41 protein-coding genes are annotated in these 57671 nt (G+C 64.6%); 10 read left to right on the top strand and 31 right to left on the bottom strand.

Annotated features, from left to right (window positions below; translation table 11 throughout):
• Positions 1-188: 188 nt before the first annotated feature.
• From ACYPXD_RS21010 to ACYPXD_RS21090, 17 genes are all read right to left on the bottom strand, one after another.
• Positions 189-842, bottom strand: a complete 654-nt coding sequence (locus ACYPXD_RS21010) for a peroxiredoxin (RefSeq protein WP_459715385.1) — start codon at positions 840-842, stop codon at positions 189-191.
• 213 nt (positions 843-1055) lie between these two features.
• Entirely contained in the window at positions 1056-1901 is an 846-nt protein-coding gene (locus ACYPXD_RS21015) for an oxidoreductase (protein ID WP_459715389.1), read from the bottom strand.
• 209 nt (positions 1902-2110) lie between these two features.
• Positions 2111-3421, bottom strand: coding sequence for a c-type cytochrome (locus ACYPXD_RS21020; protein ID WP_459715391.1), 1311 nt, complete (start codon positions 3419-3421; stop codon positions 2111-2113).
• Positions 3418-5652 carry a xanthine dehydrogenase family protein molybdopterin-binding subunit gene (locus tag ACYPXD_RS21025; RefSeq protein ID WP_459715393.1) on the bottom strand — a complete coding sequence of 745 codons (2235 nt, stop codon included), beginning with the start codon at positions 5650-5652 and terminating at the stop codon, positions 3418-3420. Before ACYPXD_RS21025 ends, ACYPXD_RS21020 begins: the two co-directional genes overlap by 4 nt.
• A 1-nt stretch (position 5653) precedes the next feature.
• On the bottom strand, positions 5654-6109 hold the full coding sequence (locus ACYPXD_RS21030; RefSeq protein WP_459715395.1) for a (2Fe-2S)-binding protein: 456 nt from the start codon (positions 6107-6109) through the stop codon (positions 5654-5656).
• A 251-nt stretch (positions 6110-6360) separates the two neighbouring features.
• Entirely contained in the window at positions 6361-6555 is a 195-nt protein-coding gene (locus tag ACYPXD_RS21035) for a hypothetical protein (RefSeq protein WP_459715397.1), read from the bottom strand.
• A gap of 407 nt (positions 6556-6962) precedes the next feature.
• Entirely contained in the window at positions 6963-8216 is a 1254-nt protein-coding gene (locus ACYPXD_RS21040) for an EAL domain-containing protein (RefSeq protein WP_459715399.1), read from the bottom strand.
• Positions 8217-8879: 663 nt separating this feature from the next.
• Positions 8880-9566, bottom strand: a complete 687-nt coding sequence (locus ACYPXD_RS21045; RefSeq protein WP_459715401.1) for a Fe2+-dependent dioxygenase — start codon at positions 9564-9566, stop codon at positions 8880-8882.
• A 96-nt stretch (positions 9567-9662) separates the two neighbouring features.
• Positions 9663-11948 (bottom strand): TonB-dependent receptor, encoded by a 2286-nt coding sequence (locus tag ACYPXD_RS21050; protein WP_459715403.1) that lies wholly within the window; start codon positions 11946-11948, stop codon positions 9663-9665.
• A gap of 414 nt (positions 11949-12362) precedes the next feature.
• A complete protein-coding gene (locus tag ACYPXD_RS21055) occupies positions 12363-14105 on the bottom strand; it encodes an ABC transporter substrate-binding protein (protein WP_459715405.1) in 1743 nt (580 codons plus the stop codon).
• Positions 14106-14211: 106 nt separating this feature from the next.
• Complete coding sequence (locus ACYPXD_RS21060) at positions 14212-14493, bottom strand: DUF2160 domain-containing protein (RefSeq protein WP_459715407.1); 282 nt, start codon at positions 14491-14493, stop codon at positions 14212-14214.
• A complete protein-coding gene (locus ACYPXD_RS21065) occupies positions 14493-15314 on the bottom strand; it encodes a carbohydrate ABC transporter permease (RefSeq protein ID WP_459715409.1) in 822 nt (273 codons plus the stop codon). Before ACYPXD_RS21065 ends, ACYPXD_RS21060 begins: the two co-directional genes overlap by 1 nt.
• The gene (locus ACYPXD_RS21070; protein WP_459715411.1) at positions 15307-16200 is read right to left on the bottom strand and encodes a carbohydrate ABC transporter permease; all 894 of its coding nucleotides are present in this window, start codon (positions 16198-16200) and stop codon (positions 15307-15309) included. The genes ACYPXD_RS21065 and ACYPXD_RS21070 overlap by 8 nt, the downstream gene beginning before the upstream one ends.
• The gene (locus ACYPXD_RS21075) at positions 16197-17312 is read right to left on the bottom strand and encodes an ABC transporter ATP-binding protein (protein WP_459715413.1); all 1116 of its coding nucleotides are present in this window, start codon (positions 17310-17312) and stop codon (positions 16197-16199) included. Before ACYPXD_RS21075 ends, ACYPXD_RS21070 begins: the two co-directional genes overlap by 4 nt.
• Positions 17299-18477 carry an ABC transporter ATP-binding protein gene (locus ACYPXD_RS21080; protein WP_459715415.1) on the bottom strand — a complete coding sequence of 393 codons (1179 nt, stop codon included), beginning with the start codon at positions 18475-18477 and terminating at the stop codon, positions 17299-17301. Before ACYPXD_RS21080 ends, ACYPXD_RS21075 begins: the two co-directional genes overlap by 14 nt.
• Positions 18478-18819: 342 nt before the next feature.
• On the bottom strand, positions 18820-20010 hold the full coding sequence (locus ACYPXD_RS21085) for a fumarylacetoacetate hydrolase family protein (RefSeq protein ID WP_459715417.1): 1191 nt from the start codon (positions 20008-20010) through the stop codon (positions 18820-18822).
• 114 nt (positions 20011-20124) lie between these two features.
• Positions 20125-21387, bottom strand: coding sequence for a phytanoyl-CoA dioxygenase family protein (locus ACYPXD_RS21090; RefSeq protein ID WP_459715421.1), 1263 nt, complete (start codon positions 21385-21387; stop codon positions 20125-20127).
• 609 nt (positions 21388-21996) lie between these two features.
• On the opposite strand from ACYPXD_RS21090, the gene ACYPXD_RS21095 reads away from it, so the two are divergent.
• The 3 genes from ACYPXD_RS21095 (at position 21997) to ACYPXD_RS21105 (ending at position 25263) form a co-directional block, all read left to right on the top strand.
• Positions 21997-23391, top strand: coding sequence for an FAD-binding oxidoreductase (locus ACYPXD_RS21095; protein WP_459715424.1), 1395 nt, complete (start codon positions 21997-21999; stop codon positions 23389-23391).
• A gap of 72 nt (positions 23392-23463) precedes the next feature.
• A complete protein-coding gene (locus ACYPXD_RS21100) occupies positions 23464-24390 on the top strand; it encodes a DMT family transporter (RefSeq protein WP_459715426.1) in 927 nt (308 codons plus the stop codon).
• 141 nt (positions 24391-24531) lie between these two features.
• Entirely contained in the window at positions 24532-25263 is a 732-nt protein-coding gene (locus tag ACYPXD_RS21105) for a YceH family protein (RefSeq protein ID WP_459715428.1), read from the top strand.
• A 136-nt stretch (positions 25264-25399) separates the two neighbouring features.
• On the opposite strand, the gene yjfF is transcribed toward ACYPXD_RS21105, so the two are convergent.
• The 4 genes from yjfF to ACYPXD_RS21125 form a co-directional block, all read right to left on the bottom strand.
• Positions 25400-26545 carry a galactofuranose ABC transporter, permease protein YjfF gene (gene yjfF, locus ACYPXD_RS21110; protein ID WP_459715430.1) on the bottom strand — a complete coding sequence of 382 codons (1146 nt, stop codon included), beginning with the start codon at positions 26543-26545 and terminating at the stop codon, positions 25400-25402.
• Positions 26542-27579, bottom strand: a complete 1038-nt coding sequence (locus ACYPXD_RS21115; RefSeq protein ID WP_459715432.1) for an ABC transporter permease — start codon at positions 27577-27579, stop codon at positions 26542-26544. The genes yjfF and ACYPXD_RS21115 overlap by 4 nt, the downstream gene beginning before the upstream one ends.
• On the bottom strand, positions 27576-29090 hold the full coding sequence (locus ACYPXD_RS21120) for a sugar ABC transporter ATP-binding protein (protein WP_459715434.1): 1515 nt from the start codon (positions 29088-29090) through the stop codon (positions 27576-27578). Before ACYPXD_RS21120 ends, ACYPXD_RS21115 begins: the two co-directional genes overlap by 4 nt.
• Before the next feature lie 89 nt (positions 29091-29179).
• Positions 29180-30148: an ABC transporter substrate-binding protein gene (locus ACYPXD_RS21125; protein WP_459715436.1), complete on the bottom strand. Its 969-nt coding sequence runs from the start codon at positions 30146-30148 to the stop codon at positions 29180-29182.
• 499 nt (positions 30149-30647) lie between these two features.
• On the opposite strand from ACYPXD_RS21125, the gene ACYPXD_RS21130 reads away from it, so the two are divergent.
• Positions 30648-31811 carry a DUF4172 domain-containing protein gene (locus tag ACYPXD_RS21130; protein WP_459715438.1) on the top strand — a complete coding sequence of 388 codons (1164 nt, stop codon included), beginning with the start codon at positions 30648-30650 and terminating at the stop codon, positions 31809-31811.
• 198 nt (positions 31812-32009) lie between these two features.
• Positions 32010-33719, top strand: coding sequence for an acid phosphatase (locus ACYPXD_RS21135; protein WP_459715440.1), 1710 nt, complete (start codon positions 32010-32012; stop codon positions 33717-33719).
• A 98-nt stretch (positions 33720-33817) separates the two neighbouring features.
• On the opposite strand, the gene ACYPXD_RS21140 is transcribed toward ACYPXD_RS21135, so the two are convergent.
• Positions 33818-37012, bottom strand: coding sequence for an EAL domain-containing protein (locus tag ACYPXD_RS21140; protein WP_459715442.1), 3195 nt, complete (start codon positions 37010-37012; stop codon positions 33818-33820).
• A 255-nt stretch (positions 37013-37267) separates the two neighbouring features.
• Positions 37268-38221 carry a LysR family transcriptional regulator gene (locus ACYPXD_RS21145; protein WP_459715444.1) on the bottom strand — a complete coding sequence of 318 codons (954 nt, stop codon included), beginning with the start codon at positions 38219-38221 and terminating at the stop codon, positions 37268-37270.
• Positions 38222-38292: 71 nt separating this feature from the next.
• On the opposite strand from ACYPXD_RS21145, the gene metE reads away from it, so the two are divergent.
• Positions 38293-40614, top strand: coding sequence for a 5-methyltetrahydropteroyltriglutamate--homocysteine S-methyltransferase (gene metE, locus ACYPXD_RS21150; RefSeq protein WP_459715446.1), 2322 nt, complete (start codon positions 38293-38295; stop codon positions 40612-40614).
• 166 nt (positions 40615-40780) lie between these two features.
• A complete protein-coding gene (locus ACYPXD_RS21155; protein ID WP_459715448.1) occupies positions 40781-43300 on the top strand; it encodes a TonB-dependent siderophore receptor in 2520 nt (839 codons plus the stop codon).
• A gap of 39 nt (positions 43301-43339) precedes the next feature.
• On the opposite strand, the gene ACYPXD_RS21160 is transcribed toward ACYPXD_RS21155, so the two are convergent.
• From ACYPXD_RS21160 to ACYPXD_RS21175, 4 genes are all read right to left on the bottom strand, one after another.
• The gene (locus ACYPXD_RS21160) at positions 43340-44488 is read right to left on the bottom strand and encodes a FecR domain-containing protein (protein WP_459715450.1); all 1149 of its coding nucleotides are present in this window, start codon (positions 44486-44488) and stop codon (positions 43340-43342) included.
• Positions 44467-44982 (bottom strand): sigma-70 family RNA polymerase sigma factor, encoded by a 516-nt coding sequence (locus tag ACYPXD_RS21165; RefSeq protein WP_459715452.1) that lies wholly within the window; start codon positions 44980-44982, stop codon positions 44467-44469. The genes ACYPXD_RS21160 and ACYPXD_RS21165 overlap by 22 nt, the downstream gene beginning before the upstream one ends.
• A 171-nt stretch (positions 44983-45153) precedes the next feature.
• Positions 45154-46941 (bottom strand): hybrid sensor histidine kinase/response regulator, encoded by a 1788-nt coding sequence (locus ACYPXD_RS21170; RefSeq protein WP_459715454.1) that lies wholly within the window; start codon positions 46939-46941, stop codon positions 45154-45156.
• A 202-nt stretch (positions 46942-47143) separates the two neighbouring features.
• Entirely contained in the window at positions 47144-50005 is a 2862-nt protein-coding gene (locus ACYPXD_RS21175) for an ATP-dependent Clp protease ATP-binding subunit (RefSeq protein ID WP_459715456.1), read from the bottom strand.
• 168 nt (positions 50006-50173) lie between these two features.
• Between ACYPXD_RS21175 and ACYPXD_RS21180 the strand changes: the two genes are divergently transcribed.
• Positions 50174-50446, top strand: a complete 273-nt coding sequence (locus ACYPXD_RS21180; protein WP_459715459.1) for a hypothetical protein — start codon at positions 50174-50176, stop codon at positions 50444-50446.
• A 100-nt stretch (positions 50447-50546) separates the two neighbouring features.
• On the opposite strand, the gene grxC is transcribed toward ACYPXD_RS21180, so the two are convergent.
• From grxC to ACYPXD_RS21195, 3 genes are all read right to left on the bottom strand, one after another.
• Entirely contained in the window at positions 50547-50807 is a 261-nt protein-coding gene (grxC, locus tag ACYPXD_RS21185) for a glutaredoxin 3 (RefSeq protein WP_459715462.1), read from the bottom strand.
• A gap of 97 nt (positions 50808-50904) precedes the next feature.
• On the bottom strand, positions 50905-51429 hold the full coding sequence (locus ACYPXD_RS21190) for a carboxymuconolactone decarboxylase family protein (RefSeq protein WP_459715464.1): 525 nt from the start codon (positions 51427-51429) through the stop codon (positions 50905-50907).
• A 248-nt stretch (positions 51430-51677) separates the two neighbouring features.
• Positions 51678-52907, bottom strand: a complete 1230-nt coding sequence (locus ACYPXD_RS21195) for a cupin domain-containing protein (protein WP_459715466.1) — start codon at positions 52905-52907, stop codon at positions 51678-51680.
• A 181-nt stretch (positions 52908-53088) separates the two neighbouring features.
• Between ACYPXD_RS21195 and ACYPXD_RS21200 the strand changes: the two genes are divergently transcribed.
• Positions 53089-54486, top strand: a complete 1398-nt coding sequence (locus ACYPXD_RS21200; protein ID WP_459715468.1) for a dihydrolipoyl dehydrogenase — start codon at positions 53089-53091, stop codon at positions 54484-54486.
• A gap of 89 nt (positions 54487-54575) precedes the next feature.
• Here ACYPXD_RS21200 and ACYPXD_RS21205 read toward each other — a convergent pair whose 3' ends face one another.
• Positions 54576-55100 (bottom strand): hypothetical protein, encoded by a 525-nt coding sequence (locus tag ACYPXD_RS21205; protein WP_459715470.1) that lies wholly within the window; start codon positions 55098-55100, stop codon positions 54576-54578.
• Positions 55101-55469: 369 nt separating this feature from the next.
• Between ACYPXD_RS21205 and ACYPXD_RS21210 the strand changes: the two genes are divergently transcribed.
• Entirely contained in the window at positions 55470-57416 is a 1947-nt protein-coding gene (locus tag ACYPXD_RS21210) for an AI-2E family transporter (RefSeq protein WP_459715472.1), read from the top strand.
• Positions 57417-57671: the final 255 nt, after the last annotated feature.

The raw sequence follows: 57671 nt of genomic DNA on the forward strand, positions 1-57671 counted from the left end.
AGGATTTGCGGCCGCGCGTGCGCAGGAAGCCGCGCAGCCCGGCGACACGCCCACCGGGCAGCTGGAGCTGTCAGCGGATATCCATATGCTCGCCGCGCCCTTCTGCGTCGTCGCCGCGCGCAGCTTTTTGCAGAGCTTCAGGTAAGCAAAGCGCACGCGCCTGTTAACCGCGCGTCATTTACCGCGCGTCATTTCGGTTGCGCGACGTACCGCAAATAGGGCTTCAACGTCTTGAATCCCTGCGGGTACTTCTTGTGCGCATCGTCGTCCGAAACGGAAGTCGGGATGATCACGTCGTCGCCCGGCTTCCAGTTCACCGGCGTGGCGACCGTATGCTTCGCGTTCAGTTGCAGCGAATCGAGCAGACGCATCACTTCGTCGAAATTGCGGCCCGCGCTCATCGGATAAACAAGCATCGCCTTGACTTTCTTGTCCGGACCGATCAGGAATACCGAACGTACGGTGGCATTGTCGGCTGCCGTGCGCGTGCCGCCGCTCGCGTTCGGATGAATCATGTCGTATAGCTTCGCGACCGCGAGGTCCGAGTCGCCGATCAATGGATAGTTGACCGCGTGGCCCTGGGTCTCCTCGATATCCTTGACCCATTTCTGGTGATCGGTCACCGGATCGATGCTGAGCCCGATGATCTTCGTATTGCGCTTGTCGAACTCGGACTTGAGGCCGGCCATATAGCCGAGTTCGGTCGTGCAGACCGGCGTGAAATCTTTTGGATGCGAAAACAGGATGGCCCACTTGTCGCCGATCCAGTCGTGAAAGCGGATGGTCCCTTCGGTGGTTTCGGCGGTGAAATCGGGCGCGTCTTCTCCTAAACGAATCGACATTTCCAGCCTCCTTGGGTTGAGCGCGTCGTTGTGGGTCATACCGCCGTGGGCGCGCACGAGGATAACGGCTGCTTGAATTGTAATCAGGTTACCGGCAAAAAATTCACGTTCGACAGCTTGTTTTTCGGGATCTTCGCGCGCGACTTACACCTGAAGTAAAAGCGCAAAGGCCGTTACTTCTGACGAAAGGCGCGCGGCCGCGCATTCGATGCTTCACTGGAAATCGGTTGAAACCGCCACCGCATGCCATGCTTCGAGCTCGCTTTCGACGTGACGGTTCTTCGCATTGATTCTTGCGACCGTATCGGAACCGAGCGGCAGGCGCACCGGCGGGTTGCCGCTATCGACAAGCTTGAGTATCGCGGTGGAGAGCTTTTGCGGATCGCCCGGCTGCGCGTGATTGGCACCCGCCGCAAAGTCGCGCGTGACGCCGACCGTTTCCGCATAGTCGGCAATCTGCTGCCGGGTCGATACGAGCGAGTTGTCGTTCAGGAAGTCGGTACGGAAAAAGCCGGGCTCGACCACCGTCGCATGCACGCCGAGCGGCGCAAGCTCAGCGGCGAGCGCTTCGGTCAATCCCTCGACGGCGAATTTGGTGGACCCGTACACGCCCCAGCCTTGATAAGCCGAATAGCCGCCGACCGACGACATATTGATCACGTGCCCGCTGCGCTGTTTGCGCATATGCGGAAGCACCGCACGCGTGACGTTCAGCAGACCAAACACGTTCGTGTTGAATACAGCCTTCACTTCACTATCGCTCGATTCTTCGACCGCACCGAGCAGGCCATATCCGGCGTTGTTCACGAGCACGTCGATGCGCGAAAAGCGGGCGATGGCGGCTTCGACCGCTTGCGCCGCATCGGCTTCGTTCGTGACGTCGAGCTTGACCGCCAGCAGGTTCGGATGCTCGCCGAGCTGGTCGATGACCTGCTGCGGATTGCGCGCCGTGGCGACCACCCGATCGCCGCGCCCGATCGCATCGCGTGCGATCAGCGCGCCGAAACCGCGCGACGCGCCCGTGATAAACCAGACCTTGCCTGCCTTCGCTTGTGACATGATTCGCTCCTTTAAATCCGTGGACGGTTAGGGCTTCGTCCCTCCGGTTGCTGCGCCTCGCGACTGCGGTGATTCATTCAGCGACGCGAAGCGGGTGACACGAATAGTAGGAGCGCGAAGACCCTCAAACTAGAGCGAATTGACTTGAATGATCTACAACCTTTAGTTGCTAATCGATGGGCATTGCAGTTGCACGTCATGGCGACGCTTCACGGTTCGCGCGTCGCGTTACGGACCTTCTCCACCGCTTTGACGCTGACCGCCGGCGCGTCGTTGTTCCAGTTGCTGCGCACGAAGCTCAGCACGTCCGCGATCTGCGCGTCGGTCAGCATCGCGTGATACTTCGGCATCGAATACGGTACCGGCACGCCGCCGATCACCAGCATGCCGGTGCCGTTCAGCGTGACGTTGATCAGCGATACCGGATCGGGTTCGAGCACATTCGGGTTGCCCGCAAGCGGCGCGAGCCACGGCGCCGCGCCATTTCCGCCCGCGCCGTGGCAATGCATGCAGTACGTCGCATACGTATGCGCGCCGCGGGTGTTGGACATCGCGGCCAGCACCACGCGCTCGCCGTCCGGATGCGGCATATAGGGGCGCCCGTCGTCGCTGCGGCCGCCCGGCAGCGACTTGATATAGCGCGCAATCGCGCGCGTGTCGGCCTCGCTCAGCGTCTGCGTGCTGTAGTTGATCACGTCGGTCATCGAACCGAATGCCGTGGCGTGCGCATTGGCGCCGGTGCGCAGGAACGTGTTGAGGTCGTCCTCGCTCCAGCGTCCGAGGCCCGTGTTGTGATTGCCGGTCAGGTTCGATGCGAACCAGTTCTCGAGCGGCGCGCCGGTCAGAAACGCGCGCCCGCTTTCGTCGAGCGCTTTTTCCTGAAAGCCGATGCCGCGCGGCGTATGGCAGGCGCCGCAGTGGCCGAGGCCTTGCACGAGGTAGGCGCCGCGATTCCACTGCGCGTCCTTATCCGCTTTCGTCTGGTAACGCGTGTTGTCGAGAAAGACGACATTCCAGATCTTCAGCGGCCAGCGCATATTGAGCGGCCACGGAATGTCGGTCGCGCGGTTCGCCTGCCGGACCGGCGTCACGCCCTGCATGAAATACGCGTAAAGCGCCTTCATATCGGCGTCGCCGACTTTCGCGTACGACGGGTACGGCATGGCCGGATACAGCGCGCGACCGTCCGGCGCCACGCCTTCGCGCACCGCCTTGGCGAAATCGGCTTCGCTGTAGCGGCCGATGCCGGTCTCGCGATCGGGCGTGATGTTCGTCGAATAGATGCGGCCCATCGGCGTGGTCATCGGCAGGCCGCCGGCGAACGGCTTGCCGCGCGGCGTCGAGTGGCAGGCAAAACAGTCGCCGGCCTTCGCCAGATATTCGCCGCGTGCGACGAGCGCGGCGTCGCCCTTCGCGCCCTGTGCATGGCAGATGGCCGGGATAGCGCCGCACAGCGCGGCCAGCGCCGCGGCGGCAAGACGCAAGAAGCGGGGATGCGCGCTCACGTTGACTCTCCTCACGCCGTCTGGCCGGTGCGCAACTGATCGCCGACCGGCAGGCGCCGCACACGCGTGCCGGTCGCCGCGAAAATCGCATTGGTCACGGCCGGAATCACCGCCGACGTGCCCGGCTCGCCGATACCGCCCGGCGCTTCCTCGCTCCTGACGATAATCGTCTCGATGCGCGGCGCCTCGTTGATTCGCATCACGCGATAGTCGGTGAAATTCGTCTGTTCGACGCGGCCGTTCTTCAGTGTGATTTCGCCCCACAGCGTCGCGGTAATGCCGAAAATCGCGCCGCCTTCCACCTGCGCCTCGATCGTGTTGGGATTCACCACATGCCCGCAATCGACTGCGCAGACAACGCGCTCGACGCGCACCTCGCCGTCTTTGACATCGACCTCGGCGACCACGCAAAGGAAGCTGCCGAACGCGTTCATCACCGACACGCCACGCCCTTTGCCTTTCGGCATCGGCGCGCCCCAGCCGGCTGCGCGCGTGGCGACGTCGAGCACATTGCGGGCGCGCGGTGTCTTGTCCAGCAGCGCCCGCCGGTAGGCGACCGGGTCCGCTTTCGATTCGTGCGCGAGTTCGTCGACGAAGCTCTCGACCACGAACGTGCCGCGTGTCGGCCCCACGCCGCGCCAGAATGCGGTCGGAATGCCGCGCGGCTCCTGCCGCACATAGTCGATGCGCTGCGCGCGAATATCGTACGGCAGCATCGCCGCGACTTCGATCACGTCCGGATCGATGCCTTTCTGGAACCACTCCGGATACCAGCGCGCGACGATCGACGAACCCGCGATGCGATGCGTCCATGCCACGGGCTTGCCGTTCGAATCGAGTCCGGCGGCGATGCTGTCGAAGTAGCACGGACGGAACATATCGTGCTGGATATCTTCCTCGCGGCTCCACATCACCTTCACCGGCGCATTCACCTGCTTGCCGATCGCAACCGCCTGCTGCGCGACATCCGATTCGAGCCGGCGCCCAAAGCCGCCGCCGATCAGAAAGTTATGCACGACGATCTTTTCGCGCGGCAGCCCCGTCACCTTGACCGCTTCATCGACGACACGCGTGGGCACCTGCGTGCCGATCCACACTTCGCACTGATCGGCCGTCACATGAACCGTGCAGTTCATCGGTTCCATCGTGGCGTGCGCAAGGAACGGCTGCTGGTACACCGCTGCCATGTTTTTCGCCGCGCTTTTGAAGGCCGCGTCGACGTCGCCGTCCTTGCGCGCGACGGCGCCAGGATGTTGCGACGCGCGCCGCAGATCGTCGAATAGCATCGCGCTCGTCAGATGCGCGTTGGCACCTTCGTCCCACTCGATCGCGAGCGCGCTTGCGCCGCGCTTCGCGGCCCACGTATGGTCGGCGACCACCGCCACCGCGTTATCGAGCTTCACGATCTGCCGCACGCCGGGCTGCGCGCGCGCCACACGATCGTCGACCTTCGCGAGCTTGCCGCCGATCACCGGGCAATTGACGACCATCGCGACGAGCATGCCGGGCTCGCGCACGTCGATGCCGAACCGCGCGACGCCGTTTACCTTCTCCGGCGAATCGAGCCGTTTATGCGGTGTGCCGATCAGCTTGAACGTCTGCGGCTGTTTAAGCGTAACGGTCTTGATCAGGTCGGCGCTGACCGGCGAGCCGGCCGCACGCGCCGCGCATTCGCCGTAACCGAGCGTGCGGCCATTCACCGTATCGGTGATCACCGCATTGCGCGCGACGCACGTCGTGGCATCGACCTGCCACTGCTGCGCCGCGGCGTTGATCAGCAGCAGGCGCGCGGCGGCGCCGGCGCGCCGCATCGGCTCCCATGTCGTGCGAATCGAGAGCGAGCCGCCCGTCGCTTGCTGGCCGAGCAGCGGATCGGCATACAGTTTGGCGTCGGGCGGCGCATGTTCGACCTTCACGCGATCGAGCGGCACTTCGAGTTCTTCGGCAAGCAGCATCGGAATCGCGGTATAGACGCCCTGCCCCATCTCGACTTTCGAAATGACGAGCGCGATGCTGCCGTCCGGATCGATGCGAATAAACGCGTCGGGCGCGAACACGCCGGCTGCCGGCTGCGGCGAGCCATCGCCGGCAATCACGCTGGCCGGCCCAGGCGCGCCGTCGCTGCGCGCATTGAAGCTCACGCCGAGCAGGAGACCGCCGCCCGCCGCGATGCCGACACTGAGCCCGGCGCGCAGAAAGTCGCGCCGGCTGAACGCGTGCTCCACGCTGTGCGGCGGATTGCGCATGTCACGCTCCTTTTGCTGCCTGTTTGATCGCGGCGCGAATCCGCACGTAGGTGCCGCAGCGGCAGATATTGCCGGCCATCGCCATATCGATGTCCGCATCGCTCGGCTGCGGGTGCGCTGCGAGCAACGCGGCGGCCGACATGATCTGCCCGGACTGGCAGTAGCCGCACTGGACGACATCGAGATCGAGCCATGCCTGCTGGATCTTGCGGCCCGCGGGCGTGTTGCCGATCGCTTCGATGGTCGTGACCTTGCGTGTGCCGACGGCTGCGATCGGGGTCACGCACGAGCGAGCCGGCTGGCCATCGAGGTGGACGGTGCACGCGCCGCACTGGGCGATGCCGCAGCCGAACTTCGTGCCGGTCAGGCCGACGAGATCGCGCAGTACCCACAAGAGCGGCATTTCAGGAGTCGCGTCGACCTGCTGGTTTTGTCCGTTGACGTTGACGGTGAACATCGTAGCTCCCGCATTCCGTGAAGCGAGTTGCGTTGTGTTCGGGTGACGCTCGCGGGGGATGGGGCTACTGCGGGGCGCGGCGCCGGCATCGACAAACAGGATCTTCTATCGACGCGGGCGCGGCGGTTTGCCGATTCGAACGGATCGTTGCGCGATCCGTCATGGGGATGGAGGTCACCGCTTCCGCACGTGTCGTTAGGACATGATAGGCGTGCGAAACGGCATCGGCTAAGAAAGAAATGCGGGCACACTCATTTTGCGCTTTGCCGCTTGTGAACCGGCTCTTCGCTATAAAACTCGTGCTGCTCGGTCTCACTGAGGCCGTTCAGAATGCTCGTCGTCTTTTCGTTGATGAGATTCTCGACCGTATTCGTGATCGTGTTGCCGTAGTGGCTGGCAAGGCGTTCGAGATTGCGCTTCGTCGATATCCGGACAAAAACGGACAACCGTTCGCTGCCTCCCCCGGGCCCTAGGTGGCGCTGCCGGTACCTGCGCTGCTTTTCGGAGTTAGATAATCCCATTACGTCATTTCCGTTCCGTCTTGAGCCCGTTCCTTCCGGACACCTGGTTGTCGCTTCAGTGGATAACGGCCGCAACCCAATCGGCATTTAGGGTGCAGCAAAAGTTATGCAGTAACCGGGGCGACCGAAAATCGGCCGGCTGTTACGGCAATGCCGCTCGCAGAGCGGCTCCGCCTTGCTCGGCGGGGTTTTGCGCGATTGCAAGGCACGTTACGCGAATTCGCATAAACGTTTGCGCGTTCGCCTCCGGCTCAGGCATGACCCGCCGCCTTTATGCAATCGAAGCTCATATATAGGTCGATTATTTTCAATGCCCATACCGGGCGACCGGTTCAATGAGACTGAAACGCGTGCATGAAGCGGGGCGGAGCATCCTCCTTGCGATGCCGCATTTCGTCGTCGAAGAACGTCGAGAAACGCGAGGCGGAAATCGCCTTGCCCAGGTAGAAGCCTTGCGCCAGATCGATATGCGCGCGCCCAACCGCGTGAAACTGGCTCACGCCTTCGACACCGTCGACCACCACGGCCATATTCAGGCGCCGCCCCGCGCTTGCCATCTCCTGCAACTGGTGCGCGCGTGCGCCCTCTTCGAGGCCCATTACCTCGCGATCGACCTTCACGAAGTCGCAACCAGCCCGGGCAGCCGATTCGAGCTTCGGCGACGCCGATCGCACATGCGACACGCCGACGCGAATCCTGTCGTTACGCAATTGCGCGACCGCGGACACCACGTCGGCTATGTCGTCGATCGGCATCTGCAGAATGACATGGCTTTTTGCGGTCAGGCGATTCGCCATCCTGATCAGTTTCGCGATCGAGTCGGACGAGTCGAGCATCGAGGCCGGCACGTCGACGATCAGATACAGCGAATCGCTGTGGTCTAACGCTTCGAGTTCCGTCGCAGCGGTCTCGAACACGTAGTCGAGAATGCGCTCCGCAATCGGCGTGCGATCGAGTTCCTTCATATACCACTCGGCGCCTCGAATGCCATGCACCGAATTGCGCCAGCGCAGCATCACTTCGAGGCCGACGCACTTCTGCGTGCGCGTGTAAAAGACCGGTTGGTATTCAAGATGAAATTCGTCGCGCCGCAACCCGCGCCGCGCGGCACGCGCAAGTATCGCGCGCGGGCTGAACCAGCGTGCGCGCGCGAGCAGCGCGCAGGCCACGAGCGCGGCGATCAAGGCGGCGCCAAGCAGGATTGCGATGCCGATGCGAATCAGAAGCGGCCAGTCGATCGCGGGGCCGGGCGAATCCGACGCGCCGCCGCGAACCGAATCGGTACTCGCATGCACGGTATCGGGTGTCGAGGGGGCGGCGGTCGGCGCGTGCGCCGCCGAGGGCTGAACAAACGAGGCGCCGATGCCGCCGCTGGTCGCTGGGGTCAGGTTCTGGCCGGCGCTCGCGTCGGGCGTGAGATTGCCGGTAGCCGGCTGTTGCGCGGCCGGATCGAACGGCGCCGAGGTCTGTGCACCGCCGCCGCCGCCGCTCGTTGCGATCTGCGTGAAACGGCAGTAGACCGGCGCGTCGCCGTTGAGCGTCCGGTTCATGCCCATGCCGCCGAGCGGTGCCGGCAAGCGAAGCACGGCAGGCCCTGCGCAATCGGTACCCGAAAATGAGTCTTCGCTGGAAACGTTTGCCGTTCCGGCCGCCGCATGCGCCGACGCGACAAGCGCCGCTGCATAGGCCGCTTGCGCGAACATGCAGACAGCGAATACGCAGAACACCCCGATGTTTCTCGATCGCATAGTCGTGTGGTTAGTAATGCCGCACTTTCGATTCATTCCTCGCGGAATGGCCCGCGTGCCCGGCTTCTAAAGGCCGTGCTTAACGGACTAACGCGTTTGCGTCCGAAGATGAGCGGCCCTTGCCGCGACGCAAACGTGTGCGCTTTACGGCAAGGAATTGGCGTCGTGACTACGCAAACGAGGACCTCAAAAGCCTCGGATTATAAGGACGCTATTCATGCCGCATTTCAATTCGGTTACGCGGTAACCGGCGAACTGCGAGTGAGAGGGAGCTTGGAAAAAAGGCTGGCGACTTTGTCGAAACGCTGCTGCTGCGCTGCTGCCGAATAAATCGCTGCAGGGACGCGCGATTGCGTGTTGCGCGTTCGTTTGTTTTGTAGGGCGCAAGTCTACACCGCGAAGACGCCGCTGTGTAGTCGGATCGGTTACGCACTAACCTGACGGCACGCGAGCGCGACGCTCGCCTCGCGGCGGCGTCGACTCCGCGTCAACGGCCTGAAATCAGGTTTCGCTCCACATGCGCAACAGGTTGTGATAGCAACCAACGAGCGTGCGCCGCGCGGCTTCGTCGCCGTTCGATGCATTGAGGCGCTGAATCGAGTTATCCATGTCGAACAGCAACGCGCGCTGCGTGTCGTCGCGCACGAGGCTTTGCGCCCAGAAGAAACTCGACACGCGCGCGCCGCGCGTGACCGGACGCACCTGATGCAGGCTCGTACCCGGATAGACGATCGCGTGACCGGCCGGCAGTTTCACTTCCTGCAAGCCGAACGTATCTTCGATCAGCAATTCGCCGCCATCGTATTCGTCAGGCGGCGTGAGAAAAAGCGTGATCGACACGTCGGTGCGCACGCGCCGGCCGCTGCCCGGCACGAGCCGGATCGCGCCGTCGACGTGACTGCCGAAATGCATGCCGCCTTCATAGCGGTTGAAGAGCGGCGGATACACCTTGTTCGGCAACACCGCGCTGATGAATAGCTGATTGCGCTCGAGCGACGCGACAATGCGGTCGCCCATTTCGAGGGCGATGTCCGAGCCTTCCGCAATCTGCTGATTGTGCTTGACGGGCGCACCCTGATAGCCGGCCGTCGCGCGGCCGTGCACCCACGAGTCGGTGGCCGCTTCGAGCTGCGCGCGCATGGCGGCCGCGTCGGCCGGGCTCAGTACGTCGGGAATGGAGACAATCATCGTTTGGCGCTTCCTGCAGGAACGCGCGCCCGCGTGCTTGCAAGGCACCAGGGCGCGCGGCGTTCGTGAGGCGTGTGAAAGACCCGCCCGCGGCGATCAGTAGAAGCGATAGTTTAGCGTCGCGAGGAACGTGCGGCCCAGCGCCGGCACCGCGCGGCCGCCATCGGACTGGATGATCGCATCGTAGTAGTGCTTGTTGGTCAGGTTGATCAGGTTCAGCTGAATGTCGTAGTGCTTCTGGTGGAAAGCGGCCATCGCATCCCAGCGCGTGTAGCCCGGCACTTCGACGCGGTTGTTGTTCGCCGCATAGCGCGGGCCCGTATACACCGGACCGCCGCCGATTTCCCATTGCGGCGTGAACAGGTACGTGGTCCACAACGTCAGCATGTTGCGCGGCGTGTTAGCCGGCGTGTTGCCCTGCGTGCCGTCGCGTGCTTCGAGAATGTCGCCGTCCATATACGTGTAGCCGCCGAACACCTGCCACTTGTTCGTGATGCGCCCCGCCACACCGAGCTGATAGCCGCGCACGCGGATATTGCCGTCGAGCGTGTACGTGCCGTCCACATTCTGCGTACGCGCATTGGTCTGCTCGATATTGAACAGCGACTGCGTGACCGACAGGCCGCCGCCGAGCAGATCCCACTTCGCACCCACTTCGTACGACTTGTTGTGCACGGGCGGCAGGTTCTGCTGGCCGTTGGTCAGCGTCAATGCTTCGAGCGACGGGTCGAACGACGTACCGTACGACACGTAGTACGACTGCCAGTCGGTCGGCTGCCAGATGATGCCGCCGCGCACGCTCGTGAAGTAGTTGGTCTGCGTTGCATAGCCCGGCGCGTTGATCGAGTTGTTGATCGACGCCTCGTAGCGGTCCCAGCGCACGCCGCCCACCACTTTCCAGTGCTCGCCGATCGACACCGTATCGTTCGCGTAGACGCCGATGCCGTTCGCACTCGACTCCGCGAGGTTGCCGCGCGTGACCTGCAGATTCCCCGGCGTCGGCACATACGGCGGGTCGAGCAGCGGCACGATCGCGATCGTGTTGGACGGCAAGCCCGGCGTGGTCGCCGTGTACGACTGGTTGCTGTACGTCTCGTGACTGAGGTCGACGCCCATCAGCAGGTCGTGCTTGATAAAGCCCGTCGCGAACTTCGTTTCGAGTTCGGTCGTGTTGTACAACGAATGGTCGTTGATCACACGGTCCTTGCCCTGCATCTTGACGAAAAGCTGCGACGGATCGAGCGTGGTGAAGTTGCCGTTGCTCAGCGCGGTCGACGTCGCGAGCGGCCCGGTCAGCACTGCGGCCGGGTTCGATGCCTGCACGTTGGTGCTGTAGTGGCTGTACTGAGTCTGGTTGCTCAGCGTGACGTTTTCGTTGAAGCGGTGCTTGATGCGCGCCGAGAACGTCTGCACGTCCTGGATCGTGCGGTCGTTTGTGAAGCCGTAGAACGTCGACGGACCCACCACCGACGCCGGATGGCCGTTCAACGACGGGATGCCGTAGTCGGGCTGGTCGTTGTTGTGCTGGATCAGCGCGGACAGCGTGATTTCCGTCGGCGTGCCGATACCGAATTTCACTTCGGGTGCGACGCCGTAGTCCTTGCTCTTCATCACGTCGCGCGTCGAGCCGAGGTCCTGGCCGAAGGCGTTGATTCGGAAGGCGGAGGTATCGGTGATCGGCTGATCGAGGTCGACGGTCGTGCGATAGCGGTCATGCGTGCCCGCCTGCACCGACACGTCGGCACGCGGCTTCAGCGTCGGCTGTTTGCTGACCTGGTTGATCACGCCGCCCGTCGAGCCGCGGCCGAAATACAGCGACGACGGGCCGTACAGCACATCGATCGATTCGAGGTTGAACGTGTCGCGATAGTACTGGCCGCGATCGCGGAAACCGTCGAGATAGATGTCGGTGCGCGCGGTAAAGCCGCGCAGGTTGATGTTGTTGCCGATCGTGCCGCCTTCGGCCGCCGCGATCGTAATGCCGGGCACGTTGCGCAGCGCGTCGGTGAACGAACTCGCCGCCTGCGACTGCAGCACCGCCTTCGGCACGACCACCGCCGCTTGCGGAATGTCGCGCAGCGCGGTCGGCACTTTCGCGCCGACGCTCGAGATGTCCGGCTGGAAGTCGTTGCTGGTGTCGGCCTGGCCGGTCACCTTGACGGCGGGCAGTGTCGCGCCGGGCGCGGCACTCCCGGTGGCGCCCGGGTCTTTTTCGGCCGCGCCGCTGTCTTTCGGGTCAGCGGCTCCGGTCGCGGGGTTGGCTCCGGTTGCGGCCTGGGCGATCTGCGTGGCGGAAGGCGCGGCAGGCGCGGTGGTTTGGGCGTAGAGCGGCGTCGCGAAAATGGCCATAGCGGCCGCCGCGACTGGCGTGGTCTTGAACATCAGCTTCCCTGTCGTTGTCAGTTAATTCTTATGAGCCGACAGGCACTACGCCGCCGGCGCACGCGAACGAGCGTGCGGGGACCGCCCCATGCCGTGTTGCTGCATCGCAACCGGCTGGTGGTGTTTGCTTATTGTTTGTTAGATACGGTTACAAATAAATGAGAATCGGTATCATTACACAAACCACCGATGCGGGGCAATCGTTGGCTGACAAGGCTGTAGCCGAAAAGCATCAGTTAGTTATTTGAAAGAATTTGAAACAGCGAGCAGACGCCGCGGATTTGTCCTGCAGCACTCCGAACCCCGGATCGCACCTAAATCCGCGTCCCGAAAAGAAAAAAGGCGGCACTTCGCGTGCCGCCCTTCAGGCTCATTTCGTCAGATTTTTTGTGACTTTCGTCAGGTGCCGCCGGCTCAGCGAACCTTTCCGGCTTTCCATGCTGAAAGCAACTGATCGTACTTGACCGTCTCGCCCTTCGGCTTTTCGTTCGCGAGTTTCTTCCACGGCGCGTGCTGATCGGAGAGCCACTTCGACGGATCGCTTTCCGGGTTCAGTTCCGGCGCGCACGACTTCATCCCCGCGCGCTGCAAACGCGCCAGCACCTGGTCCATCTCTTTCGCGAGATTGTCCATCGCGGCCTGCGGCGTCTTTTCGCCGGCCACCGCGGTGCCGACGTTCTTCCACCACAACTGCGCCATCTTCGGATAGTCGGGCACGTTGTTGCCGGTCGGCGTCCACGCGACGCGGGCCGGGCTGCGATAGAACTCGATCAGCCCGCCGTACTTGTCGGCGTTCTTCGTGAAGTAATCGCTATGGATGTCCGAATCGCGGATGAACGTGAGCCCGACGATCGACTTCTTCAGCGACACCGACTTCGACGTGACGAACTGCGCATAGAGCCATGCGGCCGCGCGCTGGTTCGCCGGCGTCGACTTGAAGAAGGTCCACGAGCCGACGTCCTGGTAGCCGTTCTGCATGCCGTCCTTCCAGTACGCGCCGTGCGGCGACGGCGCCATGCGCCACTTCGGCGTGCCGTCCGGATTCGTCACGTTGCCGGGCTTGAGCATCGACGCCGTGAACGCCGTGTACCAGAACACCTGCTGCGCGATACGGCCTTGCGCCGGCACCGGGCCCGCTTCGCTGAAGGTCATCCCCGACGCCTCAGGCGGCGCGTATTTTTTCAGCCAGTCGATGTACTTCGTGGTCGCATACACGGCAGCCGGGCTGTTCGTGCCGCCGCCGCGCGATACCGACGCGCCCATCGGATGACAACCGTCCGGCGTCACGCGAATGCCCCATTCGTCGACCGGCATGCCGTTCGGAATGCCCTTATCGGCTTCGCCGGCCATCGAGAGCCACGCGTCGGTAAAGCGCCAGCCGAGCGACGGGTCTTTCTTGCCGTAGTCCATGTGGCCATAGACCTTTTCGCCGTCGATATTCTTGACGTCGTTCGTAAAGAACTCGGCGATGTCCTCATAGGCCGACCAGTTGACCGGCACGCCCAGGTCGTAGCCGTACTTCGCCTTGAACTTGTCCTGCAGGTCCTTGCGCGCGAACCAGTCGGCGCGGAACCAGTACAGGTTCGCGAACTGCTGGTCCGGCAACTGGTAAAGCTTCTTGTCCGGCGCCGTCGTGAAGCTCGTGCCGATAAAGTCCTTGATATCGAGACCCGGGTTCGTGTAGTCCTTGCCCTCGCCCGTCATATAGTCGGACAGCGGCATGATCACGCCGTAGCGATAGTGCGTGCCGATCAGGTCGGAATCCGAAATCCAGCCGTCGTAGATGCTCTGGCCCGACTGCATCGACGTCTGCAGTTTCTCGACCACGTCGCCTTCCTGAATCACGTCGTGCTTGACCTGAATACCGGTGATCTCGGTGAACGCCTTGGCGAGCGTCTTCGATTCATACACGTGCGTATCGATTGTTTCGGATACCACATGGATTTCCTTTACGCCTTGCGACTTCAGCTTCGTGGACGTATCGATAAACCACTTCATCTCGTCCATCTGCTGCTGCTTGCTGAGCGTGCTGGGCTGGAATTCGCTATCGACCCATTTCTGCGCTTCGGGCATGCCCGCCACCGCGGTATGGTTCGCGAAAGCGCCTGCAACGACGCCTGCGACCGCGAGCGCGACGATCCGTCTCCTGTGTTGCATGGTCTTCTCCTGTGTCTCCACACCCCTTGGATCATCCGCCGGCGGCCGCTCGGGGCATCAACGGAACCGGTCTCTTCGAACCTCGACTGTTACCTGCGGCGTTGCGCTATCCCTTCCACATCACGATCAGCAATACGACAGCCGAAGCGGCGACGCCGGGCCACACGTTCGCCCCTTCGCTCGTCACGGCCAGCCAGCCGAGGTTCACGTAAGCGGCGGCGAGCAAGCCGATAAAGAGCCGGTCGCCGCGCGTCGTCGATATCGGCAGAAAGCCTTTGCGCTCGACGGTCGGCGCGCGCAGCTCCCATACCGTCATACCGGCCAGCATGGCAACGACGCACGCAAAGAAGATCGCGACTTCCGGCGTCCAGTACATCCATGTGAGCATCACACTCTCCCCATTGCGAAGCCCTTCGCGATGTAGTTGCGCACGAAATAGATGACGAGCGCGCCGGGCACGATGGTCAGCACGCCCGCCGCCGACAGCACGCCCCAGTCCATGCCCGCCGCCGATACGGTGCGCGTCATCACGGCAGCGATCGGTTTCGCATTGACGGTGGTGAGCGTGCGCGCAAGCAGCAGTTCGACCCAGCTGAACATGAAGCAGAAAAACGCAGTCACGCCGACGCCCGATTTGATCAACGGCAGAAAGATCTTCACGAAAAACGTGGGGAACGAATAACCGTCGATATACGCGGTCTCGTCGATCTCGCGCGACACGCCCGACATGAAGCCTTCGAGAATCCACACGGCGAGCGGCACGTTGAACAGCATGTGCGCGAGTGCGACCGCGAAATACGTGTCCTGCAGGCCGATGCTCGAATAGAGCTGGAAGAACGGCAGCAGGAACACCGCGGGCGGTGTCATGCGGTTGGTCAGCAGCCAGAAGAACATGTGTTTGTCGCCGAGAAAGCGGTAGCGCGAAAACGCATAGGCGGCCGGCAAGGCGACCAGCACCGACAACACCGTGTTCATCACCACGTAGATGATGGAATTGATATAGCCCCAGTACCACGACGGGTCGGTGAAAATCACCTTGAAGTTGTCGAAGGTGACGTGCTGCGGCAGCAGCGCGAACGTCGACATGGTTTCTTCGTTCGTGCGCAGCGCGATCGACAGCATCCAGTACAGCGGAATCAGCGCGAACAGGATATAGACGATCAGTACGACTGCGCGAATCCAGCGGCGCTGGCCGGTCCGGTCATGCATGATCGCCTCCTTCCGCCGCCGGGCCGCCTTTGCCGACGCGGCTCATCCAGTTGTACAGAATGAAACACAGCAGCAGGATGATCAGGAAGTAGATCAGCGAAAACGCGGCCGCCGGGCCGAGGTCGAACTGGCCGACCGCCTTTTGCGTCAGGTACTGGCTCAGAAAGGTGGTCGAATCGCCGGGGCCGCCGCCCGTCAGCACGAAGGGCTCCGTGTAGATCATGAAGCTGTCCATAAAGCGCAGCAGCACGGCGATCATCAGCACGCCGCGCATTTTCGGCAGTTCGATATAGCGGAACACCGCGAAGCGGCTCGCGCCGTCGATCTCCGCGGCCTGATAGAACGCATCGGGAATGGCGCGCAGGCCGGCATAACAGAGCAGCGCGACCAGCGGTGTCCAGTGCCAGATATCCATCACGAGCACCGTGATCCATGCGTCGGTCGGGCTGGCGGTGTAGTTGTAGTCGAAGCCGATGTGATTGAGGCCATAGCCGAGCAGGCCGATATCGGGGCGGCCGAAAATCTGCCAGATCGTGCCGACGACGTTCCATGGAATCAGCAGCGGCATCGCGAGCACGACGAGCGCGGCCGACGCGCGCCAGCCCGAGGCGGGCATCGCAAGCGCAAGGCCGACGCCGAGCGGAATCTCGAACAGCAGCACGCACGCGGAAAAGATGATCTGCCGCCCGAGCGCGCCGCGCAGATCCGGGTCCGTCATGATGTTGCGGAACCACTCGGTGCCGACGAATACATGCTGTGTCGGACTGATGATGTCCTGCACCGAGTAGTTGACCACCGTCATCAGCGGCAGGATCGCGGAGAACGCGACGCACAGAAACACCGGCACCACGAGGAGCCACGCCTTCTGGTTGATGGGCTTGTTCATCGTTCGGTCCTTTCGGCGACCTTCACGGGAATGCGTTCGTCGTTGCTGAAGAACACCGTTTCGGGGGCGACAAGCCTTAACCACACGGCTCCGCCGTCGGGCACGCGAAGCTGCGGCTCGAGTTTCGCGTTGAACAGGTGGCCGTCGCATTGCGCCGTGACGAGCTGATAGTTGCCGAGTTGTTGCGCGCGCAACAATTGCGCGCGGGCGGCGCCGCGCTCGCCCTCGTGCGCGAGGCGCACGAACTCCGGGCGGATACCGAGCTTGAACGGGCCGCCCGCCTGCTTGAGCGCGGCTAGCGTGTCCGCATCGAGCGCGATGCGCGCCGCGCCGAGCTTGATGCCGTCGGCGTCGAGCTCGACGGGACACAGATTCATGCCAGGGCTGCCGATAAAGTAGCCGACGAACGCATGGTCCGGCCGCAGAAACAGCGCTTCCGGACCGCCCTTCTGCACGACGCGCCCGTTGGTCATGACGACCACTTCATCCGCGAACGTCAACGCTTCGACCTGATCGTGCGTGACATAGATCAGCGTGAGCTTGAGCTGCTGATGAATCTTTTTCAGCTGGCGGCGCAGCATCCACTTCATATGCGGATCGATCACCGTCAGCGGTTCGTCGAACAGGATCGCCGCGACGTCCTGGCGCACCAGCCCGCGACCCAGCGAGATTTTCTGTTTCGCGTCCGCCGCGAGGTTGCTCGCCTTGCGCGACAACTCGCGTGTCATGTCGAGAATCTCGGCCACTTCATGCACGCGCTTTTTCACTTCGGCTGCCGCGATGTTGCGATTGCGCAGCGGGAACGCGAGATTGTCGAACACACTCATCGTGTCGTAGATCACCGGGAACTGGAACACCTGTGCGATGTTCCGCTCGCGCGGGCTTTGCGCGGTCACGTCATGGCCGTCGAACCGCACTTTTCCTTCGGAGGGCGTAACGAGCCCCGAGACGATGTTCAGCAGCGTCGTCTTTCCGCAGCCGGACGGACCGAGCAGCGCATAGGCGCCGCCGTCTTCCCAGACCATGCTCATCGGCTGCAGCGCGTAGTCGTCGAGCGTCGCGGGGTTCGGCCGGTACGCATGCGCGAGATTCTCGAACTCAATGCGCGCCATGTACGGCCTCCGGGCTGGAGACGAGCTTCTTGTCCGCGCCGAATACGAACAGTTCGTCAGGGTCGACGAAAACATCGAGTTGTGTGCCGAGCTCGATCTGATGCACGCCTTGCAACTGGGCGATCAGATTGACGCCGCCGCTTAGCGTGTGCAGATGCAGATACGTTTCGGAGCCGCTCAGCTCCGCGAGTTCGAGCCGGCAGCGCACGGGCATGGCTTGCGGGCGGTTCGGCGCGAGCCGCAGATGGCCGGGGCGAATACCGATGCGGCATGTGCCGTTGGCGAGGCCCGCTTCATTCGCATTGGGCGCATCAGCACTGCGTGCAGTGTTCGCCTCCAGCGCGCTGCCCGGCGGTAGATGTGCGGCGCGCCGGGCGCCGCGCACCGGCACCTCGATGCCGATCGGCAGGCGCGCGCTGCCGTCTCCGGTCAGCTCGCTTGTCAGCATGTTCATCGGCGGGTCGTTGAATACCGCGGCGGCGTCGACGCTCGTCGGCGCGTTGTACACGTCGAGCGTCGGGCCGAACTGCAGCACACGGCCCTTATCGACGATTGCCGTATAGCCGCCGAGCAGCAATGCTTCGAGCGGCTCGGTCGTTGCGTAGACAACGGTCGTGTTGCCGTCGGCGAACAGCGTGGTCAGCTCGGCGCGCAATTCTTCGCGCAGCTTGTAGTCGAGGTTGACGAGCGGTTCGTCGAGCAGCACGAGCGAGCTGCGTTTGACAAGCGCTCGGGCCAGCGCGCAGCGCTGCTGCTGGCCACCCGACAATTCGCCTGGCCGCCTGTCGAGCAGATGTTCGATATGCAGTTTTGCCGCGACCTCGAGCACGCGCCGGCGAATTTCCGCGGCATCGACGCGTTGCAGCTTCAACGGCGACGCGATGTTGTCGTACACCGTCATGGCCGGGTAATTGATGAACTGCTGGTAAACCATCGCGAGCTTGCGCTCGCGCACGCTGACGCCGGTCACGTCCTGCCCGTCGACCAGCACGCGCCCGGCAGTGGGCCGGTCGAGGCCGGCCATGACGCGCATCAGCGTGGTCTTGCCCGCCTGGGTCGGGCCGAGCAGCACGTTGATTGCGCCCGGCACCAGTCGCAGGTCGATGCTGTACAGATACGTCAGCCCGCCCGCCACGACGGTGACCCGCTCCAGTTCCAAGACCAAAACGCTCTCCTTTTTTAATGCTTCTGAGGTGCTGCTTTCGTCGTGCCGACCGACCGGTCCGATGTTCAGAAATGAAATCAAAACAACATAGAGAATGTCCCTTTTGTTCGTTTACGTTTAAATCGGGGTTAACCATACAAGTTATAAACACATATCAAACGCATACCTTACGCATTGTCGATTTCACTCTCTTATATGAAAGCAGATGGTTGGGCAGAAGGAATGACGCGACGCAGCACGCGCGCTGTGGCCACGCCACGCGCCAGCGCCGGGAAAAGCAGGCGCACGAATGACAAGGCCCGCCGGAGCGGGCCTAACAAGACGCAATGAAATCGCGCGAGCCTACCGCATGCCTATCAGCCCGCGCTCCGTCAGGCTGCGATAAAGCGCGCGCACGCCGAAGGTCCACGGCTCGATCTCCGTGCATAGCCGCACCGTATTCACGAGCGCGCCGAGCTTCGGCGCCGAGATCGTCACGACGTCGCCGAGGTGATGTGTAAAACCGCCGCCCGGTGCATCGCGATCCTTGATCGGCGAGAACATCGTGCCGAGAAACAGCATGAAGCCGTCGGGATACTGATGATGCGCGCCGCAGGTCTGCGCGACGAGATCGGCGGGGTCGCGGGAGATCTCGGTCATATGGCTCACGCCGTCGAGTTCGAAACCATCGTCCTCGCCTGCGACGCGCAGCGACACGCTCGCGGCGCGCACCGAATCGAGCGTAAAGCGCTCGTCGAACAGACGCACAAACGGCCCAATCGCGCACGACCCGTTATTGTCCTTGCACTTGCTGAGCAGCAGCGCGGAGCGCCCTTCGATATCGCGCAGATTGACATCGTTGCCGAGCGTCGCACCGACGATACGCCCTGCGCCATTGACGGCGAGCACGATCTCGGGCTCCGGGTTGTTCCACACCGACGCGGGCAGCAGGCCAATATCCGCGCCGAAGCCGACCGACGACATCGGCTGCGATTTTGAAAACACCTCGGCATCGGGGCCGATGCCGACCTCCATGTACTGGGACCACGCGCCGCGGCGCTCGAGTTCGGCCTTCAGACGCATCGCCGCATCCGAGCCGGGCTCGATCTTCGAGAGGTCGGTGCCGATCAGCGCCGTGATGGTCGCGCGCACTTCCTGCGCTTTCGACGGATCGCCGCCCGCCTGCTCCTCGATCACGCGCTCGAGCAGACTGACCGCGAACGTCACGCCCGCCGCCTTGATCGCTTGCACGTCGCAGGGCGCGAGCAGGCGCGGCGTCGCGGCATCGCTGTGCCCGGCGAGCGCCGCATCGAGCAGCGCCCCAACCGGGCCGAGCGCTTCGCCGGGCGCGTGGCGCGCGAACGCGGCCGCATCGTCGCGATCGAAAAGATCGGCGGTGGTGGGCGCGGCCTTGGTGATGTCGAACACGTTGCCGCCGCGCACGGCGACCACGCACGGCCCTTCATGTGCACCGACGCGGCGCCAGACGCGGCCGATCAGCAAGGCTTGGTCGAGATCGTCAGGCAGACAGGCGGATGCGGAAATCTTTTGCATGGGCGTGTTGGATCCGGCTTGTAGGGAGCCCTATCGTAGAGCCCCGTTGCGCCAAAGTCCAACCTTGCGGGTCAAGGGAGCAGCGCGCGGCACACAGGGCAAAGCGAATCGCCTCTAGCCGATGCAGCGCACGCGTTCGCCGGCCTCATCCGATGCAGCGGTCTCGCGACGCCACGCGTGATGATGCAACGCAGCGTCGAACTTCTCCGCGGGCCATGCGGCGCCGAGCGCCTCCCTGATCAGCGCCTGCTGGCTCGGCGGCGCAAGACCGTCGAGCGGCGGATCGCGATCGAGATTGGTTGGAAACGGATAGCCTTCCGCGCAACTCGCGACGACCGCGTCGAGCTGCGGCGCACCGAAGCGCGCGTGCATAACGCAATCGAGCAACACGGGATAGATCGCCTCGCACATCGCGACACGATCGACCGATTCCATCGCGCGCCCGTACGCGGACGATATCTGCAGCAGGTTCGCCATGCGCGCAACATCGGCCGTGCGGTTTTCGCCGGCCGCGTGAAACAGCGCGGGATTGAAAAACAGCGCGTCGCCCTTCTCCAGCGGCAGTTGCACGCAATGCGCTTCGAAGTACTCGCGAAAGTCGGCGCGCCGCCAGGCCAGATAGCCCGGCGCGTAGCGCTGCGAATAGGGCAGCAGTTTCGTCGGGCCGCTTTCGATTGGCATATCGACGTGTGCGATCGCGCCTTGCAGCGTCAGAAACGGCGACATCGTGTGCACGTGCGCGGGAAAACGCTGCGCTTCGTCGACAGTCTGAAAACCGAGGTGATAGTCGCGATGCGCCTGCTGCGCCGCGCCGCCGGGCCGCACCACATTGATCTGCGAGGTCATCTGATACTGCGGGCCGAGCCATGCGTCGGCCGCGGCCGCGACGAATTCGTTCGCGTAGTAGCGCGCGAAAACGTCAGGCGACCGCAAGCACAGTTTTTCCAGTGCGTTCCAGATCCGGTCGTTCGCGCCCGCCCTGGCGAAGTGATCGCCGCCGGCGCCGCCTTTCGCGCGTTCGTCGCGAATGATCGCTTCGAATAGCGCGGTCGCCTCGTCGATCGGCGCGGTATCGTCGTATGCATGCCGCAGGACGATCGCCCCCGCGCCGTCGCGCAACACATGCACCCATTCGGCGAGCAAGGACGCACGTGCGGCAGGATCTGCCCGTACCCGGCGCAGCGCGCCGCAGTCGTAGAGCGCAATACCATGCGGTGTGGAATGCGCGAATGCCGTGTGCTGCGCTTCCTCGCCCGCCGCGATCTGGCCGGCAAAATCCGTGACGGAACAGGCGTCTGCCCGATAGCCGTCGGTCCGCGGCCCGGCGTGCGGAAGTGTCAGCGGCGGCGCCGGCGTTTGCAAGTCGTCTCCCCGCATTTTTGCTCCTCGAGTGTGCGTTGCGAGCATAGCTTCAATCGGTGTGCGCACGCCAGTGCTCCGTGCCGGCGCCTTAGGTACGCGCCTTGCGACTTCGTCTGCAAGCGCTGCTTTCGTGAAGCGCGATCGCGCTTCGGCAGTCGCACAAGGGAGAATGAAAATGCCTTATCTGATCGGTTGGATGCTCGGTGTGCCGCTCATCGTCCTCGTCATTCTGTATCTGATCTTTCACTGAAGCAGCGCTGCAATATCGACGATCGCCGGCGTACCCAAACGGCTCGCGCAGGCGATCGCGACAGGCGCGCTCACCGAGCGCAAGCGTCACGCAACCGTCTGAGCAATGCCGCCCGTGCGCGCTCAGGCGGCACGTGATGCGCTGCGTATTCCCGAAGCATTCCATCCGTCGCATCGCGGACGAAAACTTCGCGTTGCGCATTCATTGTGCCTAACGACCGTGTACCGTGCGTTTCACGCCGCCAGCGAAGTCCACCGCGGGTTTACGTTAGTTTGTGTTCAGTAGCACCGCCCGTTTACTGAGTTGAAAAACGGTAAGGCTTCCGAAATGAGCCAGCCGCCGTCGATTAAAACGCTCGTGCGTGGAGGTGTGCAATGCCGAACTTGTCGAAGGACGCAATTGATGGTTTGAGAGCCGCCACGCGCGGGCAGGTGTTCGTGCCGGACGACGCCAGCTACCACGAAGCGCGCTCCATCTGGAATGCGATGATCGACCGGCGTCCGGCGGTCATCGTCCGCTGCGCCGGGGTCTCGGATGTGCGCGAAGCCGTGAACTTTGCGCGCGAACAGCATCTGCCGCTTGCGATGCGCGGCGGCGGCCACAATATCGCGGGCACGGCGCTATGCGACGACGGCCTCGTCATCGACCTCTCCGCGATGAAATCGGCGCGCGTCGATCCGTTCGCGCGCCGCGCGTATGTCGAACCCGGCTGCACGCTGCGCGACTTCGATCACGAAGCGCAGGCGTTCGGGCTCGCGGTGCCGCTCGGCATCAACTCGACCACCGGCGTCGCGGGGCTTACGCTCGGCGGCGGCTTCGGCTGGCTGAGCCGCCGCTATGGCATGACCGTCGATAACCTCGTCTCGGCCGACATCGTCACCGCCGACGGCGAACTCCTGCACTGCAGTGCCGATGAACACGAAGACCTGTTCTGGGCGATCCGCGGCGGCGGCGGCAATTTCGGCGTGGTCACGATGTTCGAGTTCGAACTGCAGCCGCTCGGGCCACAGATTTACGGCGGCCTCGTCGTGCTGCCGCTCGATCAGGCCAAAGAAGCGCTCGGCCGCTACCGCAACGCGGTCGACTCGATGCCCGACGAACTGACCGTCTGGTGCGTCTCGCGGCTGGCGCCGCCGCTGCCGTTCCTGCCGGCCGAGGTGCACGGCAAGCCGATCCTCGCATTCGCGATCTGCTACACGGGGCCGGTCGAAAACGGACCGCACGCGGTCGAAGCCGTGCGTCAGTTCGGCAAGCCTTATGGCGAGCATCTCGGACCGATGCCGTACACCGCGTGGCAACAGGCATTCGATCCGCTGCTCACGCCCGGCGAACGCAACTACTGGAAGTCGCACAATCTGTCCGCGCTGCAGGATGGCCTGATCGACGCGCTCGTCGAGGCGATCGGCACGCTGCCGTCGCCGCAATGCGAGATCTTTTTCGGCCAGGTTGGCGGCGCGATGTCGCGCGTGGCCGAGGACGCGACCGCCTACGCCGCGCGCGACGCGAAGTACGTGATGAACGTGCACGGCCGCTGGAGCGAGGCGGCCGACGACGCACGCTGCATCGGATGGGCGCGCGCGTTCTTCGAGAACACGAAGCCGTTTGCGCTCGGCAGCGTGTACGTGAACTTCCTGACGGAAGAAGAAACCGACCGGATCGGCGCGGCCTACGGACCGAATTACGAGCGGCTCGTCGCCGTGAAAGACCGCTACGACCCGCACAATCTGTTCAGCCGGAACCAGAACATCAAGCCGTCCGCCGCTACTTGAACGGGGTAAAGCCGGGGCAGCGCAACGGTCGCCGCGTGGGCGCGAGAGCGTGACGGCTGTTACGCTGTAGCGATGCGTTCATCGCCCCCTCCTCAACCGCTTGCTGCCGCCCGCGCCACGGCGTCGCGCACGCGCCTCGCCGCGCTGACCACGCTCGCGATGTTTGCCTTCGCGGGCAACTCGCTGCTATGCCGTGTCGCGCTGAAAGCGGGCGCGATCGATCCGGCGAGCTTCACGACGGTGCGCATCGTCGCCGCGGCGGCGGCGCTCTGGTTGATCCAGCGCTGGCGGGCGCCGCAGCCGCCGCGCACGCGCGGCGACTGGTATGCAGCGCTTGCGCTGTTCGTCTATGCCGCCGCCTTTTCGTTCGCCTACGTCGGACTCGCGGCCGGCGTCGGCGCCCTGCTGCTGTTCGGCGCGGTGCAGGCGACGATGATCGGTTACGCGCTGTGGAGCGGCGAACGCTTGCGGATCCGCCAGTGGCTCGGCGTCGCGCTCGCGCTCGCGGGCCTTGTCGTGCTCGTGCTGCCGGGCCGCGCGTCGCCGAACCTCGCGCCGCCGCTCGCCTCTGCGCTGCTGATGCTTGCCGCGGGCATCGCATGGGGCATCTATTCGCTGCGCGGCAAGCGCGCCGCCGATCCGGCCGCGGCCACCGCCGGCAACTTTCTGCGCGCGGTGCCGTTGGCGGCCGCGCTCAGTGCGCTGACCACGCTCGGCGCGCCAATGCACGCATCTGTCTTCGCGGACCGCGCGGGCCTCGGCTACGCGCTGATCTCCGGCGCGATCACATCGGGGCTCGGCTATGTCATCTGGTACGCGGCATTGAAGGAATTGAAGGCATCGAGCGCGGCCACCGTGCAGTTGAGCGTGCCGCTGATCGCCGCGCTCGGCGGCATCGCGTTACTGAACGAAGCGTTGACCGCGCGGCTCGCTGTGAGCGCCGTGGCGATTCTCGGCGGTATCGCGCTGGTTATCGTGCGCAAATCGACAGCCGGATAGCGCGCCGCGCGCAGCGGACTCCGGCCCGCCCGGTCGCCGCCGGTTATGTGCGCGCAGGCGCAGCGCTGTATCGCACGGTGTCGCACCATGGCGTTTTGGCGGACAATCGCGCATGCCGATCCACCCGAACCGCAAACGCATATGAATTCCCCCACCGCCGACGATACCCCACGCGCCGCGCTGCGCGCGCTGACTCCGCTTGAAGCACGCGTGATCGGTGTGCTCTTCGAAAAGCAGCACACGGTGCCCGACACCTATCCGCTGTCGCTCAACGCGCTTACGCTCGGCTGCAATCAGAAAACGTCGCGCGCGCCGGTCATGAATGCAAGCGAAGCCGACGTGCTCGGCGCGATCGAAAGCCTGAAACGGCTCAGTCTCGTCTTCGAAGGCAGCAGCAGCCGCGTGCCGCGCTTCGAACACAATCTCGAGCGCGTGCTCGGCGTGCCCCGCCAGGCGGCCGCGCTGCTCACCGCGTTGCTGTTGCGCGGCGCGCAGACGGCGGCCGAATTGCGCCTCGCCACCGCGCGCCTGCATTCGTTCGCCGATACGTCGTCCGTCGAAGCGTTTCTCGACGAACTCGCCGCGCGCGGCACGCCGCTCGTGCTGAAGCTCGCTCGCACACCAGGCGAGCGCGAAAGCCGCTGGATGCATCTGCTGTGCGGGGAAGCGCATGCCAGCGAGGCGCAGCCGCAGCCGCGCGGCGGCGCCGGCGAATTCGCGACCGGCGGCGCATCGTCGGATGCCGCGAGCGCCGAACTCGAAACGCTCAAGGCCGATTACAGCGAACTGGCGGGCAAGGTTGCGCGGCTCGAGGCGCTCGTCGAACGGATGGTCACGGAACTCGGCATCGAGGTCGACAAGCCGGCGCAATAGCGCGCCGCTTGTTTATACCGCCTGCTTGCGCCGCTCATTTGCGCGGTCTTCCGCGACGCGTGTTCGAGCCGCGTGTTCGAGCCGCCTGTTTGCGGCGCCGATTGACGGCTTTGTCCGTGTCACCGGTTCACACCGTTCACGTGCGCCGCGTGATCATCGCCGCAAGGCCCGGCTTGTCTTTGCCGGGCTGATCCTTGGGGTCCGATTGCGGCGCGCGCTCCTCGGCGCGCGCCTTCTTCGTGCTCGCGTGCAGCCCCGTGCCGCTCGACTTGCGGCGCGCCGCATGCCGTTCGATCAAGCGTTGCAGCAGGCAGAACGCGCACAGCAGCGCACCGATCACGATCCGCGTCCACCACGAACTGAGCGTGCCGTCGAACGTAATCAGCGTCTGAATCGTGCCCAGAATGCCGACGCCGAACACCGAGCCGAACACATAGCCGACGCCGCCCGTCAGCAGCGTGCCGCCGATCACGGTTGCCGCGATCGCATCGAGTTCCATCCCCTGCGCCTGCAGCCCATAACCGGACAGCAGATACAGCGTGAACACGACACCGCCGAGCGCCGAGCAGAATCCGCTGAGCGCGTAGACGCCGATCTTCGTGCGCGCAACGGGCAAGCCCATCAGCAACGCCGACCGTTCGTTGCCGCCGATCGCATACACGTTGCGGCCAAAGCGCGTGAAATGCGCGATATAGATCGCCGCGATCAGCGCGACGATACCGATCAGCGCCCCCGAATTCAGCGTGCCGCTGCCGATCGGCACGCTGAACGCGGACACGGCATGAAACGTCTTTTCGTCGATGGTGATCGACTGCGTCGTGATCAGAAAGCAGGCGCCGCGCGCGAGGAACATGCCCGCGAGCGTGACGATAAACGGCTGCAGCTTGAAGAAGTGGATCAGCGCGCCCATCGCGGCGCCGAACAGGGCGCCGAACAGCAGCACGAGCGGCACGATCGCCCAGATCGGCCAATGCCACCATTGCGCGGCCACCGCGCACAGAATGGTGGTCAGCGCGACGACCGAGCCGACCGACAGATCGATGCCGCCCGACACGATCACGAAGGTCATGCCGAGCGCGACGATCAGCAGAAACGAGTTGTCGACGAGCAGGCCCAGCAGCACCTGCAGCGAAAAGAAGCCCGTGTACATCACCGAGCCGAAGCCGAACAGTGCGGCAAAGAGCGCAATCGTCACGACGATGGGCAGCGTGCGCGGATCGAGCAGGCGCGTCACGAAGGTCGATTTCACGGCCGGGTTTCCCTCTTCTTTGCTGTTGCTCATTTCGCGGCCTCGCTGACGGGTTTCGCTTGCGCGAACGAAAAGAGCCGCTTCGCGTGCTTGACAAGCAGCGCGCGCGCCGACTCCGACTGGATCACGCAGACCAGCAGCACGACGATCGCCTTCACCACGAGCGTCGCTTCGGGCGGCACGCCGATCGAATACGTCGTGTAAGTGAGGGTCTGGATAATCAGCGCGCCGAGCACCGTGCCGGCGAGGCTGAACTTGCCGCCGGCGAGCGACGTGCCGCCGAGCGTCACCGCGAGAATCGCGTCGAGTTCGAGCAGCAGGCCCGCGTTGTTGCCGTCGGCGCTGCGCACGTTCGAACTCATCAGCACGCCCGCAATCGCGGCCATCAGCCCCGAGAACACATACACGGCGAACACGATCAGACTCGAGCGCAAACCGACCAGCCGCGTCGCGACCGGATTCACGCCGATCGCGCGAATGAACAGGCCCAGTGCCGTGCGGCTCATCAGCAAAGCCGTCGCCGCGGTCACCGCCGCCGCGACCCAGACCGCGCACGGGATGCGCGCGAGATAGCCGCCGCCGATCACGAGATAAGCGGGCGCGCCGATCGGAATGATCTGCCCGCCGGTCAGCAACTGCGCGACGCCGCGGCCGGCCACCATCAGAATGAGCGTCGCGATGATCGGCTGCATGCCGACGAACGCGACGAGCACGCCGTTCCATGCGCCGGCAACGAGGCCGACGGCAAGCGCGGCGAAGACGGCCGTCGTCACATTCGCCGGGTTATCGGCAAGCAGCATCGCCGCTGCCGCGCCCGCGATCGCCACGACCGCGCCGACGGAAATATCGATGCCGCGTGTCGCGATCACGAGCGTCATGCCGAGCGACACGATCACGAGCGGCGCCGCGCGATTCAGAATATCGATCGGCGCGCCGAAGAAGTGCCCCTCGAACGTCGAGATCGCGAGGAAGTTCGCGCGATGCACGACATCGAGCGCAATCAGCAACACCAGCGTGAGCACCGGCCACATAAGCGTGTGCTGGAACGCGGCTTTGATCGCTTTCATTGGTCGCTCCCTGCAATGAGCTGATACACCTGGTCCTCCGACACCGCGTTGCCCGCGATTTCCGCTACCTTGCGCCGGTCGCGCAGCACCGCGATGCGGTGGCTCACGCGCACCACTTCGCTCACTTCGGACGAGATGAACAGCATGCCGAGCCCTTTCGCGCACAAGGCCAGCACGCGGTCCATGATTTCGAACTTCGCGGCAACGTCGATGCCGCGCGTCGGTTCGTCGAGAATCAGCATCTTCGGCTCGGTGGCAAGCCAGCGCGCAAGCAGCACCTTCTGCTGATTGCCGCCTGATAAAAGCCCGATCGGCTGATCCGCGTCGCGCGCCTTGATGCCGAGCATCCTGATGTACTCGTCGGCCATTTCGCGCTGCTTCGCGCGGCCGATCACGCGCCACCAGCCGCGTCGCGCCTGCAGCGCGAAGACGATGTTCTCGCGGATCGACAGGTCCGCGACCACGCCTTCCTTCTTGCGGTCCTCCGGGCAATAGCCGATGCCATGGCGCACCGCGTCGTGCGGCGAGCGCAGCTTCACGCGCCGGCTGTTCGCGAGCACCGTGCCCTCGTCGGATTTCTCGGCGCCGAACAGCAGCTTCGCGGTTTCGGTGCGGCCCGAGCCGAGCAGGCCCGCAAGACCGAGAATCTGTCCGGGCCGCACGTCGATATCGATCGGGTTCAGCAAGCCGCGCCGGCCGACGCCGCGCATTTCGAAAATCGGCGGCGCTTCGCTCACGGCCAACGGCTGCTCGCTGGCCGCCTGCTTCAGGCGCTCGGACATCCGCGCATGGCCGACCATCTTCGCGACCAGTTCGTCGACCGGCAGGTCCTTCGCCAGATACTCGCCCTCGCGCTCGCCGTTGTGCATCACCGTGATGCGGTCCGATACCGCGTACGTCTGCTCAAGAAAGTGCGTGACGAACAGAATCGCGATGCCCGACTGCTTGAGCTTGCGCAGCACGTCGAAAAGACGCGCGACTTCGCCGTCGTCGAGACTCGAGGTCGGTTCGTCGAGAATCAGCACGCGCGCATCGACCGACACCGCGCGCGCGATCGCGACCATCTGCTGGACCGCGATCGGATAGGCGTCGAGCGAACGCGTCACGTCGAGCGACACGTTCAGATCGGCGAGCGCCGCTTCGGCCTTGGCGTGGATCGACTTCCAGTCGATCAGGCCGCGCCGCTTCAGATGCCGGCCCGCAAAGATATTCTCCGCGACCGACAGATTCGGACACAGGTTCACTTCCTGATACAGCGTGCGAATGCCCGCGGCTTCCGCTTCGAGCGGCGTCGCGAACCGCACGGATTGACCGGCAAGATGGATCTCGCCGGCGTCGTACGCATGCACGCCCGTCAGCACATTGATGAGCGTCGATTTGCCCGCGCCGTTTTGACCCATCAGCGTATGGATCTCGCCCGGGAACAGGCGGAAATCGACGCGCTGCAACGCGTTGACGCCCGGAAACGACTTGCTGATGCCGAGAGTTTCGAGAATGGGAGAGTCGCTCATGAGCGTAGCGAAGACCAACAAGAAAGCCTGAAAAAAGTCCGGCGCCGCGCATGCCGCGCCGGCGCCGGACCCGCCTGGCTCCCGACTGCCTAGTACTTGCGCGTCGGCAGCACCTGAGCGGCGACGCTCATCGGGAACACCGTTTCTTCGGTGGTGATGCGCTTGGGCAACTGCTTGCCGGCGACGATATCCTTCGCCGCCTGCATCAGCTGCGGCCCGAGCAGCGGGCTGCATTCGACGTCGACGTTGATCTTGCCCGCGACCATCGCTTCGAAGCCGCCCTTCGTCGCGTCGAACGAGACCACGCTGATGTCGGTGCCCGGCTTCAGACCCGCTTCTTCCATCGCCTGGATCGCGCCGAGCGCCATATCGTCGTTATGCGCGTAGACAACGTTGATCTGCTTGCCGTACGTCTTCGCGAACGCTTCCATCACCTGCTTGCCGCCCGCGAGCGTGAAGTCGCCGCTTTGCGACGCGATGATCTTGAACTTCGGATCGTTCTTGATCACTTCCATCAGGCCGGCGTGGCGATCGTTGGCCGGCGCCGAGCCGACCGTGCCCTGCAGCTCGACGATATTGATCGGGCCTTTGTCGTTCTTGTAGCGCTCTTCGAGCCAGCGGCCGCCGCGGCGACCTTCCTCGAGGAAGTCCGAGCCGATCATCGTCACGTACAGCGACTTGTCCTTCACGTCGATATTGCGGTCCGTCAGGATGACCGGGATCTTCGCGTTCTTCGCTTCGGTCAGCACCGGCTCCCAGCCCGATTCGACGACCGGCGAAAATGCGATCACGTCCACCTTCTGCGCGATATACGAGCGGATTGCCTTGATCTGGTTTTCCTGCTTCTGCTGAGCATCCGAGAACTTGAGATTGACGCCGGCGTCCTTCGCGGCCTGCTTGACCGATACGGTATTGGCGGTGCGCCATGCGCTTTCGGCGCCGACCTGCGCGAAGCCGAGCGTGATTTTCTTGTCTTCCGCGTGACCGTTGATGGCCGCGCCGAACAGCAGCGCCGAGCCGACCAGCGCGCCGAGTGTCAGGCGTCTCGTGTGATTCATTTCCTGTCTCCGATTTATATCGTTTGTTCTGGCGCCGGCTACCGCAGGCGAGCGTCCTTACGGGCACGCGACAGCAAAAAGCTGGCGCCACCTTTCACAACACTGCACAATCGATCAAGCAGCCCAACTGGAAACGTATTAACTGAAGCCGGCTCAACGCGACGCCCCCGCTCGTGACAGCGAATCTGGTTCGCCCGGTCCGTTAATAGCCAAACTATATCCATGCGTCCGTGCGGCGGTGATTGGTACTTTCCCGAGCCTCGAAGGGCCTTTCCCGCCCCTCATTCTCTCTGCATAGGGCGCGCCAGGTCCGGTATGCGGCGGCCGCCGAAAAACCGCCGGCGGACTCTCCGGCGTCGCGCGATCTCCCGATATTCATTCGATATAGTCCTACTATTTAGGCAGCCTGCCATGGGTGTGCGGCGAATAGACACTTAATCTCCGCAAAATATGCGGAGATTAATTTGCCCTTGCGGCGAATACTGCCCATAATCTCCGCATGGAAAGCGGAGATTATCTTTACATCTGGGCGGCGCCGGACTGGCCGCGCTGGCGCTACGACCTCGCGTCGCTGGCCGCGCCGCTCGCGGCCGTCACCGGCGCGCAAGGCCTGCTGCTCGGGCGCATGCACGACGCCGGCCTCGCGCAGCGCGAGGAAGCGAACCTTGCCGCACTCACCTCGGACGTGCTGAAAACAAGCGAGATCGAAGGCGAATCGCTCAATGTGCATTCGGTGCGATCGTCGATCGCGCGCCGGCTCGGCGTCGATATCGGCGCGCTCGCGCCGGTCGACCGTCACGTCGAGGGTATCGTCGAAATGACGCTCGACGCCACGTTGCGCTGCCACTCGGACCTCACGCGCAGACGGCTGCTCGGCTGGCACGCCGCCCTTTTCCCGACCGGCTACAGCGGGTTGACGCACATTCGCGTCGGCGCGTATCGCGACGATGCGCGCGGACCGATGCAGGTGGTGTCCGGTTCCGGCGGACGTCAGCGGGTGCACTTCGAGGCGCCGCCGGCACCGCGGCTCAAGAAGGAAATGGCGCGCTTCCTGCGCTGGCTCGACGGCAATTTCGATCACCATCCGATCCTGAAGGCCGGCATCGCGCACCTGTGGTTCGTCACGCTGCACCCGTTCGACGACGGCAACGGCCGCATCGCACGCGCGATCGGCGACATGGTGCTCGCGCAGATGGACCATACGGAAAGCGGGCGGCGCTTTTACAGCCTGTCCGCGCAGATCCAGCGCGAGCGGCGCAGCTACTACGAGATCCTCGAGCGCACGCAGAAAGGCACGCTCGACATTACCGCGTGGCTGGCGTGGTTCCTCGAGCATTTGCAGCGCGCGCTCGATGCCGCGCTTGCCACGCTCGACACCGTGCTCGCGAAATCGCGTTTCTGGCAGCGCATGGCCGGCACGCCGCTCAACGAACGCCAGTCGAAGCTCGTCAACCGGCTGCTCGACGGCTTCGACGGCAAGCTCACCAGCAGCAAGTGGGCAAGCATCGCGAAGTGCTCGCCGGACACCGCGCTGCGTGACATCAACGAACTGATCGCGGCCGGCGTCCTGCAAAAGACCGACGGCGGCGGGCGCAGCACCGCGTATGAGCTGGTCGGGTTGCCCGCCGTGGCGGACGATCGCCGTGACGCGCGCGCTCCGTGACGCCCGCGCGATGACACCCATGTGACATATTTCCGGCAGTGGCTTTTCGCACAACCGGTTCGTTTTTCTCCTTCGCGCCGACACCAAACGGTGCGAGTATGCGGTTCGAGCGATGCGCGCCAGACCTTGCGCCTGACGCCTCTACCGCCTCTCGCCCCACCGCCCGTCCCGCTACCGCAGCGTCAAGGAGAATCGCGCATGAACGACAACGATCCGAACCGCCTTGCTGACACCGATGCCGGCGGCGCACCTGCCGCCGCCGGCGCCGATCTGCCCGACGACCCGGAACGCCGCCGTGTGCTGACCGGCCTCGCCGCGGTCGGCGCGGGCTTCGTGCTGGCCGGCTGCCAGTCGGCGGGCGAAACAGGCAATGCATCGAAGAGCGCTGCCGATCTGCGCCTCGACGCCGCGCTGCGCGATCAGGTGAAGAACATCGTGGTGATTTACGCGGAGAACCGCAGCTTCGCGAATCTGTACGGCAACTTCCCCGGCTTGCAGCAGCCGCTCGATTCGGTCCGGCCGGATGCGTACGTGCAGTTCGATCGCGACGGCACGACGCCGCTGCCGCGGCTGCCGGCGATCTGGGGCGGGCTCGTGCCGCAGGCGCAGGAGATCGACGGCAAGCGCTATTACATCGGCGAGAAGCAGATAACGAATCTGCGCAACCAGCCGTTTCATCTGGTCGACGCGCAAGGCGCGCCGCTGCCGAACGGCGTGATCACGCGCGACCTCGTCCATCGCTTCTACCAGAACCAGATGCAGATCAACGGCGGGCGCAACAACGGCTTCGCCGCATGGGGCGACTCGGGCGGGCTCGTGATGGGCCACTACCGCAACTCGCCCGCCACGCTGAAAATCTGGGGCCTCGCGCAGCAATACACGCTGTGCGACAACTTCTTTATGGCGGCCTTCGGCGGCTCGTGGCTCAACCACATCTTCCTGATTTCCGCGCAAGCCCCGCTGGTGCCGGACATCCACAACAGCATCGCGAAGAACCATGTATCAGTGCTCGAAGGCGACGATCCGCTCGGCACGCGCCTGAAGACCGCGCCGAATTCGCCCGCCTCCGCGCTCGACGGCCCGCCGAAGTACGTGCGCGACGGCCTCTTCACGCCCGACGGTTACGCGGTCAACACGATGGCGCCGCCGTACCAGCCGAGCTTTATCCGGCCCGCGCCCGACGGCAATCCGCTGTACGCGAACCCGGCGGACCCGAAGGTGCTGCCGCCGCAGAAGTACGCGACGATCGGCGACCGGCTGACCGACCGCGACGTGGAATGGGCGTGGTATTCGGGCGCCTGGCAGTACGCGCTCGAGCATCAGGAGACGGGCGCCGTGCCCGACTTCCAGTACCACCATCAGCCGTTCAACTATTTCGCGAACTATGCGCCCGGCACGGCGGCGCGCACGCGCCATCTGCGCGATGCGGGCCTCGGCGACGACCCGTCGACGAACCGGCTGCTCGCCGATATCGACGCGGGCCGCCTTCCGCCGGTCACGTTCTACAAGCCGCAAGGCAATCTGAACATGCACGCGGGCTACGCGGACGTCGAATCGGGCGACCGTCATATCGCGGCCGTGATCGACCATCTGCAGCGCGGGCCGCAATGGCGCAACACGGTGGTGATCGTGACGGTCGACGAGAACGGCGGCTGGTGGGACCCGGTGTCGCCGCCGAAGGGCGACCGCTGGGGCCCCGGCTCGCGCGTTCCGGCGCTGGTCGTGTCACCGCTCGCGAAGAAGGGCTATGTCGATCACACGGTCTACGACACGAACTCGATCCTGCGCTTCATCAGCCGCGTACATGGGCTCGAGGCGTTGCCCGGCGTGGCGGCGCGCGACCGCGCGTTGGCGCAGAACGGCCTTGCGCCGCTCGGCGATCTGAGCGGGGCGCTCGACCTGGCGTAACGGCATGCGGCGGGCGGCCCGCATCAGCGGCGGCAGAGCCGGCCCTTCGGTGTTCCGGCCGGCTATGCCAGTGCGCATGCCGATGCCTGCGCTTATGCCTATGCCTCGACAATGCCGGGGCTGCGTTGCTCGCGCCGCTCGCGCATCCAGCCGTCGAGCTGCACCGACGATAGCGGCCGCGCAATCCAGAAACCCTGCAACTCGTCGCAGCCGATGCGGCGCAACAGATTCGCCTCGCGTTCGCTTTCGACACCCTCCGCGACCACCCGCAAGCCGAGCATATGCCCGAGGCCGATGATCGCCTCGACGATCGCGAGATCGGTCGGCTTGTCGAGCTTCTTGTGCACGAAGGTGCGGTCGATCTTGAGCCGGTCGAGCGGAAAGCGGTTCAGATAACTGAGGCTTGAATAGCCGGTGCCGAAGTCGTCGAGCGAGATACGTACGCCGAGCTCGCGAATCGCGTCGATCGTCGCGATATTGCGCTGCGCGCCGTCGAGCAACACCGATTCGGTGATCTCGAGTTCGAGGCGCTGCGGCGCGACGTGGTGCTTCGCCAGGCTCGCCTTCAGCGTATCGATCAGCGCGTCGTCGCGCAGTTGCACCGTCGACAGATTGATCGACAACGTGAGACCGGCGAGCGGCCCGTCGCGCCAGCGCGCGAGCTGCCGGCACGCCTCGTCGATCACCCACGCGCCGATCGGCACGATCAGGCGCGTCTCCTCGGCAAGCGGAATGAACTGCGCGGGCGACATGCGGCCGAGCTCGCTGCTGTCCCAGCGCAGCAGCGCCTCCACCGCGATCACCTCGCCGCTCTTCGTATCGATGCACGGCTGATAGGCGAGCCACAGCTCGTCGCGTTCGATCGCCGTGCGCAGGCTCGCTTCGAGTGCGAGCCGCATCCGGCTGCGCTCGATCATGTCGGGCGAGAAGAACTTCGCGAGATTGCGCCCCGCCGCCTTCGCCTGATACATCGCGAGGTCGGCGTTCTGCATCAGCGTATCGATATCGAGTCCGTCTTCCGGGTACATCGCGATGCCGACGCTGCACGACACCTGGATCGCCGTCCCGTTGATGTCGTGCGTCTCGCCGACGAGCGGAATCATGCGCTCCTCGATGGTCCGCGCGACGTCGGTCGCGTTTGCCGCGCCGTTCAGGATCACCGTGAACTCGTCGCCGCCGAGGCGGCTCACGGTGTCGTCGTGCCGCACCGAGCGCACGAGGCGCGCGGCCACCGAGCGCAGCAGACCATCGCCGATATGGTGGCCAAGCGAATCGTTGATGTCCTTGAAGCGGTCGAGATCGATAAACAGCACGGCCACGCGCCGGCCGGTGCGCTTCGCCGTGTCGAGCGCGACCGCGAGCCGCTTCTTGAAGAGCGCGCGGTTCGGCAATTCGGTGAGAAAGTCGTGTTCGGCAAGGAACTGGATCCGCGCTTCGCTCTTCTTGCGGTCGCTGATGTCGATCAGCGTACAGATGTAATGCGTGACGTGCCCTTCCGTATCGCGCACCGCGCTGACCATGAGCCATGCCGGATAATCGCCGCCGAGCCGGCGCCGCACGTGCGCTTCGCCGTTCCACGTGCTGGCGCGATCGACCATCCGCGCCAGCGTCGCGAACCCGTCGTCGCCGGGCAGGCCGTCGACGATAAAGCCGGGCGCGCGGCTCATGACGTCTTCGGACCGATAGCCGGTAGTCCGATAGAACGCCGCGTTGGCGGTCAGCACACGGTAGCTGTCGTCGAGAATCAGGATCGCCTCGGACGATGCCTCGAACACGCGTGCCCATAGCTCGAGCCGCTGCTCCATCAGTTTGATCTGATTGATCGGCGTGAACGCGGTCAGAATCGCGTCCTGCCCCTGGAAGCTCAGGCGCCGCGCCGACAGCATGGCCCACGTCGATTCGTCGGTGGCCTTCCAGTGAACCTCGAATTCGTCGACCGCCTCGCGATCGGACAACTGCTGGAAAAAGCGCGCGCGCGTGCCCGAATCGAGGCCGCGCGCCCACGGGTCGATCGCGCAGCCGTTCAGCCAGAAAAGCGCGGGACGGTTCGCGTGCAACACCTCATGACCCGGCACCGCGGTCACCACCATCGGCACCGGCGTCGCTTCGACGAGCGCATGTTGCGCCGCCGATGCGCGCGCGGTCGCGGCCAGTTCCTTCTGCACGTCGCGCTCGCGATCGAGTTGCTCGAGCATCTCGTTGAAGCCGTTCACGAGCACGCCGATTTCGTCCTGACTGTGCCAGCGCGCCCGCAGCGAGTGGTCGCCGGTACGCCGCACGGTGTCCATCACGCGCGCGAGCTGGCGCAGCGGCCGCGAGATCTGCTGCGCGACCGTGTAGACCATCGTCAGAATGGCGAACAACAGGAACAGCACGGTGCCCAGATGCAGCCACATGCGTGCGTATAGTGCGCGCACGCGCTCGTGCAGCAGGCGGTCGAGCTCGACGCCGGTCTTGCGCCACGTTTCGCCGACGTCGGCCACGACGCGCTGCTGCGCGGCATCCGCCGCGGCGAAGAGCGCCGCATCCGCATCGCCGCTATCGACGATCGCGCGCGCCGTGCGCCGGTAGTCTTCGACCGCCGCGTTCATGCGCTGGATCGATGGTCCGAGCGCGCGATCGAGGTCGTGATCGGCCGCCACCGCTTCGGCGAAATCGGTGTGCAATCCCTGCAGCACCGCATCGAGCTGACCTTCGCGCACAAGATAACGCGTGCGCAGCAAGTCCGCCGCGGCGGGCCGCATATCGTCGCGCAGGCCGCTGCCGATCTGATTGACCGCATCGAGCAACGCGGGATAACGCAGGATGGAGAGCGACATCGAGTAGTAGCTGTCGAGATCGGGGTCGAGAATCAGGTTCGACTGATTGCCGATGCGCGTCACGAGCTCGCGGCATGCGAACAGCGCGTTGTTGACCTCGGCGGCGTTCAGCGCCGTGCCATTCGCGAGCGTCAGCAGCGCACGCCGCACGCGCTCGTTCAGTTGCGCGCTTTGCATCGCCGCGCCGTAGCGCGTTTCGGCGTCTTCGAGCGCATGCGCGGTCTCCTGCAGTGCATGCGCCGGCACGTGCGCGCCCGCCCCTGCCTGCGCGACCTCGACCACCGCGTCGCGCACCGTGCGCAAATAGATGTTCCCGACAATCTCCTTGTTCGAGAAATCGATGGCGATGTACTTCTCGTGAATCAGAATGCCGCTGATATAGACAACCGCGCTCAGGTCCAGCAGATAGATAAGCAGCAGCTTCCGGCCGACGCGCAAACGTGCGAGCAGACGGAAGAAGAGATTGCGATTCATGAAGTGCGGGACCTTTAGGACCTTTAGGACCTTTACGCCGATGGACTGAACAACACCCTGAAGCCTCACGTATTCCGAAGAATCGTAAGCCCTGGTGAATGTCCCTATCTGTATCTATCGGCGCATGATATGCGCACATTAATCGCGTTTCAGAGATTCCCAACAACGGTGCGCACGTGCGCCAGAACGGCGCACGCACAAACGTTTGCCGGCACGCATCGGTGCTTCGATGCCGGTGCGTCCAATGGCGCGCCGCTACGCCCGAAACCGCGCTTCGGCCCAATCCGCCTGACGGGCCAGCGCCACAAACGCCGTCAGATAATCGATCGCATCGTCCGCTTCGCGCGTGCCGAGGAATATCTGTTTCGCAATGCCCTTCTTGCCGAGCCGCAGCGGCACGATCGGCATCGATTGCGCGTACTCTTCGGCGAGCCATCGCGGCAGCGCGGCGACGCCGCGCGCGCTCGCCACCATCTGCAGCATGATGTCGGTCGTCTCGATCACCTTGTGCCGTTTCGGCACGACGTTCGCCGGCGTCAGAAACTGCGTATAGATGTCGAGCCGATCCGTTTCGACGGGGTACGTGATCAGCACTTCCGATGCGAGCTGCGCGGGCGTCACATAAGCCTCGCTCGCCAGCGCGTGCGCGTCGGCCACCACCAGCACCTGCTCGTAGTCGAACACGGGCTGGAATCGCAGCCCGGGCTTCTTCAGCGGATCCGGCGTGACGAGCACATCGATGTCGTAACCGAATAGCGCGCCTATGCCGCCGAACTGAAAACGCTGCTTCACGTCGACATCGACGTCCGGCCAGCGCGCGAGATACGGCTGCACGACCTTGAGCAGCCACTGGTAGCACGGATGGCATTCCATGCCGATGCGCAGTGTGCCGCGCTCGCCCTGCGCGTATTGCTTCACGCGCTCTTCCGCATGCTCGAACTGCGGCAGCAGCCGGTTGGCGAGCCCGAGCAGATATTGACCGGCCTGCGTGAGCCGCATCGACCGCCCCTCGCGCGTCCATACCGGCGTACCGAGCTGATCTTCGAGCTTCCTCACGGCGTGGCTCAGCGCCGATTGCGTGACGTTCAGCGCATCGGCCGCGCCCGTCAGCGACCCTTGCCGCTCCACTTCCCTGATCACCATCAGATGACTGCGCTCAAGCATTTTCACCCCATGAACATAACTAATGCATGTATGAAATAAATCCATTTTTATTCATGCATTGAAAATTCTATCATCGGTGCCAGACGATGTTTTTTCTCTCGACACCTACGACAAAGATGGCGACCACGCACAATCTCGGCTTCCCGCGCATCGGCGCAACACGCGAACTGAAGTTCGCGCTTGAAAACTACTGGAAGGGTCGAACGTCGCGCGACGAGCTCAAGGCCGTCGGCGCGCAGCTTCGCGGGCGTCACTGGAACGATCAGGCGCGCCTCGACTTCGTGCCCGTCGGCGACTTCGCCTTCTACGACCACGTGCTCGACATGAGCTTCACGCTCGGCAATCTGCCCGAGCGCGTGCGCGATTTTCATGGCGACGCGCTCGATAACGCTTTCCGCGTCGCGCGCGGCCGCTCGGCGCCCACGGCAGAAGCGGCGCAAACGCCGGAAGAACACGGTGCGTGCTGTGGCGGCGTCGCCGCCGGCGAAATGACGAAGTGGTTCGATACGAACTATCACTACATCGTGCCGGAACTCACCTCGGCGACCCACTTCACGCTCGATGCGACGCGGCTCGTCGCGCAGCTCACCGAAGCGCGCGCACGTGGCGTGAACGCGAAGCCGGTCATCATCGGCCCGGTTACCTATCTGTGGCTCGGCAAATCGAAGGATGCGAACGCCGATTGGGACCGCCTCGCGCTGTTGCCGAAACTGCTGCCCGTGTACGGTGCGCTGCTCGACACGTTCGCGGCGCTTGGCGTCGACTGGGTGCAAATCGACGAGCCCGCGCTCGTGACGGAACTCGACGCGACATGGCGCGCCGCATTCGTTACGGCCTACGATTCGCTTGCCACACGGCGCGTGAAGCTGCTGCTGGCCACTTACTTCGGGCAGCTACAGGACAACCTCGAACTTGCCTGTGCGCTTCCGGTCGACGGTCTGCATATCGATGCGATCAATGCGCGCGACGAAGTCACGCAGGCCGCGGCGCTCCTGCCCGGCACCACGGTGCTCTCGGTCGGCGCGATCAACGGCCGCAATATCTGGAAGACCGACCTCAACGCCACGCTCGAATGGCTCGAACCGCTCGCCGGCAAGCTGGGCGACCGTCTATGGATCGCGCCGTCGTGCTCGCTGCTGCATGTGCCGGTCGATCTCGAAAGCGAACAGAAGCTCGATGACGAAATCCGCTCGTGGCTCGCGTTCGCCTTGCAGAAGCTCGACGAACTGAAGCTGCTTGCCGACGCGTTGAACCACGGCCGCGCCTCGGTCGCCGCAGCGCTTGCAGCCAACGCGGCGGCAATCCGGAATCGCCGCACGTCGCCGCGCGTCAACCATCCGGCCGTCCAGGCGGCGGCGGCAAACATCGATGCAGCGCTCGGCAAGCGGCACAGCCCTTACCCCGCTCGCGCGCCGAAGCAGGCCGCGCTGCTGAATCTGCCCGCCTTCCCCACCACGACCATCGGTTCCTTCCCGCAAACGGCCGAGATTCGTCACGCGCGCAGCCAGTTCAAGGCCGGCGCGCTCGATGAAGCCGGCTACCGTGCAGCCATGAAAGCGGAAATCGCACGCAGCGTGCGCGAGCAGGAATCGCTCGGCCTCGACGTGCTCGTGCATGGCGAAGCCGAACGCAACGACATGGTCGAATACTTCGGCGAACAGCTCGAGGGCTATGCGTTCAGCCAGTTCGGCTGGGTGCAGTCGTACGGCTCGCGCTGCGTGAAGCCGCCGATCCTGTTCGGCGATATCAGCCGTCCGAACGCGATGACCGTCGAATGGATCCGCTACGCGCAGACGCTCACGAACAAGCCGATGAAGGGCATGCTGACGGGCCCCGTGACGATTCTGAACTGGTCGTTCGTGCGCGACGACCAGCCGCGTTCGGTGTCATGCCGCCAGCTTGCGCTCGCGATTCGCGAAGAAGTGCTCGACCTCGAAAAGGCCGGCGTGCGCGTGATCCAGATCGACGAAGCCGCCTTGCGCGAAGGGCTGCCGCTGCGCCGCTCGCAATGGAACGCCTATCTGCAATGGGCGGTGGAATCGTTCCGCATCACGGCGAACGGCGTGCGCGACGAAACCCAGATTCACACGCATATGTGCTATTCGGAGTTCAACGACATCATCGCGTCGATCGCCGATATGGATGCGGACGTGATTACGATCGAAACGTCGCGCTCCGATATGGAACTGCTCGACGCGTTCGACCATTTCAACTATCCGAACGAAATCGGGCCCGGCGTGTACGACATTCATTCGCCGAACATTCCGTCCCAGGAACACATCGTCGAACTCATGAACAAGGCCGCCGAACGTATCCCGCCGCAACGGCTGTGGGTCAATCCGGACTGCGGGTTGAAGACGCGCCAGTGGGCCGAGGTCATCCCGGCGTTGACCAATATGGTTGCGGCCGCAAAGACGCTGCGCAGCCGGCAGTATTGATCCGCTAACAGTCCCGTCGCATCGTCGCGCATCGTCGCGCATCGGCGCGCCGGCCTGCCCGGCATGTCGATGCGCTTCTTTTTTGCGCGCGGATGTCCCCTTTCGAAGTCTCGCGTGTCAAGCACACAGGAGCCACACACACCGACACATCACCTCAGGAGTCCATATGCCGTTGCGCCGCGCCTTCCGCCGTTCGTCCACCCTGTTCCAGCGCGGCGCGCGCAGTAGCGGACTCAAGTCGCTTCCTGCCGGCGCGGCGGTGCTCGCGCTGCGCGGCGTTCCGGCCGGGCTGGCGCTAGCGGGCATCGCGAGCGTGCCCACGACGTTCGCAGCCGATGCGCCGGATGCCGCAACCGCGGCCGCGGCCGCGGCGGTCGCGAGAAAAGCCTATACGGTGCCCGCCGGTTCGCTCGGCGGCGCGCTTTCCGACTTCGCGGGTCAGGCCGGCGTCGGCGTGCAAATCGATTCGCGGCTCGTCGAAGGCCTGCGCACGCAAGGGCTCATCGGCGCCTATACGGTACGCGAAGGCTTCGCGGCGCTGCTGGCCGGAACCAACCTCGAAGCGTCGGAAAACAGCGCGGGCGTGTTTCTGGTCCGGCAGCGGCCGGCGGCCGACAGCGGCGTGCCCGAAGGGGCCGTGCTGCCCACCGTCAAGGTGTCGGCGCGCAGCGCGCCGAGCAACCCGTATGGCCCGACCGTCGGCTACGTCGCATCGACGACCACGACGGCCATGAAAACCGACACCCCGATTCTCGAAACGCCGCAGTCCGTCTCCGTGATCACGCGCGAGCAGATGACACAGCAGGACGCGCAGACGCTGAACGCCGCCGTGCGCTACACCTCGGGCGTGACGCCGGAAACGCGCGGCGGCACGGCCACGCGCTACGATCTGCTGACCATTCGCGGCTTTACCGCGGACACCTACTGGAACGGCCTGAAGCTGCTGCAAAACGGCCAATACACGGTGCCGCAACTCGATCCGTACATGATGGAGCGCATCGAAGTGCTCAAAGGCCCCGTCTCGGTACTGTACGGCCAGGCCGCGGCCGGCGGCGTGCTCGACCAGGAAAGCAAGCTGCCGACGCGCCAGCCGTTGCACGATGTCGGCATCGAGTTCGGCAACTACGGCCACAAGCAGGCGACCTTCGATTTCTCGGGCCCGTTCGATCAGGACGGCCGCTATCTGTACCGGCTCACCGCGCTTGCCCGCAGCGAGGACGGCCAGATCAACACGACGCGCAACGAGCGCATCGCGATTGCGCCATCGTTTACGTGGCGCCCCGACAACGACACGTCGCTGACGTTGCTCGGGCTGTTCCAGCGCGATCCGCGCAGCACGTCGTACGGCAGCGTGCCGGCCCAGGGCTCTGCGCTGTCCAGCCCGTACGGCAAGCTGCCGATCGACTTCTACGACGGCGACACCGGCTTCGAACGTTTCAGCCGCACGCAGGAATCGATCGGCTATCAGTTCGCGCACAACTTCAATCCGGACTGGACCGTGCGCTCGAACGCGCGCTACTTCCATATCAGCCAGGACTACGCGAGCGTCTACAGCAACGGCCTCGAAAGCGACTTTCGCACGCTCGACCGCGGCGCCATCTCGTCGCAGGAACAGCTGAACACGTTCGAGATCGACAACCAGCTGCAAGGCAAGTTTTCGACCGGCCCCGTTCACCATACGCTGCTGACCGGCTTCGACTATCAGCACATCGGCAGTGCGTGGGATATGGGCTTCGGGACAGCGCCGACGCTCGATATTCTGAATCCCGATTACCAGCAGCCGATCGGCCCGCTCGACACCGCGCTCACGCGCGTTCGTCTCAACCAGTACGGCCTCTACGCGCAGGACCAGATGCGCTATGGCCCCGTGATTCTCACGCTGAGCGGCCGCGAGGACTGGACCCATACCACGACGACGAACGCCAGCGACAACTCGCAAACCTCGCAGTCGGCACGCGCATTCACGAAGCGCGCGGGCCTTTCCTATGTATTCGACAATGGCATCGCACCGTATGTCAGCTATACGGAGTCGTTCTCTCCGCAAACCGGCACCGACGCGAGCGGCAAGCCGTTCGACCCCGAACGCGCGCATCAGTACGAAGTGGGCGTGAAATTCCAGCCGACCAGCTACGACGCCTTGCTGACGGTGGCGTGGTTCGATCTGACACGCAAGAACCTGCTAACGCCCGATGCGAATAACCCCGCGTTCCAGGCCGAAACCGGCGAAGCGCGTTCGCGCGGCGTCGAAGTCGAAGCAAAGGCGAGCCTGTCCGACTCGCTGAACGTCACGGCGAGCTACACCTACCTCGATACGAAGTACATCAAGGACAACAGCGGCCTCGCAGGCAAATACTTCGCCGCCGTCCCGCAGAATCAGGCCTCTGCCTGGGCGTACTACACCCAGCGGCGCGGACCGCTCGCGGGCCTGTCGGCGGGCGCGGGCGTGCGCTACACGGGGCAGACCTACTCGTACGACAACAGCTATAAGCTCAGCAGCTTTCTGCTGGTCGATGCGACGCTGCGCTACGACCTCGGCCGCGCGTCGCCGCAGCTCAAGGGCACCGAAGTCTATGTGAACGCGCAGAATCTGCTGAACAAGCGCTATGTCGCGTCGTGCATCTTCACGACATGGTGCTATTTCGGTTACGGGCGGCAGGTGTTCGCGGGCGCGAACTATCACTGGTAAGGCCAGGCGCAAGCGCTGACGGAATCGCAGCGCTTGCGGTCAGCCGCCTGTCGCATGGCTCCCGCCGCGGCCGCGGCTTTCGCCATTTTCGCCGCTGTTTCCATCGCTGTTTCCCTCGCTGTTTCCATCGCTGTTTCCATCGCTGTTTCCGCCGCTGTTTCCATGACTCGCGGCCGTGATCGTCACCCAGTACCGCGTGCGATAAACGACAGTCACCGGCAACGTCCTCGGCAGCGCCGCGAGCACGTTCTCGATGTTGTCGAGCTGGAATGCGCCGGTGATGCGCAGATCCGTGATCTCGGGATCGCAGCGCATCAGCCCGCGCCGATAACGGCCCAGTTCGCCGACGAAATCGGCCAGACGCATGCCGTCGGCGAACAGCACGCCGCGCGACCAGTCGCCCGCATGACGATCGGCGGCCTCGATCGCATCCATGGCCGTGGCCGTAAAGCGCGTTTGCTGACCCGCGTCGAGCACCGTCGCGCGCTCGGGCGCATCGGCCGGCGTCACCTCCACCGCGCCGTGCAGCACGGCGACGCGCGTCGCTTCCGACGCATCGTCGTTGCGCACGACAAAGCGTGTACCGAGCGCGCGGATGCTCCCCTGCCGCGTCTCCACGATAAAAGGCCGATAGACGCCGGATGTGTCGCCCGCGTCGCGCCCCGTTTCGACGAGGATTTCGCCGTCGTTCAGGACGACGCGCCGTTCGCGCGCGGTAAAGGCGATATCGATCGCGGTCGACGTATTGAGGTCGATGCGCGTGCCGTCCGCCAGCATGACGAAACGCCGCTCGCCGACCGCCGTGCGCTGGTCGGACATCCAGTCGCGCCATGGCATCGCGCGGTAAGCCGCATAGCCCGCGGGCCCCACCGCGAACGCGACGGCCAGCGCCTTCAGCGCAAAGCGGCGGTCGGTACGCGCCCGTCGGCCGAGCGTGCGCACGCTGACGCTTGCCGGCAGCGTCGCGAACTTTTCGTTGAGCCGCCGGGCGCGCTGCCAGGCGCGCTCGTGCTCGGGGTCGGCGGCGCGCCAGCGCGCGCAGGCATCGACATCTGCCGGCGACGCGTCTTCGCGCAGCCGCACGAGCCACGCCGCGGCTTCGCGCGCGACCGCGCGGTCGAGCGGCTGCGGCTCGCGCAGGTCGCTACTGTCGGCAGCCGTGCTGCTTACATCATCAGCAGGATGCATTCTTCGAACGCGGTCGCCATGTAGCGCTTGATGGTCCGCACGTGAACGCCGAGCTGCGCGGCGACCTCGGCGTAGGTCAGCCCTTCGAGTTGAGCGAGCAGAAACGCGGTGCGCACCTTGGGATCGAGGCGGTCGAGCATCGCATCGATTTCGTGCAGCGTTTCGAGGATGATGACGCGGTCTTCGGTCGACGGAATCTGCGCTTCGGGCAGCAGTTCGAGCGTCTCGAGAAACGCCCTCTCGAGCGAGAGCCGGCGATAGTGGTTCAGCAATACGTGGCGCGCGACCGTCGTCAGATACGCGCGCGGCTCGCGCAGGTCGAGCTCGCCGCGCCGGTCCCAGACGACCAGAACGCGCATAAAGGTGTCGTGCGTGAGGTCCGCGGCATCGAACGCATTGCCGAGCTTCCTGCGCAGCCACGTTTGCAGCCAGCCGTGGTGGTCACGGTAGAGGGCGCACAACTCCGGTTGCGCGTCGAGTTGAACCACGGACATTGAACGACCCTTTTCGTTGACACACTGTGACAAATGCGAATTATTCGCATTTATAACCGATCGGGTTCGTTTGCGCAACGCATCGGTGGTTCATCAGTGGTCGCTGGTTGGTCGCTCGCTGGTCGCTCGCTGGTTACTCGCGGGTTACTCAGTGGCCAGTCCGCAACGCGCTTATCGCCGGCGCAGGATATCGGTTAGCTGCTCGAAGCTGACGGGCTTGGTCAGATGGTGATCGAACCCCGCGCCGTTGCTGCGCGCGCGATCTTCGGGCTGGCTCCATCCGGTCAGCGCCACGAGCCGCACCGCGCGCGCGCCATCGCCGCGTGCGCGCAGCCGTTGCGCGAACTCGTAGCCGTCCATGCCCGGCATGCTCAGATCGACGAATGCGACGGTCGGCGCGCATCGATCGAGCGCCTGCAGCGCTTCCCCGCCGTCGTAGAACACGGTCGCTTCGCATCCGAGCGCGCGCAGCAATTCGGCGAGGCTATCGGCGGCGTCATGATTGTCATCGACGACCAACACGTTTTGCGCCGCGAACGCGGCCGCTTCGGGCGCGCGACCGACCGCGCCCGCAGGGTCGGCCGGGTCGGCATGATCGATCGCTTCGAGAACCGGCAGCGACACCGTAAAACAACTGCCCTTGTCCTTGCCGTCACTGCTCGCGCAAATCGAACCGCCGTGCAGTTCGACGAGCTTTTTCGCCAGCGCGAGGCCAATGCCGAGTCCATCGCCCGGCGTTTGCGGCTGCAGCCGGCCGAACAGCGTAAACAGCAACGACTGCTCGTCGGCGGAAAACCCGATGCCGCTGTCCTTCACGCGGATCGTCGCACGGCCTGTCGATGTCCGGCGCGTCGACGCCCACTCGTGGTCGACGCTCACCGAAATGTCGATCGCACCGCCGGCCGGCGTGTATTTCGCCGCGTTATTGATGAGATTCGAGAACACCTGCGCGAGCCGCACCTCGTCGCCGTCGACATGCACCGCGCCCGGCGCGGCATGGACCGTCAGCACATGCCCCGCCTGTTCGACGGCCGACCGGCTCAGTTCGAGCGCGGATTCGAGCACGGCCGACAGATCGGTGCGCCGGCGATGCAGCCTGATCGCGCCGCTATTGATGCGCGCGACTTCCATCAGATCGTCGACGAGCCGGACCATATGATCGAGCTGGCGGTCGAGCATGTCGAACACCCGTGTCGCGGCCGGCGCCGTCTGGCTCAAACGCAGAATTTCCAGGCCATTGCGGATCGGCGCGAGTGGATTGCGCAGCTCATGCGCAAGCGTCGCGAGGAACTGGTCCTTCATCCGGTCCATTTGCTGAAGCTGGGCTTCGCTTTCGCGAAGCAGCTTTTCGTCGCGCGTGCGCTCGATCAGATCGGCAGCTTCGCGCGCGAGAATATCGAGCAGACGAAGCTGCCTCGTGTTCGGCTCGTAGGGATGGCTCCAATGCGTCGACAGCATGCCGATCAGCGCGCCGTCGCGCGAATGCAAAGGCGTGGTCTGCACCGCGCGGATGCCCAGCTCGCGATAGAGCGCGAGATCTTTCGTATCGGTCAGCCAGTCGAGCGTTTCCACATCGGACAGGGTGACGCGCGTTTCAGTGGCGAAGGCGATGCCGCAACTCGTGGTCGAATCGACGTACACGTCGCGCCAATGCTCCTCGGCCGACAGCGTAAAGCCGCAATGCGCGATCAGTTCGAGCTTGCGTTGACCGTTCGCGTCGACGGACAGCATTTGCAGGCTCGCGAAATCGGATCGAAGCAGCGCGCTCGCGGCTTCGACGATGCGGCCATAGAGTGCCGCCGGCTCGTGTTCGACGAGCATATGCAGCGACAGATCGTGCAATGCCCGGCTATCGGCCAGATCCTCATTCAGCAACGCGATCAGGCTCGCGGAACCGGAATCTGTCCCCGCCGGCTCGAGCGGCTGATTTTCTAACGGGTTTACGTCTTTTCCAGTCATCGTCGTGGGTCGATCGAGCGTTGGCCACCGGCGTCGCACGAATGAAATCCGCCCGACGGAATTGCAGCGCGCCCATTATGATGCAACACCCCGGCATCTTTGCCGGATTTTCGCGGCAAGCAGCGATGCTGCAAATAAAAACAGCCGGCTGCGCCTGTCGGCAGCCGGCCGCTTCCTTGCCGCGTGTGCGGCGATGGCATCGCTATGAATTCGCCGCCTCGGGCGGCGATGCGCCATCGTGCGGTTCTCCGAACGATTCCTTGCGAGGCTCGCCGGAAGGGCCGCCCGTAGGCTCCAGCGAGCGCTTCCTTTCAGGCGGCTTCGCCGCGGCCGGCAGCCTTGCGCTCCGGTTCGCGCTTGTGTCTGTGCTCGCGCCCTCCGGCGACGTCGTGAACTTCACGTGCTGTTCGGCCGCATCGTAGGTGCACATGATGCGCGAACCTTCGCCGATATCGCCCTTCAGCATCTCCTTCGCAAGCTCGTTTTCGATCAGTTGCCGGATCTGCCGGCGCAACTCGCGCGCGCCGAACTCGGGTCGGTACCCTTCGGTCGCGAGATAGTCGACCACCGTATCGTCGAATTCGAGGTCGATATCCTGGCTCTTCGCGAGACGCTTCACCTGTTCGAGCTGCAGCCGCACGACATGCCGCGTCTCGTCGCGCGTCAACGCCTTGAACAGGATGATGTCGTCGATGCGGTTCAGGAACTCGGGCCTGAAATGCTGGCGCAGCACGTTCATCACGCCGCTTTGCACGGTCGACACCGCATCGCCGCTCAGAAAGCCCGGGCCCGCGCGCGTATGCCCGCCGATCACTTCGGCGGCGAGGTTGCTCGTCGCGATGATCAGCGTATTGCTGAAATCGACCACGCGCCCTTTACCGTCGGTCAAGCGCCCGTCGTCGAACACCTGCAGCAGTATGTTGTACACGTCCGGGTGGGCCTTTTCGATTTCGTCGAACAGAATCACGCTGTACGGACGGCGGCGCACGCGCTCCGTCAGTTGCCCGCCTTCGTCGTGGCCCACATAGCCGGGCGGCGAACCGATGAGCCGCGACACCGCGTGCCGCTCCATGTATTCGCTCATATCGATGCGCAGCATCGCCTCTTCGTCGCCGAACACGACTTCGGCGAGCGCCTTCGCCAGCTCGGTCTTGCCGACGCCCGTCGGGCCGAGGAACAGAAACACCGCGGTCGGCCGGTGCCGTGCCTGCAAGCCCGTGCGCGAGCGGCGCACCGCATCGCTGACGGCCTGCACCGCCTGGTCCTGGCCGATCACGCGTTCGTGCAGCCGCTCTTCCATATTGAGCAACCGCTCGCGTTCCTCGGTGGTCAGTTGCGCGACCGGAATGCCCGTGAGCTTCGCCACAATCTCCGCGATGTGGGTAACCGTCACGTGCGACGTGTTCGCGCCCATGCCGGTCTTCCACGCATCGGTCGCCTCGCTGAGCGCGCGCTCCTTGTCCGCGATTTCAGTATCGAGCGCATGCGCGCGCTCGTACTGTTTGCGCGATGCCGCGTAGTCCTGCTCGCGATGCAACTGCGCGAGCTCGGCTTCGTGCTCGAGAATCGCGGCCGGACGCGAGGTGGCCGACAGATGCACGCGCGCCGCCGCCTGGTCGACCAGATCGATCGCCTTGTCCGGCAGAAAACGCCCGCTGATATAGCGGTCCGACAGTTCGGCCGCGCCGACGATCGCATCGTCCTGGATCGTCACACGATGGTGCGCTTCGAGCCTGTCGCGCAGGCCGCGCAGAATATTGATGGTCTGCACGACGCTCGGTTCGGGCACCAGCACCGGCTGGAAGCGGCGCTCGAGCGCCGCGTCTTTTTCGATGTACTTCTGGTATTCGGAGAGCGTTGTCGCGCCGATCAGGTTCAGTTCGCCGCGCGCCATCGCGGGCTTGAACACGTTCGCGATATCGAGGCCACCCTCGCCGCCGCCCTGCCCCGCGCCGACGATCGTATGCACTTCGTCGACGAACAGCACCAGCGAATCGAGGTTCGCGGTGATTTCCTCGAGCAGTTGTTTCACACGCTCCTCGAACTCGCCGCGAAACTTCGCGCCGGCCACCAGCGAATTCACGTTCAGTTCGACGAGGCGCTTGTCGCGCAGCGACTCCGGCACATCGCCGTTCACCATGCGCTGCGCGAGCCCTTCGACGACGGCCGTTTTGCCGACGCCCGGCTCGCCGATCAGCACCGGATTGTTCTTGCGGCGCCGCGCCAGCACTTCGACGAGCGTTTCAATTTCGCCCGACCGGCCGATCACCGGGTCGAGCCTGCCGTCGCGCGCGAGCGCGGTCAGATCGCGGCTGAATTTATCGAGCTGCGGCGTATTCGATGGCGCCGCCACCGTTTCGCGCTTCATGCCCGGGCCGATTGCGGCGGCCGTCTGCTGGCGCAACGCCTGCGTATCGAGTCCATATTTGACGAACAGGTTGCTCGCAAAACTGTTGTTCACTTCGGCGAGGCCGATCAGCAGGTGCTCGGGGCCGACATAGCTGTGGCCCAGCTCGCGCGAAGCGAGAAACGCACGCTCGAGCGCGCTTTTCAGGCAGGGCGTGACACCCATCTGATTGTCGGGCGGCACTTCGGCAGTTGGGCGTTTGGGCGCGTTCGCATCGATATACGCGCGCACGTCGGTAGCCGAGATACCGAGACTTTTCAGAATTGAAATGATGACCGCGTTGTCGGCGAGTTCGTAAAGCAGGTGCTCGGTATCCACTTCGCGTCTGCCGAACTGCACGGCGCGTTCCGCCGCGCGTTGCAGCATTTCCTTTGCCAGATCGCTGAAATGCCGTTCGATATTGATGACGGCTTCCGCGCCTTCGACGCGCTGCGGCACCGGCCGCGTGTAGGTGGCCGCCTCGTCGAGATCGTCGAGCTGATCGGGCATGCCGCTGCGAAACAGCGCCTCGAGTGGCGACAGCGTGCGCTGATGCCGTGTCAGTTGCTCGTAGTGGTAATCGCATACATCGAGAATCCGCCTGCGTCCGCTCTGAAGCACTGCGAGCCGCACGCTCGCGGGCCTGACGCCGCAGATGTCACAGACTTGCCGTGCCATATGAGCTCCCCTGTGAAACGATTCGCGTAAGAAAAAACCCCGGAACCCGCGTCCGGCCCTGCCGGCGCAGATCCGATGCTACATGATCGGTGCACGAAGCGCATTCAGCGCGCGGGCAGGCGCGGCACTCGCAGGCCCGGTGCCTGACTCGAAAACGGAAGGAACGCTATGTTCGTCGTGTATTGGCTAGAGGGGCTCGAAGGACTCGATGCGCTTGACGCGCTTGACGGTGATGCGCGGCATGGCCCCGCGCATTTCGAGCGCTTTGGCGATAGCGGCCTGACGCAGGCGCTTGCGTTTGCCGAAGCGTTGCGCAAAAGACAGGCAATGGGAGAAGACGTCGGCTTCGTCTCGCTATGCAGCGAGAATCCGAACTCGGTCGGCAAGGCCGGAGCTGCGGAACCGCCGGCTGATTACGCGTGGAAGAAACGGCGCAGGTAAGCAGGTCGCGTGAAAAAGGCGCTGTCCACGCAAACAGCCAGCATGGGCAGCGCAAAACGCAAGACGCACAGACGAACATCGACAGCGCGGCTCTGCGGCATCACACCCTGGGCGTGAGCAGCGCATCGAGTCCGCCCCGGTTCTCGAGCCCGCGCAGATCGTCGTAGCCGCCCACATGCGTGCTGCCGACATAGATTTGCGGCACCGTGCGGCGGCCGCTGCGCTCGATCATCTCGAGCATCTTCGACCGGTTGTTCTCGATGTCGATTTCGCGGAATGCCGCGCCCTTGCCGCGCAACAGCGCTTTCGCGGCAAGACAGTACGGACACGTCGGTTTCGTATAGAGCGTGATTTCAGGCATCGTCATCTCCACAAATGTGAAATTGCGGCGCCGCTGCCGTGCGCGAATTTGGCACGCACGGCAGCGATGGTCAGCAGTCGGAACGACCGAACGGCACTCAGACTTCTTCTTCGACCGCCGGGAAGTCCACGTCCGTCTTCGCAACGTTGTTCACGTAGTTCGTGAAAGTCACTTGCGCGACAACGGCGATGATTTCGACGATCTTGCTGTCCGTGATGCCGGCAGCGCGCGCGGCGGCGACGTCCGCGTCGCTGACGCGGCCGCGCTCACTCGCCACCTTGCTCGCGAACGCCGCGATCGCGCTGCCTTCGCCGCGACGCGCGGCACGGATCGCGTCGTCATCAAGGCCCGCGTGGCCGCCCAGCACCGTATGCGCGGCAAGACAGTACTCACAACGGCTGACTTGCGACACCGCGAGCGCGATGATCTCGCGTTCCGCCGCGCTCAGTTCGCCCTTCGACAACTGTTGTTGTGCTTGCAGGAAAGCGCCGAGCGAAGACGGCGAGTTGGCGAAGACCTTGAACAGATTCGGCAGGAAACCGGTCGCCTTTTCGACTGCGTGCAGCGATGCTTGCGCGGATGCCGGGGCTTCACCGATCGACAGAGTTTGAACGCGTGCCATGGTAGTTCTCCTTGAGACAATCAATTGTTGAAAATGCAACCAAAGTGGTTTCGTTTGAATTTCGTCCGTCATCCAACGGGTTGATTGCACTTTACGGATTCGCGGCACGGACGTTAATGGCACGCCGGATCAAGAAATTGCCCGATCGACTCACGGCCGGTCGACGGCATCGCGAGCGCGTTGCAGGAGAACGATGGAAAAGCGGCTGCCGCAGCGGGCGGCAGCCGCACGCGGCGGCAAACCGCTGCCTACTTCGGCTGAGGCCGAGACTGAATATTGCCGCCCGTGGCGCGCCAGCGCGCGGGCGTCACACCGATATGCCGCTTGAACACACGCTGAAACGCGGCCTCGGACTGATAGCCGACTGTCGAGCCGATTTCGGCCACCGAGGTCGTCGTTTCGAGCAGCGCGCGGCCCGCCAGCGTCAGACGCACTTCGGTCAACATATCGGTGGCGGAGCGGCCGATCGCATCCTGGAACTGCCGCACGAAGGTCGCGCGCGACATATGGCATAGCGCGGCGAACTGATCGAGCGTCCACGGCTCGCCGGGATGCTCGAACATCGCGGACAGCGCCGGCTGCAGGCGCGGCTGCCCGGCAAGCGCGAGCAGCCCGCGCGGCGCATCGGCGCCTTCGCTCGCGAAGCGCAGCGTCAAGGCAAAAAGCGCGGCCGACAGATAGTTGATCAGACATTCGCTGCCGGGACTTTCGTCGAGCGCCTCTTCGCGCATCAACGAAACGATGCGTGCGAGGCGCGAGCCGGCGACGCTCGGCTGCTGCGCGCCGTCGCCTGCTTCATCCGCGCCGGTTGCATCTTCAGGAGCGGCATCGGGGGTATCGGCATGGCCGCCTTCGCCCGCGACGTCCGCGATCCGTATCGCACCGGCCGCTTCGTCGCGCGCGGCATCGGCCGCATCGGAGGTCGCGTCCGATGCCACGTTGGACATCGCCGAGGACGCCACGGAGGACGCCACTGAGGACGCCACTGAGGACATCGTATCCGGCGCCGTCCCGCGCGCCGCATGGTACGGCGGGCGCGGCGCCGCCTGCCCCTGCGCCAGCGACCCCGTACTCACCACCAGCCTTGCCGGCAAATGCTCGCGCAACAGCCGCTCCGGCATCGCGCCGAGCAGAAAGCGCCCGCACAGCAGGTCGGCGGCCGGCCCCGAACCGTCGTTTTCGACGACCGTCAGCGTGATATTGCGCCGCTTGACCTTCGGCGCCGGTGGCGCGCCGCTGCCGTCGTGGATACGGTGCGGCGTGCCGGTCGGAAACAGGATCACGTCGCCGGCCGTCAGCCTGCGCGGCGGCCCGTTGCCGTCCTCGAGCACCGCTTCGCCGGCCAGCAGCACGTGATATGGAATCTCGTGAACACCGGCCGTGCCGACTTCGACCACCCACGGCGAGCCGAAATGGCAGCGCTCGTCGATGCGTCCATTGACCGGCGTCAGCGACAGAAAGCGGCTTAGCAGATCCATATGAGTCGTTTGAGCAATTTGTTGATCCGTTAGCGAATTCGCACGCGGCCATGAGCCACGTACAGTGACTCCATCGAATGCAGGCAAGCCCTGCGCCCGATTCTACTGGACGACGGCGCGGTGCATGGCGGGTGGCTTTCCGGCCAGGCGAGCAGTGCATTCAAACGAACTGGAGCAACAGATGAACACCATTCATATCGATGTCGCGGTGATCGGCGCCGGCAGCGCCGGTTTGCCGGCGTACCGCGCGGCGAAGGCCGCGGGCGCGTCGGCGCTCCTGATCGAAGGCGGCCCTTACGGCACCACCTGTGCGCGGGTCGGCTGTATGCCGTCGAAGCTGTTGATCGCCGCGGCCGAAGCCGCGCATGCGGCGGCCAGCACCGCGCCGTTCGGCGTGCACGTGGACGGCGCGATCCGCGTCGACGGACGCGCGGTGATGCAGCGCGTGAAAAGCGAGCGCGACCGCTTCGTCGGCTTCGTCGTGGAAAGCGTCGAAGGCATTCCGACGGAAGACCGCCTCATCGGCTACGCGAAGTTCATCGACGACAATCTGCTGCAGGTCGGCGACCACACGCGCGTACAGGCACGTAGCGTGGTGATCGCGACCGGCTCGTCGCCCTATGTGCCGGCGATGTACCGCGCGCTCGGCGATCGCGCGATCGTCAACGACGATGTGTTCAGCTGGGACGATCTGCCGCGCAAGGTCGCGGTGGTCGGCGCCGGCGTAATCGGTCTCGAGCTGGGCCAGGCGCTCTCGCGGCTCGGCGTCGATGTGACGATGCTCGGTGCGCGCGGCCGCGTCGGCCCGCTGACCGATCCGGCGATCCGCGCGTACGCGCAGAATGTGTTCAGCGACGCGTTCCGCTTCGAGCCGCGCGCCGAAATCGAAGCGGCGACGCGCGAAGGCGATAGCGTGCATCTGCGTTACCGCGCGAGCGACGGCGCGCTCGTCGAGGATACCTTCGACTACGTGCTCGTCACCGCGGGCCGCCGCCCGAATATCGACAGGCTCGCGCTCGGCAACACGACGCTCGAACTCGATCCGACCGGCATGCCCGTCTACGACCCGCTCACCTTGCAAGCCGGCCGGCATGCGGTGTTTATCGCCGGCGACGCGAACGGCGTGCTGCCGCTCCTGCACGAAGCCGCCGACGAAGGCCGCGCGGCCGGCACCAACGCCGCGCGTTACCCGAACGTCGCGCCGCTCGTGCGCCGCGCGCCGATCTCGGTGCTGTTCTCGGATCCGGGCATCGCAATGGTCGGCGCGCGGCACGCGGATCTCGCGCCAGGCAGCTTCGTCGCCGGCGAAGTGAGCTTCGAGGATCAGGGCCGCAGCCGCGTGATGCTGCGCAATCGCGGCCTCATGCATGTGTACGTGGACAAGGCGACGCGGCGTTTTGCCGGCGCCGAGTGGATCGGCCCCGATGCGGAGCACATCGCGCATCTGCTGTCATGGGCACTGCAGATGAACCTGACGGTCGACGCGATGCTCGAGATGCCGTTCTACCATCCGGTCGTCGAGGAAGGCTTGCGTACCGCGTTGAGGAATGCGGTCGCGCGGCTGAAGGCCGAGCAGTAAATTCGACGCTCGACGCCGCGACTTGCGCGCAATGGCATGCGTGAAAGTCGCGGCTGTCATCGCGGCCATCGCGGCCGCGGCGATCTCGCTTACGCCTGCGTATCGATCATCCCGCCCGTGGTTCCCCCCTGCTGCATCACCAGTTCGGCAAGCTGCGCCGTGGCGCTCAGAATCGCGCCTTCTATCGCGGACGCCTCGGCCTGTAACGCATTGACGGCCGGGTTCGGGCCGCCGCCGGGCATGCGCTGCCGCGCGACAGCGGCGATCTGCTGCTCGACTTGCGCCAGTTCCGCCTTCAGACGCTGGATCAAGGCGTCGAGCAACTGGATCGCGGAGCTCGTCGAGCCCGAGCCGCCGCCGGACGCGCCACCGGCACCGCTGACACCACTGGCGCCCCCGACGCCGCCCGTCTTCGACGTGCCCGTACCCGACGGGCTCGACGGCGAACCCGACGTGCCCGCCTGCGAATTCGCCGAACCGGCCGCGCCGTTCGGCGAGCCGTTCGCGTTGTGATTGCCGTCCGTACCCTGGTTCGCCTGGGCGCCCTGTGTCGTGTTCGGATTGGCGCCGACCGCGGACGTGCTCGCGACGCCGGAAATGCCTTGCACGCTCATCGTTGATCGCCTCTGTCTGAAAAGGGGATGTCAGCTTATCGGCAGGATCACGCGCTTTCTTTAGTATCCGTCCGACAAATACGAACGCGCGGCCGGAACCCCAAAGTGCCGCGCACGCGGGCGCCAGGTAAATTTGGCGCACCGCTTCGCATTCATGTATCGGCGATTCGCCCCGCAACACACGATCGCCTGGTCTGCCTGACCGGAACGCCATGCCCATCAACGGCTCGCGGCCACCATCCGCGAGCCCCGCGCCGGGCGCATGTCTTGCTTGATCCGGCATGTCTTGCTTGATCCGTCTTGCCTATCCGCGCGCGAACCGTGCGCGCCGCAGCACAACAAGCCGCCCGCGCCGCATCCAGACCCATCATGAAACTGCCGCTGACGCCGCAACGATCGTCGAATCGCGTCTATCCGCCGGGCGTTCCCGGCCTGCTCGGGCTCACGTCGACAATCACGGCCGTCGTGGTCGTGTGCGGTTTGTATTTCGGCCGCGAAGTGCTGATCCCGATCACGCTCGCGGTGCTGCTGAGCTTCCTGCTCGCACCGCTCGTCAGCGTGCTGAGGCGCCTGCGCTTCGGGCAACTGCCGTCGATCTTCGTCGCGGTGCTCGTCGCCCTCGTCTCGCTGCTTGCCGTCGGCACGCTAATCGCGGCGCAGGTCGCGCAACTCGCGAGTTCGCTGCCGCAATACCAGGCGGCCATCGAGCGGAAGATCGAAACCGTGCAGGAGAAAACCATCGGCCGCGCCGACGCGCTGCTCACGCGTGCGGCCAGCACGCTCGCGCGCGTCACGCCCGATCATCCGCCGAATCCACCGCACGAGGCCGGCCGCACGCCCAAGCCGTCGGCCTCGGCGCCGATGCCGGTCGAAGTGCACGAGCCGATGCCGTCGCCGCTGCAGCTCGCGCAGAAGGTGTTTTCGCCGGTCGTCGGGCCGATGGAGACCATGTTCATCGTGCTCGTCGTGACCATCTTCATCCTGCTGCAGCGTGAGGATCTGCGCGACCGCCTGATACGCCTGTTCGGCTCACGCGACCTGCACCGCACGACCACCGCCATCAACGACGCGGCAAGCCGGCTGTCGCGCTACTTCGTCGCGCAGCTCGGCATCAATGTCGGCGCCGGCACGCTGGTCGCGGTGGGGCTCGCGATCATCGGCGTGCCGGGCGCGCTGCTGTTCGGCGTACTGACCGCGTTGCTGCGCTTCGTGCCGTATATCGGCACGTGGATCGCCGCGGTGCTCGCGGTGATCCTCGCGGCCGCGATCCAGCCGCAATGGTCGATGGCGGTCGCCACGATCGCGCTGTTCGTCGTGGTCGACGTGGTGGCGGGCCAGGTGGTCGAACCGCTGCTATACGGGCATAGCTCGGGGCTGTCGCCCCTCGCCGTGGTGGTCGCCGCGATTTTCTGGAGCTGGCTCTGGGGCCCGGTGGGTCTTGTGCTGTCGACGCCGCTGACGCTGTGTCTCGTCACACTCGGGCGCTATGCCGAGCGACTACGCTTCCTGACCGTGCTGCTCGGCGATCAACCGGCGCTCACCCCCGCGCAGAATTTCTATCAACGCCTGCTCGCCGACGACCCGCACGAGGCGATCGTGCAAGCGGAACGGCTGCTCAAGGAAATGCCGCTCGTCCAGTATTACGACGACGTCGCGCGCGAAGGCTTGCGCCTCGCGCGTAACGACGCATTGCGCGGCGTGTTCGCGCCCGACCAGCTGGGCCGGATGAACGAGACGCTGCTCGATATCGTCGAGATCCTCGAACAGTCGGACAGCCCGTCGGCGCCGCCGCCGCTCGCGCCGTCGCCGCTGCACGGCCGCGGCGACGGCGACGGCAAGGACGAAGACAAGGCCGGCGCGGACGAAAGCACAGCCGATGCGCCCATGCCGTTGCTGCCCGACATGCGCGTCGTATGCATCGCGGGCCGCGGCGCCTTCGACGAAGTGGCGACCGCGATCGCCGTGCAATTGCTCGGCCGCCGCGGCCTGCCGGCCTCGGCCGCGCACTACGCGCAGTTCAGGAAAGGCAGCATCGATTCGGCGAGCATCGAAAACGCGCCGATTCTCTGCGTCATTACGCTCGATGCATCGGAGGCGCCACCGTACCTGCGCAACCTCGTGCGACGCATCCGCGCGCGGTCGCCATCGGCGACGCTCGTGGTCGGCGTCGGTGGGTCATCCGAACGCGAAGACGAGACGACGTCGCTTGCCGGCACCGTCAACGTGAACAGCTTCGGCGAACTCATCGACCAATGCGTGCACGCGGCGACCAACGCCGCCCCGCAGCCGCCGCGGCTGGTCGAGCAAAGCGGCTGAGCATCGCGGCGCGATGCGACGGGATATTTTCGAAAGCGAATTGAAATGCTTCTCCGTGGATCGGCCGTGAATCCGACCGCCCCGCCGCGCGGCGGGTAATCGGCAACAGAAAAAATTCAGGCGCACATTATTTAAGCCGGATATTTTGTTTCACCGAAATCGAATCGAAAGATTACGTATCGTCAGCAAATTATCATTAGAATTTTATAAATATATGCTTTCGATTTTATATTTCATTTCATTCAAAAACTCCAA

The organism is Paraburkholderia sp. 2C (assembly GCF_054589215.1).

Coding starts and splice junctions, on each gene's coding strand:
- ACYPXD_RS21105 (WP_459715428.1), top strand. CDS start 24,532: ATGAATTCCCCCACCGCCGACGATACCCCACGCGCCGCGCTGCGCGCG.
- ACYPXD_RS21070 (WP_459715411.1), bottom strand. CDS start 16,200: ATGAACAAGCCCATCAACCAGAAGGCGTGGCTCCTCGTGGTGCCGGTG.
- ACYPXD_RS21180 (WP_459715459.1), top strand. CDS start 50,174: ATGTTCGTCGTGTATTGGCTAGAGGGGCTCGAAGGACTCGATGCGCTT.
- ACYPXD_RS21190 (WP_459715464.1), bottom strand. CDS start 51,429: ATGGCACGCGTTCAAACTCTGTCGATCGGTGAAGCCCCGGCATCCGCG.
- ACYPXD_RS21130 (WP_459715438.1), top strand. CDS start 30,648: ATGGAAAGCGGAGATTATCTTTACATCTGGGCGGCGCCGGACTGGCCG.
- yjfF (WP_459715430.1), bottom strand. CDS start 26,545: ATGAGCAACAGCAAAGAAGAGGGAAACCCGGCCGTGAAATCGACCTTC.
- ACYPXD_RS21100 (WP_459715426.1), top strand. CDS start 23,464: ATGCGTTCATCGCCCCCTCCTCAACCGCTTGCTGCCGCCCGCGCCACG.
- ACYPXD_RS21045 (WP_459715401.1), bottom strand. CDS start 9,566: ATGATTGTCTCCATTCCCGACGTACTGAGCCCGGCCGACGCGGCCGCC.
- ACYPXD_RS21060 (WP_459715407.1), bottom strand. CDS start 14,493: ATGCTCACATGGATGTACTGGACGCCGGAAGTCGCGATCTTCTTTGCG.
- ACYPXD_RS21030 (WP_459715395.1), bottom strand. CDS start 6,109: ATGTTCACCGTCAACGTCAACGGACAAAACCAGCAGGTCGACGCGACT.
- ACYPXD_RS21015 (WP_459715389.1), bottom strand. CDS start 1,901: ATGTCACAAGCGAAGGCAGGCAAGGTCTGGTTTATCACGGGCGCGTCG.
- ACYPXD_RS21210 (WP_459715472.1), top strand. CDS start 55,470: ATGAAACTGCCGCTGACGCCGCAACGATCGTCGAATCGCGTCTATCCG.
- ACYPXD_RS21160 (WP_459715450.1), bottom strand. CDS start 44,488: ATGCATCCTGCTGATGATGTAAGCAGCACGGCTGCCGACAGTAGCGAC.
- ACYPXD_RS21025 (WP_459715393.1), bottom strand. CDS start 5,652: ATGCGCAATCCGCCGCACAGCGTGGAGCACGCGTTCAGCCGGCGCGAC.
- ACYPXD_RS21125 (WP_459715436.1), bottom strand. CDS start 30,148: ATGAATCACACGAGACGCCTGACACTCGGCGCGCTGGTCGGCTCGGCG.
- ACYPXD_RS21010 (WP_459715385.1), bottom strand. CDS start 842: ATGTCGATTCGTTTAGGAGAAGACGCGCCCGATTTCACCGCCGAAACC.
- ACYPXD_RS21145 (WP_459715444.1), bottom strand. CDS start 38,221: ATGGATTTATTTCATACATGCATTAGTTATGTTCATGGGGTGAAAATG.
- ACYPXD_RS21090 (WP_459715421.1), bottom strand. CDS start 21,387: ATGCGGGGAGACGACTTGCAAACGCCGGCGCCGCCGCTGACACTTCCG.
- ACYPXD_RS21075 (WP_459715413.1), bottom strand. CDS start 17,312: ATGGCGCGCATTGAGTTCGAGAATCTCGCGCATGCGTACCGGCCGAAC.
- ACYPXD_RS21205 (WP_459715470.1), bottom strand. CDS start 55,100: ATGAGCGTGCAAGGCATTTCCGGCGTCGCGAGCACGTCCGCGGTCGGC.
- ACYPXD_RS21170 (WP_459715454.1), bottom strand. CDS start 46,941: ATGACTGGAAAAGACGTAAACCCGTTAGAAAATCAGCCGCTCGAGCCG.
- ACYPXD_RS21055 (WP_459715405.1), bottom strand. CDS start 14,105: ATGCAACACAGGAGACGGATCGTCGCGCTCGCGGTCGCAGGCGTCGTT.
- ACYPXD_RS21200 (WP_459715468.1), top strand. CDS start 53,089: ATGAACACCATTCATATCGATGTCGCGGTGATCGGCGCCGGCAGCGCC.
- ACYPXD_RS21115 (WP_459715432.1), bottom strand. CDS start 27,579: ATGAAAGCGATCAAAGCCGCGTTCCAGCACACGCTTATGTGGCCGGTG.
- ACYPXD_RS21065 (WP_459715409.1), bottom strand. CDS start 15,314: ATGCATGACCGGACCGGCCAGCGCCGCTGGATTCGCGCAGTCGTACTG.
- ACYPXD_RS21195 (WP_459715466.1), bottom strand. CDS start 52,907: ATGGATCTGCTAAGCCGCTTTCTGTCGCTGACGCCGGTCAATGGACGC.
- ACYPXD_RS21155 (WP_459715448.1), top strand. CDS start 40,781: ATGCCGTTGCGCCGCGCCTTCCGCCGTTCGTCCACCCTGTTCCAGCGC.
- ACYPXD_RS21175 (WP_459715456.1), bottom strand. CDS start 50,005: ATGGCACGGCAAGTCTGTGACATCTGCGGCGTCAGGCCCGCGAGCGTG.
- grxC (WP_459715462.1), bottom strand. CDS start 50,807: ATGCCTGAAATCACGCTCTATACGAAACCGACGTGTCCGTACTGTCTT.
- ACYPXD_RS21120 (WP_459715434.1), bottom strand. CDS start 29,090: ATGAGCGACTCTCCCATTCTCGAAACTCTCGGCATCAGCAAGTCGTTT.
- ACYPXD_RS21050 (WP_459715403.1), bottom strand. CDS start 11,948: ATGTTCAAGACCACGCCAGTCGCGGCGGCCGCTATGGCCATTTTCGCG.
- ACYPXD_RS21085 (WP_459715417.1), bottom strand. CDS start 20,010: ATGCAAAAGATTTCCGCATCCGCCTGTCTGCCTGACGATCTCGACCAA.
- ACYPXD_RS21095 (WP_459715424.1), top strand. CDS start 21,997: ATGCCGAACTTGTCGAAGGACGCAATTGATGGTTTGAGAGCCGCCACG.
- ACYPXD_RS21140 (WP_459715442.1), bottom strand. CDS start 37,012: ATGAATCGCAATCTCTTCTTCCGTCTGCTCGCACGTTTGCGCGTCGGC.
- metE (WP_459715446.1), top strand. CDS start 38,293: ATGGCGACCACGCACAATCTCGGCTTCCCGCGCATCGGCGCAACACGC.
- ACYPXD_RS21165 (WP_459715452.1), bottom strand. CDS start 44,982: ATGTCCGTGGTTCAACTCGACGCGCAACCGGAGTTGTGCGCCCTCTAC.
- ACYPXD_RS21135 (WP_459715440.1), top strand. CDS start 32,010: ATGAACGACAACGATCCGAACCGCCTTGCTGACACCGATGCCGGCGGC.